Raw genomic sequence first — 56,656 nt, 5'->3', positions numbered from 1 at the left:
GCGAGGAGTCCGACTTCGCCTCGGAGCAGTTCATGGGCTGGTTCATCAAGGAGCAGGTCGAGGAGGTCGCCACGATGAGCGACCTGCTCACCATCGTCACTCGCAGCCAGGACGACCTCAACGACATCGAGGAATACGTCGCGCGTGAGCAGGGCGGCGGCGCCGCCGACCCGACCGCTCCGCCCGCGGCCGGAGCCTGACGAGGCTGGTTGAGGCGCGAGCGAAGCGAGCCTCGAAACCGTGTCCCGGGTGCACGTCGTCGGCGCGGGTGTTGTCGGGCTGACCTGCGCCGTCCGGCTGGCTGAGGCCGGTCACCGGGTCGACGTCGTCGCTCGTGACCTGCCGCTGGAGACGACCTCGGCCGTGGCCGCTGCGCTCTGGTATCCCTACCTGGCTCTCCCGCAGGACCGCGTGACCGGCTGGGCGGCGCGCTCCTACGAGGTGTTCTCGGCTCTGGCGTCCGACCCCGAGAGCGGGGTCCACGTGCTCCCCGGCACGGAGGTCTTCGGCGCCCCCGAGGCGGATCCGTGGTGGGCGGCCGCCGTACCTTCGCTGGCGCGGGTCGCGCCTGCGGATCTCCCCGACGGGTACGGCGACGGCTGGTCCTTCCGCGCGCCCGTCATCGAGATGCCGCGCTACCTGCGCTGGCTCACCGCTCGCCTCGAGGCGCTCGGCGGCACGCTGAGCCGCCGCAACCTGTCCGCTCTCCCCGCGCCCGGGGAAGGTCGCGCCGATGTCGTGCTCAATTGCACCGGCCTCGGCGCACGGCTCTTCGCCGGCGACCACACGGTGGTGCCGGTGCGCGGCCAGGTCGTCGTCGTCGAGCAGTTCGGTCTGGATCGGTGGTGGCTGGCGGGGAGCGATGGTGCGCCCCTCTACGTCGTGCCGCGGTCCTCCGACATCGTCGTGGGTGGCACCGAGGAGCGGGGCGACTGGAGCCGGACGCCTGATCCGGACACCGCGCGCGCGATCCTCGAGCGCGCCACCACCCTCGTGCCGCAGCTGGCTCGCGCGCGGGTCATCGGCCACCGCGTCGGCCTTCGGCCGGCTCGACCGTCCGTGCGGCTGGACCGTGAGGGCGACGTCGTGCACTGCTACGGGCACGGCGGTGCTGGGGTGACCCTCAGCTGGGGCTGCGCCGACGAGGTCGTCAGCCTGCTGGACTAGGGATGCCGCCGCCGGTAGATCGCCCGTGCGGACAGCACGCCGACGACCAGACCGGTCGCCATGCCGATCAGCGGCGCGATCCTGTCGCCGAAGGCAGTGCTGATCGCGAAGCCGATCATCACGAACACCATGACGAGCAGGATCAGGGTCATGTTGCGGTACATCTCGCCCAGGAAGTAGCGGCTGAACGAGGCCTCCCGAGCGGGCGTCGGCATCGTCGGGTCTGCGACGTCGGACAGCGGGATCGCCTTGACGACGGCACCGACCGGGAGCGGCCCGTAGATGTGCGGGAACGTCTCCGTGACCCCCGGCGCCGGCGGCTCCTCGATCACCGGCACGTCGAGCCGCCCGGTGTCGATCTGGAGCAGGAGGAGCGGCTCGACCACGTCGCCGTAGAAACGCTCCCGCACCGCCGTCCACTGGTCGGCCCGACTGGCGTGGATGAATCCCTCCTCGGCGAGCGACCGGCCGAGCGTGGAGATCGTGTAGGCGCCGGACTGCTGGGCGGCCGCCCAGTCCGAGGCGAGGGCGAGATGGAAGATCGTGGCCATGGTGCGACGAGGCTAGTGGGCCGACCCTGATCAGCCGAAGAACTCGTCGACGTCGTACTGGTGCGCCTCGTAGATGTCGATGTCGACGATCTTGCCGTCGCGCACCCGGTAGACGTTGACCCGTCGCAGGTCGAGGGTCTCGTCCTCGCGCGTGGCGACCTCGCGCAGCTGCATCGCGACCGACGTGGCCGACACGAGCCGATCGATGACCTCGACGGTGACCGGGATGCCATCGGTCCGGGCCAGCAGCGCGCGGATCGCCGCGATGACCGCCGGCTTGCCCTCGTGGACGCCGGCCAACGAGCCTCGCCCGGGGAGTCGCATGACGACGTCGTCGGCGTAGAACTCGAAGGCCGCGTCGGGTTCGCCCCGGCCCCACGCCTCGGCGTACTGCCGGATGGTCTCGTCGGCGTCCATCTGCCGATTCTGCCTCAGAACAGACGGTCGGTGGGGTCGTCGAGGCCGCGGAGAGCGTCGTAGTCGACCAGGGCACAGGTGATGCCGCGATCGCCCGCGAGGACGCGGGCCTGGGGCTTGATCTCCTGGGCGGCGAAGATGCCGCGCACGGGCGCGAGCAGGGGGTCGCGGTTGAGGAGCTCGAGGTAGCGGGTGAGCTGCTCGACGCCGTCGATCTCTCCGCGCCGCTTGATCTCGACGGCCACGCTCACGCCGTCGGCGTCGCGGCACATCAGGTCGACGGGACCGATGGCGGTGGGGAACTCCCGCCGTACCAACGACAAGCCCGGCAGGAGCGTGCCGGGGTGCTCGGCGAGCAGCTCCTGGAGGTGCTTCTCGACGCCGTCCTTCTGCAGGCCCGGGTCGATGCCCAGGTCGTGCTGGGAGTCGTGGAGGACCTCCTCGATGAGGATCCGCAAGGTGTCGGGCGTCGCGCCCTTGGCGGCCTTGGCGGTCACGGTCCACTCGACCGCACCCTCGTCGTTGGTGCCCTCGCGCACCGTGCACGGCGGCGACATCCAGTTGAGCGGCTTGTAGGAGCCACCGTCGGAGTGGACCAGGACCGAGCCGTCGGCCTTGATCATCAGGACCCGGGTGGCCATCGGGAGGTGGGCGGTGAGGCGGCCGGCGTAGTCCACCTGGCAGCGCGCGACGACGAGTCTCACGGTCGCCCAACCTACAGTGACCTGACCCACGGTCCGCGCCTGGCCGATCACCCGACCGTCTCGCATAGTTACCAGCCGGTAGAAACGACCGTCCGGGTTTGCGACACTGCCTGCATGACGCTGACCAACGAGCAGATCTTCGGCACCCTCGTGCTGCCGTACCTGAACCACGCGGTGCGCATGTACGAGGCGTCGTACGCCTCGAGCACCGACATCGACGCCGGCATGCGGTTCGGCTGCGGCTACCCGCAGGGCCCGCTGGCCGTGATCGACGAGCTCGGCGCCGCCACCGTGCGCGACCAGCTCGCCGCTCGCTTCGCCGAGACCGGCGACCACCTGCACGAGCCGGCCGAGCTGCTCGAGAAGCTCGCCACCGAGGGTCGTACCTTCGCCGAAGAGGCCGCGGGCGCCGAGGCCGCCGCGCCCCAGTTCAAGCAGGAGATCCGCAAGGTCGGCGTTGTCGGCACCGGCACGATGGCCTCGGGCATCGTCCAGGTCTTTGCGCAGGCCGGCTACGACGTCGTCTTCGTCGGTCGCGGTGACGACAAGATCAACGGCGTGATCGCCTTCATCGACAAGGGCCTCTCCAAGCTCGTCGAGAAGGAGAAGATCACCGAGGACACCAAGTCCGACGTCCTGGGCCGGATCAGCGGCTCGACCGAGCGCGAGGCGCTCGCCGACGTCGACATCGTCGTCGAGGCCATCGCCGAGGACCTCGGCATCAAGACCGACCTCTACAAGGACCTCGACCGGATCTGCAAGCCCGGCGCGATCCTCGCGACCACCACCTCGTCGATGCCGATCACCAAGCTCGGCGAGGTCACCTCGCGCCCCGAGGCCGTCATCGGCATGCACTTCTTCAACCCGGCCACGATCATGAAGCTCGTCGAGGTCGTCACGACCAACGACACCGCCCCCGACGTCAACGAGACCGTGCTGGCGCTGTGCGCCAACGTCGGCAAGGTCGCCGTGTCCTGCGGTGACCGCTCGGGCTTCATCGTCAACTGCCTGCTCTTCCCCTACCTCAACGACGCTGTGACGCTCCTCGAGTCGGGCGCGGCGACGATGGACGAGATCGACGCGGCGATCAAGGAGCAGGCCAAGTTCCCGATGGGTCCGTTCCAGCTGCTCGACGTGGTCGGCAACGACGTGTCGCTCGCGATCCAGCAGGAGCTGCTCGCCGAGTTCAAGGAGCCCGGCTTCACCCCGGCCGCTCTGCTCGAGCAGAAGGTCGCCGAGGGCAAGCTCGGCCGCAAGACCGGCGAAGGATTCCACGTCTACGCCTGATCCATCTCCGTACGACGACAGCGGCCCCGCACCTCGGTGCGGGGCCGCTGTCGTTGGTGGTCAGGAGTAGTTGCGGGTGGTGCAGAGCCAGGCGGCGAAGTAGCGGGAACCCTCGCCGGCCACGGCCGCGTGGGCGGCCGACTTGGCCTCGCGCTTGGTGTGGCCGAACTCGGTCTGCCACTGGACGATCTCGTCGCCGAGGACGCGGAAAGCGACGGCCATGCAGCCGTTCTGGACCGAGCCCGCCTCGGTGCACTGGCCGGGGGAGCCGTAGGTGCGCTCGGACTTCGCCCGGCAGGCGCGCTGGGCGAGTCGGATCGACTTGGGCCGACCGTCCTTGTCGTTGGCGATGCCGGCGACGCCGGTGCGCTTGTTGAACGAGATCGCGCCGAAACAGCGGGGCGCTTCGCAACCGATCACGCGCTGCTGGTCCGAGGGCGCCGACGCTGAAGCCGGCGGGGCCGCGACCAGTGCGGTCGCAGCGGCGAGGAGCACAGCTGCCGACGTCAGGGCCGCGCGGAGGCGATGGGGGGATCGCATGGCGCTACCTAGAAGCGGCGCGGCGCGCAGGCGTAGCCGACGTTGATGGTGCCTCGGCCGTCGACCTCGCGCTTCGCGGCGCGCGACGCGGCCTTGGGGCCGTCTCCCTTGCCCTTGGCCCACTCCGCGAGCTGCTCGTTGCGGATCCGCCAGGCGACCGCGACGCAGCCGTTCTGGTTGTAGACCTTGCGCTCGGAGGGCCGGACGCACGCGCGGGCATGTCCCTTGTTGACCGGGCGGTTCTTGCAGTGGTTGAAGGCCGAGGACGACGCTCCGGCCTGGGTGCCCCAGTTGCCGTTCTGCGTCCAGCCGCTGCGCAGCGTCTCGGGGTTGAACGAGATCGCGACCCAGCAGTGCGGGATGCAGCCGGGAGCGCGGGACGCTGTCGTGGCCGCGCGCTCGGGTGCGACCGAGGTGGCCGGCGCGGCCAGCAGCGTGCCGCCGAGGAGGAAGGCCGCCGCCAGGGAGAGCACGGCGCGGACGAGCAGGGTGGATCGCAAGATTTCTCCAAGGATCGGAATTCAGTGCGGGTCTCTGGGGGATCTCAGGCTCCATCTTGACTCATGACTCTCAACCGCGCAGGCGTTGGGCGGGTGTGTTCGGTTGCTGGTCATCGCGGCACGCCTGAAAGACTGGTGCGCGTGCCGCTCCACACGACCTCCTACGGCGACTCCGCCCACCCGCAGGGGAGCCGCATCGTCTTCTGTCACGGCCTCTTCGGCCAGGGGCGCAACTGGACGCAGCACGCGAAGGCGCTGGCCGCCGATCACCGGGTGCTGCTCGTCGACATGCCCGACCACGGCCGGTCGCCGTGGAGCGACCGTTTCGACTACCTCGCCGCCGCCGACCAGGTCGCCGAGCTGCTGAGTGCGGACGACCCGGTGGTCCTGGTCGGCCACTCGATGGGCGGCAAGACCGCGATGGCGCTCGCGCTGCGGCATCCCGAGCTGGTCGAGCGGCTGTGCGTGGTCGACGTTGCGCCGGTTGCCTACCAACACACCACGGAGTTCGCGCGGTTCATCGACGCGATGCTGGCGATCGACCTGACGACGCTCGAGGGCCGGGGAGCCGCCGACGCGGCGCTGCAGGACGCCGTCCCCGACCCGGTCGTCCGCGGCTTCCTGCTGCAGAACCTGCGCCGCGAGGGCGACCGGTGGCACTGGCAGCCGAACCTCGAGCTGCTCCGCGACCAGATCGACGACATCGGCGGCTGGCCGACGGCGGCGCTCGAGCAGGAGGCGCCGTACGACGGCCCGGTGCTGTGGGTCGGCGGGGCCGAGTCGCGCTACGTGCTCGCCGACTACGCGCCGGCCATGGAGGCCTACTTCCCGCGCGTCCGACGGGTCACCGTGAAGGGCGCCGGGCACTGGGTGCACTCGGAGCAGCCGGCGATCTTCCTCGAGGTGCTGCGCCGCTTCGTCGACTAGGTGGCCGACGCCTGCCGGGCCCGGTAGGCCGCGACCGCGTTGCGGTTGCCGCACGCGGTCGAGCAGAACCGCCGCGAGCGGTTGCGCGAGAGGTCGAGGACCAGTCCCTCGCAGTCGTCGTCGGCGCAGATGCCGAGTCGCGAGAGCTCGTCGGCCCGGATGACGTCGATCATCGCCATCGCCGTCTCGACCGTGATCCGGTCGGCGAGCGGGCGGTCCGGGGCGACGGCGTGGAGGTGCCAGTCGTAGCCGTCGTGGCGGGACAGCTGGGGGAGCGCCTTCGCCTGGAAGAGCATCTCGTTGACCAGCGAGGCGGCGTTGTCACGGCCGCTGGTCAGCAGCACGCGTAGGTGCGGGAGGATCGCTCGGACCGCGTCGACCTCGGCCTGGTCGCCGTCGTGACGACCGGTGTAGCCGAAGTCGGACAAGAACTCGTCGAGCTCGTCGGGCGTCGTGAGCGTCACCGGCTCGAGGGCGGAGTTGACCAGCGTGACGGCCGCCTGGAGCGCCATCGCGGTGTCATGAGCGAATACCACGTTGACAGGTTACTGCATCGGCTCTACTGTCATTGGCTATGGCGACGATGACTCATGACGCAGTGGTGGCGGTCCCGCCCCGCTCGGCGTCGGGGATCACCATCGCCCTCCTGTCGGCGATGTCGTTCGCGCTCTCCGGCGCGCTGGTCTCCCCGCTGCTCGACGCCGGGTGGAGCGCCGGTGCGGTGGTGCTGGTCCGGATCGGGGTGGGTGCGGCCGTCGTACTGCCCTTCGGCGTGGCCGCTCTCCGGGGCAACTGGGCACTCCTCGGGCGCAACCTCGGCCTCGTGACGATGTACGGCGTGCTGGCCGTCGCCGGCGCGCAGTTCTGCTACTTCTCCGCCGTCCAGTACCTCGAGGTCGGCCCCGCGCTCCTCATCGAATACACCGCGCCCGCCGGCGTCGTCGTGTGGCTGTGGGTCCGCCACCACCAGCGTCCCGGGCGGCTCACGATCGCGGGCGCCGCCGTCGCAGGCGTCGGCCTCCTCCTCGTGCTCGACGTCTTCGCCGGCATCGGTCTGCACGCGGGCGGTGTCGCCTGGGCGCTCGCCGCCATGGTCGGCGCCGCGAGCTACTTCGTCATCTCTGCCGATGACACCACCGGTCTCCCGCCGATCACCCTTGCCGCAGGCGGCCTGGTCGTGGGTGGGGTCCTGCTCGGCGTGCTCGGGCTCCTCGGGGTACTGCCGCTGCGCGCGGTCCGCGCTTCGGTCGACTACGCCGGTGTCGAGGTCGACTGGTGGGTGCCCCTGGTCCTCCTCGGTCTGGTCACCGCGTCGTTCGCCTATGTCGCCGGCATCGCGGCCGCGCGCTTGCTCGGCTCCCGCCTGGCCTCCTTCGTCGCCCTCTCCGAGGTCGTCGCCGGTGTCCTGTGGGCGTGGCTGCTGCTCGGCCAGCTGCCCGGCCCGCTGCAGGCGATCGGCGGACTGCTGGTGCTCGCCGGCGTGGTCGGTGTGAAGCTCGGCGAGAAATCCACCCCCGAGGTGCAACAGATCCCCCTCTGACCGCGTCAGTCGTGCGTGGATGTGGGAGTGACCGAGCTCGCGACGCCTGCTGAGGCGGGCTTCGACGCCTGGGTCGAGGCACGGATCGCCGCGCTGCTCCGGTTCGCCTACCTGGTCACGGGCTCGCAGGTCGCCGCCGAGGATGCCGTGCAGTCGGCGCTGGTGAGCGCGTGCGAGAAGTGGGCGCGCGTCAGCCGGCGCGACGACCCCGACGCCTACGTGCGTCGGATGGTCGTCAACGCCCACATCTCGTCGTGGCGACGGTCCGGTCGGCGGGAGTCGCCGGTCGCCGAGGTGCGGTCGACGGCGGGCGGTGACCCGGCCGCGGCCGTGGTCCAGCACGACGCCGTCTGGCGGATGTGCTCGGCGCTCCCGACCCAACAGCGGGCGGCGGTGGTGCTGCGGTTCTACGAGGACCTCGACTATCCCGAGATCGCGACGATCCTCGGCGTCGCCGAGGCGACGGTCCGCTCCCACGTCCACCGAGCACTGGCGGCACTGCGCCGCGAGCTCGAGGCCGATGATCGAGGAGGTGCGTGATGGACGATCGGGATGTCGAGCAGACGTTGCGAGCAGGGCTCGCCGCTCACGCGGACGGCACCGACCTGTCCGCGCCGGTGGCTGCGCGGGCCCGGGAGTCGGTCGCCCACCGTCGTCGCGCCCGGTGGAGCATCGGTGCGGCTGCGGCCGCTGTCGTGCTGGTCGTCGGCGTCGTCGTCCTCGCTACCCGCGGCGGGTCCGACGACGCCTTGGAGCCACCGGCGATCGCCGACTCCGGTACGACGAGCGCCGACCCTGCGCCGCCGGCCGCCGGATGGCGGACGGAGTACTGGAGCGGAGTCGCGGTCGACGTACCTGCCAACTGGAGCTACGGCGGCGCTCCCACCTCCTACGACGCACTGATCGTGTGCGCGCCCGGCGGTCCGCCGGGCTACGTCGGGCGGCCGATCACGCTCACCGACGTGTGCACCTACCTGCGCAGCGGCTGGCAGCCCACCGCGCCGTACGTCTGGCTGGGCGGCAACGTCGAGCCCGGCACCTACGAGTGGGACAACGGCTACGTGCAGGAGACGATCGAGGTGGCCGGCACGACAGTGACGGTCGGGTCGGACGACGCGGGTCTGCGGGAGCAGGTCCTGGCGACCGCGCGCCAGCAGCAGCTCTGTGAGCCGACCCTGGACGAGGTCCCTTCTGGTCATCTCAGCCTGACGCGCGAGGGCCTGGGCGACCCTGCTCCGAGCGTCCTGTGTGCCTACCGTCGAATCCAGGAGGCGGGCGGTCCGTTCGAACTGGCCTACGCCCGCGAGATCGACGGCACCGTCTTGGCGGACACGGTCGAATCTGCCTACCGCATCTCCGCCTCGACCGGCGACGGTTGTGTGGTCGACGAGTTCGTCGTGCTGTCCGGAAGCTTCGATGATCTCTACGGCAGCGGGCGCCAACAGCACCGCGTCGTCCTGGCTCCCACCTGTCACTACGTCGACCTGGGAGGAGCGCTGGTGAGGATGTCGCCCGAGCGTGGTAGTCCGTGGGTGGACCCGGGCGTGCGCAGCACGCTCTTCTACTTCATCGGCCCGCAGGGCTGATCAGGGGCAGAGGTAGAGCCACACCTGGTAGCCGCGGTCGCGGTGGAGGTGCTGCGGCAGGCAGCCCAGGGTGCGCAGGGCAGGTGCGTCGGGGACCTCGCGCGTGCCGATCACGACGATCCGGCGCCCGGCGACGTCGTAGGGCGCCAGCGTCCGCGGGTCGCGTGTCTTGTCGAAGAACGGGTCGGGGGCGGGGTGGCGGACCGCGGAGAGGTCCTCGGCCTCCAGGAACGGCCGCGGGTAGGCGTAAGCGACCGTCCGGGCCGCCGGTGCCGTGAAGAGGACGGCGTCGGGGTGGGCGAGGCCCGCGCTCGTGGCCACGGCGCGCAGGTCGTGGGGCCGCGCGTCGTCGGCGCGCTGCGCGACCAGCAGGGGTACGGCGACGACGAAGCCTGCGAGCGCCACACCGAGGGCGACGGGGCGACCCAGTCGGGCCGCGCCGAGGGTCGCCAGGAGAGCGATCGCCGGGGCGGCGAACCCGATGTAGCGCGTGTGGACCAGTCCGGCGTCGGTGACGGCGGACAGCAGTCCGGCGCAGATCGGGAGAAACGCCCACACGCCGAGCAGCAGGACCGGCCACCGGCCTTCCTCCCGGCCGAGGTCGACCAGGCCGATGACGGCGAGGACGATCAGGCACAGCGCGAGAGGGAGACGCAGGTCGCCCACCGAGTCGGGGTAACTGCCGGCCAGGACCTTCTCGAGGACGATGGACCAGGAGTAGCGCAGGTCGTCGAGCCACGCGACCTGGTCGCGCTGACGCCAGGCGAGCCACGCGAGGGGAGCCACCCCGGCAGCCGCGGCGCCCGCACAGGCGAGCCAGGTGCGCCGCAGGTCGGGACGGCAGATCGCGATCGTGATCCCGTGCCCAACGATCAGCAGCACGAGGTAGAGGTGCCACCAGCACGCGAGGAGTGCCACGGCACCGTAGACCTGCCAGGAGCGGCGGGTGTCGCGCTCCTCGGCCACGTCGAGGGCGAGGGTCGCGAAGATGGCCAGGGCTGCGGCCCAGGCGTAACCGCGTGCCTCGACTGAGGTCCAGGTCAGGCCGGGGAGCATCCCGACCACCAGGCCGGCGGCTACCGCGACCTTGAGGGAGCGGTAGCGCGCGACGAACAGGACCGTGGCGGCGGCGGCGACGCCCAGACCGAGCGCGCTGAAGGCCCGCAGTGCGACGATCGAGTCGCCCGCGACCACGCTCCAGATGCGCAGCACGAGGTAGTACAACCCGTGCACGGCGTCGATGTTGCCGAGCACCTCGAAGGTCTCACCGAGGGGACGACGCACCATCGAGCGGGTGATCGCCTCGTCGGTCCACGTCGTCGGTCCACCGGCGCCGATCAGCCCGATCGCGGCGGTCAGCGAGCCGACCAGTGCAGCCGCGGTCGGGCGCGGGTTCAGCGCAGGTCCTGCTGCTTGATGACGACCTCGCGGATGATCAGCAGCACCGCGGCCGCTGCGGGGATCGCGAGCAGCGCGCCGACCACGCCGAGCAGGGCGGTGCCGACCAGGGCAGCGATCACGATCACCGCGCCGGGGAGGTCGACGGTGCGACCCATCACGCGCGGGTAGATCACGTAGTTCTCGACCTGCTGGTAGATCACGTAGAAGATCACCGCCGCGACGCCGCTCTTCACGTCGGTGGCGAAGGCGATGGCGCAGACGATGACAGCGCCCAGCGTGGCGCCGATCATCGGGATGACGTCGAGGACGGCCACGACGAAGGCCAGCGCGACGGCGTATTCACGGATCTCGGTGAACTGCAGGAAGATCAGCGAGCTGATGCCGGCGCACATTGCCACGACGAAGGCGCCGGAGACGTAGCCGCCGATGTTGTGGATGACCTTGTCGCCGAGCTTCTCCACCCGATCGCGTCGCGAGGCCGGAGCGAGCCGGTAGATCGCGTGGGTGGTGGTCTTGAGCGACGCGAGGAAGTAGAGCGTCAGCACGACGATGATGAAGGCGTTGAAGAGCGCCGAGATGATCTTGAGGCCGAAGCCCAGCGCGCCGCCGAAGAGCGTCGCGATGAAGTCGCCGTCGGTGATGAAAGCCTTGGCCTTGTCGACGATCTCGTACTCGTCGTTGAGGTCTTGGACGTTCTGGTTCTTCTCCAGCTCGTCGAGCCAGATGGGCGCGTTGTCGGTCAGCGCCTGGATCTGGTCGGCGATGACGGGCACGATCGCGACGATGAAGAGGGCGACCGTGCCGAGCGCCGCGCTGATCACGAACGCGCATGCCCAGGACCGGCGCACTCCGCGACGCTCGAGGAACTCGACCGACGGGTTGAGCCCGGCCGCCAGGAAGAACGAGACGACGACCAGCATCAGCACCGAGCCGATGCCGATCAGCGCCTGGAACAGCCAGTAGGCCAGCAGCAGGCCGAGACCACCGACGAAGCCGATGTAGAACGGCGACTTCTTGTCGAAGGGCGCGCCCGGCTCGCCGTACGGAAGAGGCAGAGGTACGGCGGCGGCCCCGTCGATCGGTGCCTGCTCCTCGGTCGGGGCGACCGTGGAGGGGCCGGCCGCGGACGCGCCACCCTGCGGGGCGGCCGCCCGCCGCCGGCCGAAGCTCAACTCTTGTCCTCGGACTCGTCTCCGCCGAAGCCGGCCACGAGCTCGGCGAGCGAGGACAGCTGCGCGGTGATCGAGTCACGGCGCTTGCTGACCCGCTCGAGCTCGGCGCGGGTGGCGGCCAGCTGGCGCTGCAGCTCGGCGTCGCCACTGGCGGTGATCGCGTCGGCCTGGGTGCGGGCGGAGGCGACGATCTGCTCGGCCTCGCGACGGGCGCGGCTGAGCAGGGCCTCGGACTCCGACTGCGCGGCGCCCCGGTTCTCGGCCGCCTGCTTGCCGGCCTCGGCTGCGCGCTGCTCGGCGGCGGCCGCACGCTGCTCGGCCTCCTCGACGAGGCGCCGGGTCTCCGACACCGCGGTGTTGTGGTGGTCGGTGGCCTCGCGGGCGAGGCGCTCCTTCTCCACGGCCAGGGTGCGGCGGGCCTCCTGGACCTCACGGTCGGCGGCTGCGCGGGCCTGCTCGACCTCGCGCTGCACGGCGTTGCGCTGCTCGCTGGCCTCCTGCTGGGCCGCGAGCCGGAGTTGGTCGGCCTCGCGCTTGGCGCTGGCGAGCTCGTCGGTGGCGGTGCTGCGCGCCAGGGCGAGCTCCTGCTCGGCGTTCTCGAGGAGGCGCGTGCGGTTCTCCTCGAGCTCGCGCAACTGGACGGCACGCATGTCCTGCGCCTCGCGCGCGGCTTCGGCGCGGACGGCCTTGGCGTCGCGGGTCGCCTGGTCGCGGATCTCGGCGGCGTCGCGCTCGGCGGCCCCGCGGATGTCGTCGGCCTCCTCCTCGGCCAGCCGCAGCATGGCGCTCGCGCGGCCGCCCAGGCCGGCGTAGGAGGGGTTGTCGCTCTCGGCGAGCTCGGCCTTCGCCGTCTTCAGCTCGGCCTCGAGCTCGAGGACCCGGTGCTCGGACTCGGTCAGGCTGGCCCCCAGCGCAGCCTTCTCGCTCGAGAGCTGTCGGATCTGCGCGTCGACCGCCGCCGTGTCATAGCCGCCGCGTCGGACGAGCGGCAGTGCTGCCGACTGCGGCACCGGTGCTCGGGTCGGCGCGGGCCGCGCGGGTGCGGGCTGCGTCGGCTCGGCGGGCTGGGCCGGCTGGGCGGGGGCGGACGCGGTCACGGGCATCACCTGGGTCGTCTCTGTGTCGGTTTGGTGGGACTTCGACTCTGCGTCCGCTGACTCGCGGCCGGGCTCGTCGTCGAAGATCGACAGACCTTGGTCGCTCATGCTGGGGAAGCTCCAATGGGGGTCGGGTTCAGCGAGGTCTCGTCCATGATCCCTGATGGGATGGCGATAACCCACCCCCGACCCACGCATTTCGCCCGGTGCTGTGGGAGTTTCCGCCCACAACGCCTGCTAGTGCGGCGTTTCCGGCGTCGGCTGCGGCGTCGGCTCGGGCAGGCCGAGCGCGATCTCCAGGTCGTGGAGGAGCGCCGCGGCGCTGGCGTAGCGCCGGCTCGGGTCGCGGGTCACGGCGAGCCGCAGGACCCGGTTGACGGCCAGCGTGAGGGGCTCGCGCCCGGGCAGCTGGGGCACCCGTTGGGAGACCTGCGCGCGACGCAGGTCCTCGAGGGTCGCGCCGCTGAAGGGCGGTGCGCCGGTCGCGGCCGCCCACAGCAGGCTGCCGAGGGCGTAGACGTCGCCGGTCGGTGTCGGGCCGGCCGCAGCCTCGGGCGGGGCGTACGCCGGGTCGGGCGGCGCCGTGGTGAGCCGCGCCCCCTCCGGCCCCAGCAGTACGCCGGCCGGACCGATCGCGCCGTGTGCTCCACCGGGCGGCGGAGAGCTCACCAGCGAGCGGGCGAGGGACGCGACCAGCTCGGTGGACTCCCGGAGGGTCAACCGTGCGGTGAGCAGTCGATCGGCGAGCGTCGTGACGGTCGCGACCGGTGCCACGGGCGGAGCGGACGGCGGAGGCGGTGGCGGGGGCGGAGCCTGGGTCGAGGGTGGCGGCGGTGGGGGCGGTAGCCCGGGACCGGCCGGCGCCAGCACCGCGCCCTCGCGGAACCCGTGCTTCTCCCACCAGCGCCGCATCGGCCCGGGCGCCCACCAGTTGAGGCGGCCGAGGAGGGCCATCGTGGCGGGCACCATCAGCGCCCGGACGATGGTGGCGTCGACGATCAGCGCGACGACCATCCCGACGCCGAGCATCTTCATCAAGACGATGTCGCCCGTCGCGAAGGCTCCGATGACGACGCCGAGCAGCAGCGCGGCGCTGGTGATGATCCGGCCCGTCGACTGCACGCCGCTGGCGACCGCGCCCTCGTGGTCGCCGGTCGCGTCCCACCGCTCGCGTACCCGGGAGAGCAGGAAGACCTCGTAGTCCATCGAGAGCCCGAAGATGATGGCGAGCATCAGGATCGGGTTGGTGGCCTCCAAGAAGCCGGGCGAGGTGAAGCCGAGCAGGCTCGAGAGGTGGCCGTCGTTGAAGATCCACGTCACCACCCCGAAGGACGCGGTGATCGAGAAGGCGTTCATCACGACGGCCTTGATCGGCAGCACCAGCGACCCGAAGGCCACGAACAGCAGTACGAGCATGACCAGCAGCACGATCCCGCCCATCAGCGGGAGGTGCCCGTGGACGGACGCGACCAGGTCGACCGTGTCGGCGGTCAGGCCGCCGACCAGCGCCGAGCCGGTCGACGGTTCGATGTCGCGCAGGTCCGCGACGATGTCCTGGGAATCCTCCGACTGGCTGTTGCCGGTCCACAGCATCCGCACCAGCGCAGCGTTGCCGTCCTCCTCGAGCACGAACGCGGTGACGCCGTCGACGCCCTCGGCGTCGGCGACGTAACGGTCGACCGTCTCCCGGTCGACGTCCTCCAGCACCGCCGTGGCCAGCGACGTCTCGGGCCCGAACTCGAGGAGCTTCTCCGCGGCGATCCGGGAGGGCGCGTCCTCGGGCAGGATCCGGTGGTCGATGCCACCCCACTTCGCGCCCAGGAACGGTGAGGCGATCGCCAGCAGGACGACGGCGCAGACGGCGAGCACGGCGACGGGGTGGCGCATCACGGCACGCGCGAGCCTCGCCCACCGACCGTCGTCGCCGGCGGGCTCGGGCATGTCCCAGCTCTTGCGCCACGGCAGCCGGCCCTTGTCGATCCGCCGGCCGAGGAGCACGAGGATGGCCGGCAGCACCGTGATCGCGGCGAGCATCGCGATCAGCACGGCGGCGATGCCGCCGTACCCCATGCTCCGCAAGAAGATCTGTGGGTAGACGAGCAGGCTGGACATCGAGGCCGCGACGACCAGCCCGGAGAACATCACGGTGCGCCCTGCCGTGGCGAGCGTGCGTGCGACGGCGGTGCGGGACGAGGCCGGGTCGTCGGGCGGGAGCAGCGCGAGCTCCTCGCGGAAGCGGCTCACGATGAAGAGCGAGTAGTCGACGGCGAGGCCGATGCCGAGCAGCGAGATGACGTTGATCGAGAACATCGACACGTCGGTGAAGAGCGTCAGAACGCGCATCATGGCGATCGACACGAGCAGCGCCACGATGCCGAGGAGAGCGGGCATCGCCGATGCCGTGAGGCTGCCGAAGATCAGCAGCGCGAGCAGCACCACGAGGGGGAGCGAGATCAGCTCCGCCTGCTTGAGGTCCTCTTCGGTGATGACGTTGACGTCGGCGTGCGCCGGATACAGGCCCGCGAGGTCGGTCTCGAGCCCGGTCGCGTTCAGCAGCGGCGCGATCTCGTCATAGTTGATGAGTCGCTCGTTGAGGGTGTCGCCGGCCAGCGAGATGTGGACCTGGATGGCGTGCCGGTCCGGCGAGGTGATCCAGGTGTCGGGCGGGGCGTCGACGGCCGGCACGGTGCGCACGACCTCGGGCTGGTCCTGGAGGCGGAGGACGACCTCCTCGACGGCGATCTGGAAGTCCGCGTCATCGACGTCGAGCGCGTCGCTGGAGTAGATCGCGACGACGTCGGGCTGGTGGTTGCCGAACAGCGTCTGCTCCGCCTCGACAGCGCGGTAGCCCTCGGCGTCGGGATCCTCGAAACCGCCTCGGCCGAGGTCGTCCATGACGCCGGCGCCGTAGACCGCAGCCCCGAAAACGAGGACGACCGCTGCAGCCAGGATCAGTCGAGCATGTCGCCCGACGATCCCGGCCCAGCGGTCGATCACAGCCGCAATCTAGCGGCGCGTCACCTCAGATGCCGCGGAACAGGTTGATCTTGTCGATGTGCTGCTCGCGGAGCTCGGCGTTCTTCACGCCGAGGCCCTCCTCGGGCGAGAGGCACAGGACGCCGACCTTGCCCTGGTGCTTGTTGTGGTGCACGTCGAGCGCGGCCTGGCCGGTGTCCTCGAGCTTGTAGGTGCGCGAGAGGGTCGGGTGGATCTTGGCCTGCGCGATGAGGCGGTTGGCCTCCCACGACTCGCGGTAGTTGGCGAAGTGGCTGGAGATGATCTTCTTGAGGTTCATCCACAGGTAGCGGTTGTCGTACTCGTGCATGAAGCCGGTCGTCGACGCGCAGGTCGTGATGGTGCCGCCCTTGCGGGTGACGTAGACCGAGGCGCCGAAGGTCTCGCGGCCCGGGTGCTCGAAGACGATGTCGATGTCCTCGCCGCCGGTGAGCTCGCGGATGGCCTTGCCGAAGCGCTGCCACTCCTTCGGGTTCTGCTTGGTGCCCTCCTCGTTCCAGAACTGCGGAGCGAGCTCGGAGCGGTTGATCACCATCTCGGCGCCCATGTTGCGCACGATCTGGGCCTTCTCCTCGTTGGAGACCACGCAGATCGGGTTGGCGCCACCGTTGAGGGCGTACTGCGTCGCGAAGCCGCCGAGGCCGCCCGACGCACCCCAGATGAGGACGTTGTCGCCCTGCTTCATGTTGCCGCCGTTGGCGGACACGAGCTGGCGGTAGGCGGTGCAGTTGACCAGGCCGGGGGAGGCGGCCTCTTCCCAGGTGAGGTGCTCCGGCTTCGGCATCAGCTGGTTGGCCTTGACCATCGCGACGTCGGCGAGACCGCCGAAGTTGGTCTCGAAGCCCCAGATGCGCTGCGAGGGGTCCATCATCGTGTCGTTGTGACCGTCGGGGGCCTCGAGCTCGACCGAGAGGCAGTGCGCGACGACGCGGTCGCCGGCCTTCCACTTGGTCACGCCCGGGCCGACGGCCAGGACGACGCCGGACAGGTCCGAGCCGACGATGTGGTAGTCGAGGTTGTGGCGCGCACCGAAGGACGACTCGCGGCCGTAGCGCTCGAGGAAGCCGAAGGTCGAGACCGGCTCGAAGATCGAGGTCCACACGGTGTTGTAGTTGATCGCGGACGCCATGACGGCCACGAACGCCTCGCCGGGGCCGAGCTCGGGGAGCGGGACCTCGTCGACGTGGAGCGACTTGCGGGGGTCCTTGTCCTTCGAGGCGATGCCTTCGAACATGTCGACCTCGTCCTTGTGCACCGTCACGGCGCGGTAGGACTGGGGAAGCTCGAGGTTCGCGAAGTCCTCGGCGGAGGTGTCGTCCGCCTGGATGGCGTCGAGGATGTGCTGCACGGTCGTTGTCTCCCTGGCTGCAATCGGAAAATGGGCACGGCCGCCGGGAAGATTACCCATGAGTAACCGTCCGGTGGTGAGTTCGTGACGGGCGTCTCACGCCTTGTGTGCGCCACGATAGGGGGGTGACGTTGCAGGAAGGTCGCCGGTCCGCTGGTCCCGAGATTGACATCAACGCCGACGTGGGGGAGTCATTCGGCCGCTGGCGGCTCGGTGACGACGCGGCACTCGTGCCCCACCTGACCAGCGCCAACGTCGCCTGTGGCTTCCATGCCGGTGATCCCCGAACGCTGCTCGAGACCTGTTCGCTCGCGACGACGCACGGGGTCACGATCGGCGCCCAGGTCGGCTACCGCGACCTCGCCGGTTTCGGACGGCGCTTCGTCGACATCGATCCTGCCGACCTCCACGCCGATGTTCGCTACCAGGTCGGCGCCCTGCGCGCGCTCGCTGCGCCGAGCACGGTGCGCTACCTCAAGCCGCACGGCGCGCTCTACCACGCGGTCAACCGGGTCGAGGCGCAGGCGCGGGCGGTCGTCGACGCTGCCGTCGACCTGGACCGACTGCCGGTGCTCGGCCTCCCCGGATCGCTCTTCTTGGAGATCGCCACCTCCGAGGGGCTGCCCGTCGTGGGGGAGGGCTTCGCCGACCGGCGTTACCGCGACGACGGGTCGCTCGTGCCGCGCAGCGAGCCCGACGCCGTACTCCAGGATCCGGAGGAGGCCGCCGAGCAGGCCCTTCGCCTCGCTCGGGAGGGCGTCGTGCAGTCGCTCTGCGTGCACGGCGACACCCCCGGTGCTCCCGCGATCGCCGCGAAGGTCCACGGTGCCCTGAACGCCGCCGGCTTCACGGTGCGCTCCTTCGCATGAACGTCCTGCCCTACGGCGACCGCGCGCTGCTCCTGGAGCTGCCGGACACCGCCGCGGTCGTCGCCTGCGTCGATGCCCTCGCGGTCGCGCCCGACCTGGCCGACCTCGTCGACGACCTCGTCCCCGGCGCCCGCACGGTCCTGGTCCGAGCGTGCCCCGGAATCGACCTCGCTGCGCTCCGGACTCGCGTTGCCCCTGAACTTTCGGCCCTTGAAATGCGAGAAAAGGGACCGAAAGTTCAGGTGCAACGCGAGTCCGAGCACCCCGAGATCCAGATCCCGGTCCAGTACGACGGCCCGGACCTCTCCCACGTCGGCGAGCTGACGGGACTCGGCGAAGCCGGGGTGGTCGCGGCGCACACGGCGAGCCCGTGGCGGGTGGCGTTCGGGGGGTTCGCGCCCGGGTTCGGCTACCTGGTGGGCGGCGACCCGCGGCTGGTGGTGCCGCGCCGCGACAGCCCACGCACCCGGGTCCCCGCCGGAGCGGTCGGGCTGGCGGGGGAGTTCAGCGGGGTCTACCCGCGCGAGTCGCCGGGCGGCTGGCAGCTGATCGGGCGCACCGATGCGCGGATGTGGGACCTCGACCGCGATCCGCCCGCCCTGCTGACGCCGGGCGCCCGGGTGCGCTTCGTGGTCGCATGAGTGCGCTGCACGTCATCGGCACCGGCGGCCCCTGCCTCGTCCAGGACGCGGGGCGACCGGGGCTGGCCGCGATCGGGGTGGGTCGATCGGGCGCGGCCGACCGGTCGTCGTACGACCTGGGCAACCGGCTGGTCGGCAACCGTCCCGGTGCGGCTGCTGTGGAGGTGACCCTCGGCGGTCTCGAGGTGGAGGCTCGCGACGGCACCGTGTGGGTGGCCGTCACCGGCGCACCGGTGCCGGTCGAGGTCGCCGGTCGACGCGAGGCCACCGGAGCCGTCCTCGCGCTCCGTCCGGGGGAGCGGCTCCGCCTCGGCATCCCCGCCAACGGGCTCCGCTCCTACCTCGCTGTCCGCGGCGGTCTCGACCTCGCGCCGATCCTCGGTTCTCGCTCGCGCGACACCTTGGCCGCCCTCGGGCCCGCGCCGCTCGCGGCCGGCGACCGCCTGCCCGTCGGCGATCACCCGGGAGACGAGATCCGCGTCGACGCGGTCCCCGCGCGTGCCTACGACGACAGGCCCCTCCTCCGCCTGGTGCGCGGTCCGCGCGACGCCTGGGTGCGCGACGCCGACGTGCTGGTGCGGACCACCTGGACGATCGCGCCTGCGTCGGACCGGGTCGGCGTCCGCCTCACCGGGGCACGGCTCGACCTCACCGACCCAGCCCGCCAGCTCCCGAGCGAGGGAGCCGTCCGCGGCGCGATCCAGGTCCCGCCGACCGGGGAGCCGGTCGTCTTCGGGCCCGACCACCCGGTGACGGGTGGCTATCCCGTCGTCGCGGTCGTCGTCGACAACGACACCGACCGCCTCGCCCAGCTCAGGCCGGGGGAGACGGTCGGGTTCGTGTGGGCCTGACGGCCCTGCGGATCAGTGGTGCGCGTCGGCTCCACCTTGAGCGGGCTCGACGAGCTCGACCAGGACACCGCCGGCGTCCTTGGGGTGGATGAAGTTGACCCGGCTGTTGGACGTGCCGCGCTTCGGGACGTCGTAGAGCAGACGCAGGCCGCGCTCGCGCAGCGTCGCGCAGGCAGCGTCGATGTCGGCCACGCGGTAGGCGAGCTGCTGCAGGCCAGGGCCGCTGCGGTCGAGGAACTTGCCGATGGTGCTGTCCGGGGAGAGCGGCGCGAGCAGCTGGATGCAGGAGTCGGTGTCGCCGACGCGCACCATCGCCTCCCGCACGCCCTGCTCCTCGTTGGTCTCCTCGTGCGCGACCGTCATGCCGTAGGTCTCGGTGTAGAACGTGATCGCCTCGTCGAGGTCGGGCACCGCGATGCCGACGTGGTCGATGGCGGTGAAGAGGTGCTGGACGTCGCTCAAGCTCATGGCGACATTGTGCCGAGAGCGCGCTGTGACACGTCACTCACCCCGCGGAGGGTGAGACCGTCGCCACCTCTAACTACCCGCGAGTAGAGTCGTCAGGGCTCATCCACGTCTTCACCGGAGGAAGAATGTCCGACAACCCCAGCGTCATCGTCGCCGGCGCCCGCACCCCCATCGGTCGCCTTCAGGGAGGCCTCGCGTCGCTGTCCGCGGCCGACCTCGGCGCCGTCGCCATCAAGGGCGCTCTCGAGAAGGCCGGGGTCTCTGGTGACCAGGTCGACTACGTCATCATGGGCCAGGTCATCCTGGCCGGCGCGGGCCAGAACCCCGCCCGCCTCGCAGCTGTCGGCGGCGGCATCCCGATGAACGTGCCGACGATGACGATCAACAAGGTCTGCCTCTCGGGCCTCAACGCGATCGCCCTGGCCGACCAGCTGGTCCGCGCCGGCGAGGTCGACATCGTGGTCGCCGGTGGCATGGAGTCGATGACCCAGGCCCCGCACCTGCTCCCCAACTCGCGCGCCGGCTTCAAGTACGGCGACACCACGCTCGTCGACTCGATGGCCTACGACGCCCTCTACGACCAGTTCACCAAGCAGGCGATGATCAACCTGACCGACGCCTGCAACGCGGCGAAGGACAACTTCACCCGCGAGGAGCAGGACGCGTTCGCTGCGGCCTCGCACCAGAAGGCAGCCGCCGCGCAGAAGAACGGCGTCTTCGACGGCGAGATCGTCCCCGTCACCATCTCCTCGCGCCGCGGCGACGTGGTCGTCAGCGAGGACGAGGGTGTCCGTGGCGACACCACCGTCGACTCGCTGTCGGGCCTGCGTCCGGTCGCCAAGGACGGCACCATCACCGCCGGTTCGGCCTCGCAGATCTCCGACGGCGCCGCCGCGGTGGTCGTCATGAGCAAGAAGAAGGCCGACGAGCTCGGTCTCTCCTACATCGCTGAGATCGGTGCGCACGGCATGGTCGCCGGCCCCGACTCCTCGCTGCAGCTCCAGCCCGCGGCCGCGACCGCGAAGGCGCTGGAGAAGGAGGGCATCACCGCCGCCGACCTCGACCTGGTCGAGTTCAACGAGGCCTTCGCCGCTGTCGGCATCGCCTCGGCGCGCGAGCTGGGCCTCTCCGACGACATCGTCAACGTCAACGGCGGCGCGATCGCGCTCGGTCACCCGGTCGGTATGTCGGGCGCCCGCGTGGTCCTCCACCTCGCTCTCGAGCTCCAGCGTCGCGGTGGCGGCGTCGGCGCGGCCGCTCTCTGCGGTGGCGGCGGCCAGGGTGACGCCCTGATCGTGCGTGTCCCGAAGAGCTGAAGCACCTGAGGCGCTGATCGCTCGGGCCCGCGAAGGCGAGGCCCGAGCGATCGGCCGTCTCATCTCCCTGGTCGAGGACGGTTCCCCCGTCCTCCGGGAGGTCATGGCCGGTCTGACCCCTTACGTCGGCAACGCCCACGTCGTGGGGCTGACCGGCTCGCCGGGCGTCGGCAAGTCCACGTCGACGAGTGCACTCGTCACCGAGCTGCGCGGCCGCGACCTCCGGGTCGGCGTGCTCGCGGTCGATCCGTCCTCGCCGTTCTCCGGCGGTGCCCTGCTGGGTGACCGGATCCGGATGTCGGAGCACGCGACCGACCCCGGCGTCTTCATCCGGTCGATGGGTGCGCGCGGACACCTCGGCGGTGTCTCCCGAGCGACGCCCCAGGCCCTGCGCGTGCTCGACGCGGCCGGGCTCGACGTGATCCTGGTCGAGACGGTCGGGGTGGGCCAGAGCGAGGTCGAGATCGCGCGCCTGGCCGACACGACCGTCGTACTCCTGGCACCCGGAATGGGCGACGGCATCCAGGCCTTCAAGGCCGGCATCCTCGAGATCGGCGACGTCTTCGTCATCAACAAGGCCGATCGCGACGGCGCCGACAGCGTGCGGCGCGACCTGCGCGCGATGATCTCGCTCGGCGATCGTCCGGAGGGCGCCTGGCGCCCGCCGGTGCTCAAGACCGTGGCCACGACCGGCGAGGGCGCCTCCGAGGTGGTCGACGCCGTCGACCAGCACCGGGCCTGGGCCGCGGAGACCGGTGAGCTCGAGCGACGCCGCGTGCGGCGCGCTCGCGACGAGATCGAGGCGATCGCGCTCACCGCGCTGCGTGAGCGCTGGGGCTCGGTCGGCGAGGGGGCCGTGATCGACCGGCTCGCCGAGGCCGTCGCGTCCGGCAGCAGCGACTCCTACGCCGCCGCGGATCAGCTGCTCGCGGACTGAAAGGATGGGTCTCGTGAGAGACGTCGTCATCCTCGGCTCGACCGGTTCGATCGGCACCCAGGCGCTCGACCTGGTGCGCGCCAACCCCGACCGGTTCCGCGTCGTCGGCCTCACCGCCGGCGGCAGCAACAAAGAGCTGTTCGAGCACCAGGTCGCCGAGTTCGCACCGCGCTACTCCGGTCTCGGCGAGGAGGCGAGCGTCGAGGCGGCCGCTGAGGAGTGCGACGTCGTCCTCAACGGCATCACCGGCGCCGTCGGACTGCGCCCCACGCTCGCCGCACTCGAGGCGGGTCGCACCCTCGCGCTCGCCAACAAGGAGTCGCTGATCATCGGCGGACCGCTGGTCAAGGAGCGGGCCCGGCCCGGCCAGATCGTCCCGGTCGACAGCGAGCACAGCGCGATCGCGCAGAGCCTGCGCGGCGGCTCCGCCGCAGAGGTACGACGACTGGTGCTCACCGCGAGTGGCGGACCCTTCCGGGGTCGGACGCGCGACGAGCTCGCCGACGTGACGCCGGCGCAGGCGCTCGCGCACCCCAACTTCGCCATGGGCCGGGTCATCACCACCAACTCGGCGACCCTGGTCAACAAGGGCCTCGAGGTGATCGAGGCGCACCTGCTCTTCGACGTGCCGTTCGACCGCATCGACGTGGTCGTCCACCCGCAGCAGCTGATCCACTCGATGGTCGAGTTCACCGACGGCGCTGTCGTGGCGCAGATCGGTCTCCCGACCATGCTGGTCCCGATCGCGCTCGGCATGGCTTGGCCCGACCGGGTGCCCGATGCGGAGACCCCGGTCGACTGGACCAAGGCCGCCGACTGGCGCTTCGAGCCGCTCGACGACACCGCCTTCCCGGCCGTGGTGCTGGCCCGCGAGGCGGGCACCCGGGGCAGCACGGCGCCAGCCGTCTACAACGCCGCCAACGAGGTCTGTGTCGACGCCTTCCACGAAGGCCGGTTGCCCTTCACCGGGATCGTCGACGTGGTCGGCACCGTCCTTGCGGCCCACGACGTACCCTCGGGGGAGCAGCCCTCGCTCGACGACGTCCTCGCCGCCGACAGCTGGGCCCGCGAGACCGCAGCCCAGACGATCACACAGACGATCGCCCAGATCGCAACGAAGCGAGGCACCTGACCACCGTGGACGCCCTGCAGTACACCATCGGCTTCCTGATCTTCTTCGTCGGGATCCTCATCTCGATCGGTCTCCACGAAGTCGGTCACATGGTCCCTGCCAAGAAGTTCGGCGGGAAGGTGACGCAGTACTTCATCGGCTTCGGCCCGACGGTCCGTAGCTGGCAGGTCGGCGAGACCGAATACGGCGTCAAGGCGATCCCGCTCGGCGGCTACGTCAAGATCGTCGGGATGCTCCCGCCGGGGGCCGAGGACCTCGCCGACGACGTCTCGATCGGCGCCGACGGCCAGCAGGTCACCCGGATCCGCAAGTCCAACACGGGGATGTTCACCCAGCTGATCTCGGATGCCCGCGCGGCCGAGTGGGAGCTGGTCGGCCCGGAGGACTCCGAGCGGCTCTTCTACAAGATGGCCTGGTGGAAGAAGGTCGTGGTCATGGCCGGCGGTCCGTCGGTCAACATCCTCATCGCCTTCTTCCTTTTCTGGGCTCTGTTCGCGATCCACGGCAACGACAACGACGAGTTGGTCACCACGACGCTCGACGAGGTCCAGGCCTGCATCGTCCCGCCCGATGAGGCCGGCCGCGTCTGCACCGCCGACGAGATCAAGAACCAGCCGACACCGGCCTTCAAGGCCGGGCTGAAGGTCGGTGACCGGATCGTCTCCTTCAACGGGGTCGACGCCACCAGCTGGACCCAGGTCCAGCAGCTTATCCGCGACAACGGCAACCGGCGGGCCACGATCGTCGTCGAGCGCGACGGTGACCTGAAGACCATCACGACCAAGACGACGGTGACTCCGCGGATCATCGACGAGGACGCCGATCCCGAGCCCGTCGGTTTCCTGGGCGTCCGTCCCAGCACCGAACCCGCCACGGGCGGCCCGATCTACACGGTCCAGCAGATGGGCGGCATGACCGTCGACGTGCTGCACGCGCTGGTGACGCTGCCGGCGAAGGTGCTCGACGTCGGCAAGGCCATCGTCGGTCTGCAGGACCGTGACCCGCAGGGTCCGGTCAGCATCGTCGGTGGCGGTCGGCTCGCCGGGGAGGTCGCCTCCCACGACGGCACCACCGTCGGCGAGAAGGTCGTCTTCTTCACCGTGCTGCTCGCCGGCTTCAACCTCTTCATCGGGATGTTCAACTTCATCCCGCTGCTGCCGCTCGACGGCGGCCACATCGCGAGCGCGCTGTGGGAAGCGGTGCGCCGCGGCCTGGCCCGGGTGCGGGGCCGACCCGACCCCGGCTACGTCGATGCCGCCAAGCTGCTGCCGGTCGCCTACGTGGTCGCGTCGGCGTTGCTGGTCATGGGCGTCGTGCTGATCGTGGGCGACCTGGTGGTGCCCGTGCACCTCGAATCCTGATGACAACCCCTGCGCGACTAACCTTGACGTCATGACGTCGATCAGCCTCGGCATGCCCGAAGCGCCCCCGCCGGTGCTCGCTCCCCGCCGCCAGACCCGCCAGATCAACGTGGGCAAGGTGGGCGTCGGTAGCGACCACCCGATCTCGGTGCAGTCGATGACGACCACGCTGACCGCCGACGTCAACACCACGCTCCAGCAGATCGCCGAGCTCACCGCCGCCGGCTGCGACATCGTGCGGGTCGCCTGCCCCAGCCAGGACGACGCCGAAGCGCTGGCGGAGATCGCCCAGCACAGCCAGATCCCGGTGATCGCCGACATCCACTTCCAGCCGAAGTACGTCTTCGCCGCGATCGACGCTGGCTGCGCCGCGGTCCGGGTCAACCCGGGCAACATCAAGAAGTTCGACGACCAGATCAAGGAGATCGCGAGGGCGGCCCAGGATCGTGGCACGTCGATCCGGATCGGCGTCAACGCCGGCTCGCTCGACAAGCGGCTGCTGGAGAAGTACGGCAAGGCCACGCCCGAGGCGCTCGTCGAGTCGGCCGTCTGGGAAGCCAGCCTCTTCGAGGAGCACGGCTTCCGCGACTTCAAGATCTCGGTCAAGCACAACGACCCCGTCGTGATGGTGCGCGCCTACGAGCTGCTCGCCGAGCAGGGCGACTGGCCGCTGCACCTCGGGGTGACCGAGGCGGGCCCGGCCTTCCAGGGCACGATCAAGTCGGCCACGGCCTTCGGTGCCCTGCTGAGCAAGGGCATCGGCGACACCATCCGCGTCTCGCTGTCGGCCCCTCCCGTCGAGGAGGTCAAGGTCGGCATCCAGATCCTGCAGTCCCTCAACCTGCGCCCGCGCAAGCTCGAGATCGTCTCGTGCCCGTCCTGTGGCCGCGCCCAGGTCGACGTCTACACGCTCGCCGAGCGGGTGACCGCCGGTCTGGAGGGCATGGAGGTGCCGCTGCGCGTCGCCGTCATGGGCTGCGTCGTCAACGGACCGGGGGAGGCGCGCGAGGCCGACCTCGGCGTCGCCTCCGGCAACGGCAAGGGCCAGATCTTCGTGAAGGGCGAGGTCATCAAGACCGTGCCCGAGTCGGAGATCGTCGAGACCCTGATCGAGGAGGCCCTGCGCCTCGCCGAGTCGATGGAGCCGGTCGAGGGAGCCTCGGCGGAGGTCAGCGTCAGCTGACGCCCCACATGGCGGCGACGTGGCGCACGTCGGTGCCGCAGCAGCCGCCGATGACCTCGATGTTGGGGAAGGCGTCGAGCAACGGCGCCTGATCCGCCGCGAGCTGCACGGGGTCGCCGTCGTCGAGGACCTCCATCTCGTCGAGCTCGGCATGGCTCATCGTCGAGGCGTTGACCCGGAGGCCACCGACCCGCTGCTGCCAGGCGCCGCCGTCGAGCGCTGCGGTGATGTGCGTTGGGTGGGCGCAGTTGACCAGGAAGTACGTCGGCGCGGCCGCTGCATCAACGGCGTCGACCGCCGCGGCGAGCGTGCTGCCGTCGGGCAGCCGACCATCGGTCTCGACGGTGAAGCCGATGACCGCGGGCAACCCTGCGGTGGCCGCCGCCTGCGCGAAACCGACCGCCTCGCCGACGTCGGTCATCGTGAGCACGGTCGCGCGCGATGCCCCGGCGGCCGCGAAGGAGGACAGCTGGGGCAGGTGGTAGTCGGCGGCCTCGGCCGGGTCGACGCCTCCGGCCGAGAGGTAGCCGTCGCCGCGCGGCCCCGTGATGCCGCCGACCTGCCAGCTCACGAGCTCGGCGGTCCGCTCCTGCGCGATCGCCGCGAGGAAGTCCACCGCTGCCCGGTTGACGCGGTCCAGAGCAGCGGTGTCATAGCCCAGCCCGGTCGCGTGGTCGGCGTTGGCCCGCCAGGTCGGCGTCTCGAGCAGCAGGGGCACCTGCGCCCGGACAGCCAGGTCGACGTACTCGATGAAGTACGCGCGGAGCGCGGCCCGGCCCTCGTCGGTGTCGAGCAGGGGGAAGGCGGCGAACTCGGGGAGGTCCACCCCGCGGTTGAAGATCAGGTCGGTCTCGATGCCGCCGTCGGTGAGCATGCGCTGGAGCACGGGAGGTCCCCTCGAAAAGAACAGTCCGTCCGGACCGCTAGGAGGTTCCTAGCAGACCGGACGGACCGGTGTCCCCGGTTGGCGTCAGGCCTAGCGCCAGGCCTTGACGTAGTCCACGAGGTAGTCGGCGGGGAACGGCGTCGCGGCCGTGACCTTGTTGACGCCCGACAGCTTCCCGACGGCCATGTTGAGGATCATCCCGAACGGCTGGTCGAACGGCGCCGGCGCCACCAGGGTGCCGTCGGAGCTGGGCAGTCGCGTGAAACAGACCGATCCGTCGATCGAGAAGGTCAGCCCGGTGGCTTGCCAGTCGAGCGTGTAGGTGTGGAAGGCCTCGAGGTCGGTGATCCGGCAGTTCCACCCGGAGTCTGCCTTCGAGTCGCGGATCATGTAGTGCAGCGACGGCATGACGAGCGACGGGTCCACCGACCACCACTCGGCGACGTCGATCTCGCCCGACAGCGGCCATGCGCCGTAGCGGCGCACCACCGGCAGCATCCAGAAGCCACCGTGGATGCCGGAGACCCGGGTGCTCGGGAGCTTCGCCCGCACCTCGAACCGACCGAAGGCCTGTCCGAACTTGCCCTTGGTGCCGATCATCCCGCCGGTGTAGCGGGTCCAGAAGTCCCCGAACGCGTTCTGGCAGTTGAACTTCGCGCCCTCGTCGCGGGCGGTCAGCGTGAGCAGGCCGTCGCCGACACGGACGTTCTTGTCGCTCGCGGTGTAGCAGGTCTGGTCGGTCCGGAAGCCGGTCTTCTGCGTCTCCTGGACGATCCACTTGGTGGTGTCCAGCGTGGTGCCGTTGAAGTCGTCGACGAAGGAGCACGCCCACGGGCTCCCGTCGGACTTGGTCGTGACGACGCCGCAGGCGTCGTAGGTCGCGTCCTCGGCCGACGCGCTGGTGTGCCCCGCGAAGGTCTGCAGGGGCAGCAGCCCCGTGACCGTGACGAGCGCGCCACCGATGAACAGGCGTCGCAGACGCCGCACTGAACCAAGCATGGTGAAAATCCCCCCGGGACCTGACGGCCCGTAACCGTGGCTGAGCCACGTTCCCCCCGTGCGAGCACGAGGCCCGCTTACCGATCTAAACGGTAGGCGTTCGGGTCATCGCCAGCATCCCGAGATCGTGTTCAGGTCAGTAGTCCTGAATGACTACGGCGTCGGCGCGACCGCCGGGGTGGCTTCAGCGCCAGGCCTTGGCGTAGTCGACGACGAGGGCCGAGGGGAAGGTCGTCCGCCAGCTCACCTTGTTGGATCCCGCGGCCGGGCCGACCCCCATGTTGAGGATCATGCTGAACGGGTGGTCGAAGGGCTGGGGCGCCACCTGCGGGTAGTCCGGGGTCCACGAGCGCTGGAAGCACCAGGCGCCGTCGATGGCGACGCGCATCGTCGCGCGCGCCCACTCCAAGGTGTAGGTGTGATAGCTGCCGGGGTCGTCGACCCGGCAGTCCCAGCCGGAGTCGGCCGAGGGGTCGCGGCCGACGTAGTGGAGCGTCGGTAGCACCAAGGTCGCGTCGACCGACCACCACTCGGCGATGTCGATCTCCCCGGAGGCCGGCCACGGGCCGTAGACGAGGTCGTTGGGGTGCATCCAGAAACCGCCGTGCAGGCCGGCGACGACGGTGGCCGGGAACTTCGCCCGGATCTCGAACCGGCCGTAGGTCTGCGCGAACCTGCTGCGGGTGCCGACCATGCCGCCCGTGTAGCGCGTCCGGAAGCGACCGTTCGAGGCGGCGCAGTCGAAAGACCGGACCTTGCGGGCGACCAGGCGCAGGTCGCCGCCCTCCACGCTGATGTTGTCCGATGACGGGGTGAAGCAGGTCTTCCCCATCCTGAACCCGGACTGCCGGGTGTCCTGGACGATCCACTTGTCCGCGTCGAGCTCGGTCCCGGTGAACTGGTCCACGAACGAGCACGACCAGCGGTTGTTGTCGGGCTTGAGGATCACCGCGCCGCACTCGTCGGTGTCGATCTTCGCGCCGGTGCGCGCCGGTGCCGAGGCCTCAGACGAGGGCAGCACGGCCGGCACGGTGGCGAGTCCGCCGAGGAGTGCCACGCCTGCGAGCGCGCGCAGCAACAGCCGAGAAGACGTCAACATCCAGGATCCCCCTCAAGGGCCACGAGAACAGGTTCTGGTTTCGCGGAACGGACCGTAGCGGTAACCCGGGGGAGTCCGTCAGAGGGGGTCGGAGGCCGAGATCATGCGGGGATCAGCCCGCGATCACTTCCATGCCTTGACGTAGTCGACGACGTAGGGCGCAGGGAAGTCGGTGTGCCGCGTCGCGGTGCTCGCCGAGACGCCCATGTTGAGGATCATCCGGAACGGATGGTCGAAGGGCTGGGGCTGCCGCAACGGACTGTCGGGGTCCCAGGACCGGGAGAAGCAGGGGACGCCGTCGATCGAGAACTCGATCAGCTTGCGACGCCAGACCACCGTGTAGGTGTGGAAGGCGCTCACGTCCTCGACCCGGCAGTCCCAGCCGGAGTCGACGTCGGGGTCGCGGCCGTCGAAGTGCAGCGAGGGGATCACGAGCGTGGGGTCCGAGGACCACCACTCGGCGACGTCGATCTCGCCGGACGACGGCCACCGACCGTAGGTGTCGTCGCGGGGATACATCCAGAAGCCGCCGTGGACGCCTGCGTCCTGGGTGGCGGGGAACTTCCCGCGCACCTCGAACCGCCCATAGGTCTGGGTGTAGCGGTCGCGGACCCCGATCATGCCGCCGGTGTAGCGCGTGCGCAGCAGGGCGGCCCCGAAGTGGCAGTTGACCATGCGGCCCTTGCGAGCGGTGAGGACGAGGGTCCCGTCACTCAGCGCCAGGTTGTCCGGGGAGTCGGTGTAGCAGGTGCGCTCGGTGCGGAACCCGGTCTGCGTCGTGCGCTGCGTCATCCACCGCTCGCTGTCGAGAGTGGTGCCGCTGAAGTTGTCGACGAACGTGCACTCCCACGTGCGGCCGCTGGGCTTGACGATCAACGGACCGCATCGGTCGCGCTCATCTCCGGCTCGGTGAGCGATCCTGGGGGACGGCGGCTCGGAAGCCGGTGCGGTCGCGGGCGCCACGAGCGCGGCGATCCCGACCAGCACAGCGACGACCATCAGGCGGCGCGCAGCCGCAGCAGACCTCCCCAACACGCCCTCCCGCGTGACCCCGACCCTCCCAGGTCGCGCGGCCGTGTCGAGGGCCGCGAGGACAAATGCTACCGATCGGTAAAGGTCACTGCCAAGCTTTGACGTAATCGACCGTGAAGGCCGCCGGGAGCGGAGTCGCGGGGGAGACGGCATTGGTGCCAGTCGCCGTCCCGACTCCCATGTTGAGGATCAGGCTGAACGGCTTGTCGAACGGCTGCGGCGCAACCTGGGGCGCCGTCGGGAGCCACCGGCGCACGAAACAGATCTGCCCGTCGATCAGGAATCGGATCACCGACTCGAACCACTCGGCGGCGTAGGTGTGGAACTCGGTGACGTCATCGACGCGACAGCCCCACCCGGAGTCGGCGTGCGGGTTGCGGCCGTTGTAGTGCAACGTCGGCAGCACCAGGGTCGGGTCGTTGGACCACCATTCAGCGACGTCGATCTCGCCCGACGCCGGCCACTTGCCGTATGTCATCGCCTCCGGATACATCCAGAAACCACCGTGCAGGCCCGGCTGCGATGCCGGGGGGAACTTCGCGCGCACCTCGAAGCGGCCATAGGTCTGCGAGAAGTGGGTCCGGGTGCCGATGATGCCGCCCGTGTAGCGGGTGCGGAACGCGCCGTAGGGGTTGTCGCAGTTCATCGGGGCACCGACGTCGCGCGCCTCGAGCACCAGCTCGCCGTCGGCGACGGCCACGTTGTCGTCGCCGCGGTAGCAGGTCAGCGCGGACTTGAACCCGGTCCGGCTGGTGTCCTGGGTGATCCACTTCTCGGCGTCGAGGGCCGAGCCGTCGAAGGCATCGACGAACGTGCACTCCCAGGTCTCCCCGGAAGGCTTGGTGAGCAGCGGTCCGCAGGCGTCGGCCGCGGGCGGCGGCGGCGGTTCCTCGTCCTCGGCGCGCAGCACGACAAGCGCTGCGACGACGATCAGGACGAGCACGACCGCAACGGCCACCGCGACAGCCCGGCGTCGGGGGCGGGCTTCCACCGGGGCATCAGGTTCGTCGCTCATGAGTAGCGAAACTCTAGCCGCGAGGATGTCGACCGGACCCCAGGGTCAGGTCGTAGGCTCGCCCCGTGCTGACGACCCGCCACGGTGTGCGTGTCCTCGCGGCGGCCGACCTGGACGAATTCCTGGCACTCGCTCGCAGGGACCCGGTTGTCAACGTGTTCGCGATCCACCGGGCCCAGACCACGAGCCTCGAGCCGCGCTGGCTCGGAGGCGAGATGTGGGGCCGTTACGAGGGTGGGGAGCTGGTGGCCGCCTGCCACGTGGCCGCCAACCTGGTCCCCGTGCAGGCGACCCCCGAGGACGCTGTCGTCTTCGCCGAGCGCGCACTGGCCCGCCGTCGTACGGCGTCGACGATCGTCGGTCCGCAACAGGCCGTCCTGCCGTTCTGGGAGACCGTCGGCCCCGCGTGGGGCGCGCCCCGCGACGCGCGGTGGGACCAGCGGCATCTCGTCCTCGCGGGGGAACCCGAGGTCGACCCCGACCCCGGGGTGCGCCTGACCGCCCGGACCGATCTCGACGTGCTCTACCCGGCCTGCGTCGCGATGTACACCGAGGAGGTCGGGGTCTCGCCCGAGATCGGCGGTGGCTCCGACCTCTACCGCACCCGGGTCGTGCAGCTGATCAGCCGCGGCTGGTCGTTCGCGAGGTTCGACCGCGGCGAGCTGGTCTTCAAGGCCGAGGTCGCCTGCGCGACGCCCGACGCCGCCCAGATCCAAGGGGTCTGGGTGCCGCCGCACCGCCGCGGCGAGGGGCTGGCCGTCTCCGGGATGGCCGCCGTCGTCGCCCACGTGCGTCAGCGCATCTCGCCCGCAGTGTCGCTCTATGTCAACGAGTGGAACGCTCCGGCCCGTCGGGCCTACGAGCGGGTCGGCTTCCGGGAAACAGCCCGGTTCGCGACCGTGATGTTCTGACCCCGACCCCGAGGAGCTCCTGTGACCCGACCCCTTCGCACCGACGCCAAGATCGTCGTCGGCGCCTTCCTCGCATCAGGCACGGTGCACCTCGTGAAGCCCGAGGTCTTCAAGCCGCTGATGCCGTCGTGGGTCCCCGCCCACCGCGAGGTCATCATCGGCTCCGGGGTCGCCGAGCTCCTCTGCGCGGCGGGGCTGGCGATGCCGGCGACCCGCAAGGTCGCTGGCGTGGCCAGCGCCGCGCTGCTGCTGGGCGTCTTCCCGGGCAACATCAAGATGGCCGTCGATGCGATGCAGGGCTCCAACCGTCCGCTGCAGGCCGCCTCGCTCGTCCGGCTCCCGCTCCAGCTGCCGATGATCCGTGGCGCCTGGCGCGCTGGTCGCGCCTGACTTCTGATCAGCTCAGTCGTCGGCCGATGCGGACTGACGACCACGCTTCTCGACGTACTGGCCGGCATCGGCCGCGGCGAGCAGGCGCTCCAGGGTGCCCATGCCGTCGACGGCGCTCGTCAGCCCGACGCTGACACTCAGTCCGCGGGTGGCGCCGGCGGGGCCGATGGCCACCTTCGCCAGCGCGGCCCGCAGCTCGGCGGTCGCCCGCTCCACGTCGGTGGCCGTCCCGGCGGGGGCGGCGACCGCGAACTCGTCGCCGCCCAGCCGGCCGACCACGGCGTCGACGCCGTAGGCGCCGTGCAGCGCGCCGGCCACCTCGACCAGCGCCGTGTCTCCGAACGCGTGCCCGAGCTCGTCGTTGATGCCCTTCAGGCCGTCGACGTCGACCACCACGAGATGCACGGTGCGCCGCTCGGTGCGCGCTGAGGCGAGCAGGGCGTCGACCTGGGCTGCGAAGCCGCGCCGGTTGAGCGCGCCGGTCAAGGAGTCCTCGCGGGAGAGCCGTTCGAGCTCCTGCTCGCGCATCCGTCGCTCGGTCACGTCGCGGACGATCACCAGGGTCAGCCCGTCGCTGTCGAGGAACTGCTGGGTGAACTCGACCATCCGCGGCGTGCCGTCCTTGCGGACGATCACGTTGTCGTTGACCGCCGAGATGCGCTGGTCGACCTCCGCCTCCATCCGACGGCGGACCCCCTCGGGGTCGACGAGCGAGAGTGTGACCGAGGTCTGTCCGAGCAGCTCGTGCCGGGCGTAGCCGGTGAGGGTGCAGAAGGAGTCGCTGACCTCGAGGTACTCACCCTCGCGGGTGCACAGCACCATCGCGTCGAAGGAGCGCAGCAGGATCGTCGCGAAGAGGTCTTCGAGCGCCGCGAGGGGCTCCTCGACCGCCTCGTTGGCGAGTGCGGACTCTCCCTCGCGCACCCGCCGTGCGCGCTCCCGCCACGAGAGGCCGCGAGATGGGTCGGTCACGGACCAAGGGTAGGTGCGACCCACGAGGAGGGAACTGATTTCCGGCGTTCGGAATGCCCCGCCTAACCTGTGCCCATGATCTCCCGGATGTCGACCTTGTTCGTCCGCACGCTCCGCGAGGACCCTGCTGACGCCGAGGTGCCGAGCCACCGGCTGCTCGTGCGCGCCGGCTACATCCGGCGTGCCGCTCCCGGCATCTACACCTGGCTGCCGCTGGGGCTGCGGGTGCTGCGCCGGATCGAGGGGATCATCCGCGAGGAGATGGACGCCATCGGCGCCCAGGAGGTCTCGTTCCCCGCCCTACTGCCCCGCGAGCCCTACGAGGCCACCAACCGGTGGACCGAGTACGGCCCCAACATCTTCCGCCTCAAGGACCGCAAGGACGCCGACTACCTCTTGGGGCCCACCCACGAGGAGATGTTCACGCTCCTGGTGAAGGACCTCTACAGCTCCTACAAGGACCTGCCGCTCTCGATCTACCAGATCCAGACGAAGTACCGCGACGAGGCGCGCCCCCGCGCCGGTCTGCTGCGCGGCCGCGAGTTCACGATGAAGGACTCCTACTCCTTCGACATCGACGACGCCGGCCTCGACACCAGCTACCAGGCCCACCGCGACGCCTACATCGCGATCTTCGACCGGCTCGGCTTCGAGTACGTCATCGTGAAGGCCACCTCCGGCGCCATGGGCGGCTCGAAGTCCGAGGAGTTCCTCGCCAAGGCCGACGTCGGTGAGGACACCTACGTCCGCTGCACCCACTGCGACTACGCCGCCAACGTCGAGGCCGTCGAGGTGCGGGCCCCCGAGGCTCTCTCCTACGACGACGCGCCCGCGGCCCACGCCGAGGCCACGCCGGACACGCCGACCATCGCGACCCTCGTCGACCACCTCAACGAGGCGTTCCCCCGGGGCGACCGGGCGTGGACAGCCGGCGACACGCTCAAGAACGTGCTCGTCGTGCTGGTCCACCCCGACGGCACGAAGGAGCCACTGGCCATCGGTCTGCCCGGCGACCGCGAGGTCGATCTCAAGCGCCTCGGCGGGCAGCTCGAGCCGCTCGAGGTCGAGCCGATGGACGACGACGAGCTGCGCAAGCACCCTGCGCTCGTGAAGGGCTACATCGGCCCCGAGGTCCTCGGCAGCGAGGGCAAGAGCGAGATCCGCTACCTCGTCGACCCGCGCGTCGTGACCGGCAGCCGCTGGGTCACCGGCGCCAACGTCGCAGGAAGCCACGTGATCGACCTGGTCGCGGGCCGCGACTTCACGCCCGACGGCACCATCGAGGCCGCCGAGGTCCGCGACGGCGACGCCTGCCCCCGATGCACCGACGGCACGCTCGAGTCGGCGCGCGGCATCGAGATGGGACACATCTTCCAGCTCGGCCGCAAGTACGCCGCCGCGCTCGACCTGCAGGTCCTCGACGAGAACGGCAAGCTCGTCACGGTCACGATGGGCTCCTACGGCATCGGACCCTCGCGCGCCGTGGCTGCCATCGCTGAAAACTCCCTCGACGAGATCGGCCTGTGCTGGCCGCGCAACGTCGCGCCCTACGACGTCCACGTGGTCGCCGCCGGCAAGGAAGAGGGCATCTTCGCCGCGGCCGAGCAGCTGGCGAAGGACCTCTCGGCGCAGGGCCTCGACGTCCTCTACGACGACCGCGCCGGGAAGATCAGCCCCGGAGTGAAGTTCAAGGACGCCGAGCTGATCGGCGTACCGACGATCGTCACCGTCGGCCGCGGCCTCGCTGACGGCGTGTTCGAGGTCAAGGACCGCCGCACGGGCGAACGGTCCGACGTGGCCGTCGCCGATGCGGCCGCTCACCTGGCTGCCCTCGTCCGCAACTGACGGTCCGGGCGGCAGACATGGCGATCGACGCGGTCATCTTCGACTGGGGCGGCACCCTGACGCGGTGGCACGACATCGACTTCCACGCCGAGTCGCTGGCGCTGGCGGCCGCCGTGGTGGCGACGCCGGACAAGGACGATGACCGCCACCTCCACGCGCGTGCCCTGCATGAAGCGGGCGCATCGGTGTGGGGGAGGAGTCGCGACCACCAGCAGAGCGCCACGATCGCGGACCTCTTCACCGAGGCCGGTCTCGACCATGACCCCGAGCTGCTCACGGCCTACTACGAGTTCTGGGTGCCGCACACCGAGACCGACCCCGAGGTCGGGCCGCTGTGGCAGTGGCTCCGGGACGAGGGGATCAAGGTCGGGGTGCTGTCCAACACGATCTGGCCGCGCGCGTGGCACGTTGGCTTCTTCGAGCGCGACGGGGTCGATCACCTCGTCGACGGCGACGTCTACACCAGCGAGATCCCGTGGACGAAGCCCTCTCCGAAGGCGTTCGGGGCCGCGATGGAGGCGGTCGGCGTCACCGACCCGGCGCGCTGCGTCTACGTCGGCGACCGGTTGTACGACGACGTCTGGGGCGCCCACAACGCCGGCATGCGCGCCATCCACATCCCGCACTCGACGATCCCCGTCGACCAGATCGGCCACACCGAGGGCGACCCCGACGCCGTCGCCGAGCGGCTCGCGGATATTCCCTCGATCCTGGAGCTGTGGATTTCCGGCTGAGTCCCCTTCCGCCCGCAGCATTTCTGGTGTTGGATCCCATGCGTGCGGCTCGGGCCCGCCGAGCCCCTGGGGTAGAGGAATTTCTTCATGAATCTGCGTCGAACCCTGCGTATCGGGACGCTGGCGATCGGTCTGGCTGCCACGAGTCTGTCCCTGGCAACACCCGCGGATGCGCGGCCGGCTCCGGAGCACCGAGCGGCGCACTCCTGCATCACCCCGAAGGGCCATGACGCCGCTGCCGAGGCCCGCGGGCGCGGAGCCGGCGACACCCGCGCGATCTCCGCGAATGAGCAGCGCGCGATCCGCAAGCAGACCCACCGCATCCTCGAGCGCAAGGGCCACGTCGTGGCGCGGACCAGCGCCACGGTGCCGGTCTACATCCACAAGATGCTGTCGGCCAGCGGTGCCGGCGACGTGACCCAGGCGCAGATCGACGCGCAGATCGCCGAGCTCAACCAGGACTTCGGCGGCCAGGAAGCCGCGGGGACCGCGGCCGACACCGGGTTCACCTTCACGCTCGCGGGCGTCGACACCTATCGCAACAACCAGTGGCACGCCGACAAGCAGTCGACGAGCTACCGCTCGCGCACCCGCCTCGGCGGAAAGAACGCCCTCAACATCTGGTTGGTCGACTTCAACTACCTCGGCATCGCGACCTTCCCGTGGGACTACGCGCGCAACCCGGGCATCGACGGCATCCGCGTGCAGTACTCCTCGCTGCCGGGCGGTTCCGCCGCCAACTACAACCAGGGCAAGACGGCCAGCCACGAGGCCGGTCACTGGTTCGGGCTCTACCACACGTTCCAGGGCGGCTGCACGGCCACCAATGACGAGGTGAGCGACACCCCGGCGCAGAGCTCCTCGACCACGGGCTGCCCGGCGGGCCGTGACTCCTGCTCGCTGCCGGGTCTCGACCCGATCCACAACTACATGGACTACAGCTACGACTCTTGCTACAACCAGTTCACGCCGGGTCAGAGCACCCGGATGGACACCATGTGGGCGGCCTACCGGGCCTGAGCCACGGCTTCGCCTCCCTGGGCCCCCTGTCTCGCCGCTCCCAAGATGCGAGGCAGGGGGCCCTTCCGATCCCCGGACAACTGGTGTTGGATCCGAGGATGCGTCGAACCCTGCGAGTCTCAGCTCTGGCCGTCGGCATGGCCGCCGCGAGCCTGATGGTGGTCACCCCTGCCCATGCGCGGCCCGCGCCGGAGCGCGCCGTGCACTCGTGCATCACTTCGAAGGGCCACGACGCTGCCGCCGAGGCCCGCGGGCGCGGCACCGGTGACACCCGCGCGATCTCGGCCAAGGAGCAGCGCGCCATCAGGCAGCAGACCCGAGCGATCCTGGACCGCAAGGGGATCTCCCGACGCTCAGCAGCCCTCACCAGCGCCGTCGTGCCGGTCTACATCCACAAGATGCTGTCCAAGACGGGCGAGGGCGACGTCACGCAGGCCCAGATCGACGCGCAGATCGCCGAGCTCAACCAGGACTTCGCCGGACAGGAAGCGCCGTCCACCGCAGCCAACACGGGGTTCACGTTCACGCTGGCCGGGGTCGACACCTACTACAACAACTACTGGCACAAGGACCGGCTGTCCTCGGCCTACCGCAAGAAGACGCGCCTGGGCGGCAAGAACGCCCTCAACATCTGGTTGGTCGACTTCAAGTACCTCGGCATCGCGACCTTCCCGTGGGACTACGCCAAGAAGGGCAACGTCGACGGGATCCGGGTGCTCTACTCGTCGCTTCCGGGCGGCGCGGCAACCAACTACAACGAGGGCAAGACCGCGAGCCACGAGGCCGGTCACTGGTTCGGGCTCTACCACACGTTCCAGGGCGGCTGCACGGCCACCAACGACGAGGTGAGCGACACCCCGGCCCAGCAGTCGTCGACCGAGGGCTGCCCCGCGGGCCGTGACTCCTGCTCCCTGCCGGGCCTCGACCCGATCCACAACTACATGGACTACAGCTACGACCCTTGCTACAACCAGTTCACGCCGGGCCAGAGCGCTCGGATGGACACGATGTGGGCGGCCTACCGAGCCTGACCCACGGGGCTGCTGATTGCAGGTTTCTGCAGTGCAGTTTTATGAGGATCGCGGTAACGAGCACATCCGGGTCACTTCGTTGCATGATTGTGCACAGCAGCCCGGTGAGCCCCACCTTGCCGATGCTGCAGTGGCCGTTGTCCCCGGCCATGTGCGGTCCGCGATCCCGAGTTTCGGGGGACGTCTCGGGAGTTCCCCGAAGTCGGAGGTCGCGGACCGCAAGGCATTTTTAGAGCCCGGGGAGTCGCTCGGGTCCTCCGCCGAAGGCCAGCTCGCGCACGGCGGTGTCGAGGAGGGCGTCCACGCCCCAGGAGCGCGCCGAGCCCGTCGTCGAGGCGATCAGGAAGGCGTACGTCGACGCTGCCGACCGTTCGAGGGCGAGCGCGCGACCGCTCACGGCCGCCGCGGTGGACAGGTCGGCGGGCAGGTCGTAGGCCGGCTCGGCGGCGACGGGTTCGTGACCGGCCGCGACGAGGCGGTCGATGAGCTCGTCGCGGCGGCCGCGGTGGGTGACGTAGGCGTCGGTGACTGCCGCGTAGAGCGCCGGTGTCTCCGACCGCGAGGTCTGGCCGCCCAAGGCTCCGTAGACGAAGACGGCTGCATGCTCGGCGGCCAGGGTCGTCTGCAGCGCATCGGTCGCCGGGCTGCCGACCCGGTCGGCGCTCACGCTGCCACCGCCCGCTGCTGAGCGATCGCTGCCGCCATCGAGGCGAAGGTCTGGGCGAGTGCGCCGCTCTCGGCGGCGAGCGCGGCCGTCACCAGTCGGCCCTGGAGATTTTCCTCCGCGCGGAGCAGACGCGCGCGGGCCGTCTCGACGGTGCCTTTCACGACCTCCTTGCTCGGGTCGGCCGACTCGCCGAGCTCGTCGAGGTGGGCGTCGTGCAGGGCGACGAGATCGCGACTGAGGGGGCGCAGGCTCTTGAACGCCGTCCCGGTCGCCTTCGCAAGGGAGAGGGCGCCGGTGATCTGGTCGACGATCTCGACGACCAGGTCGCTGTCGGCGTCGGCCGCCGGCGCGGTTGGGTCCCCGGACGTCGCGGATCCGCGGCTGTCCCGGACGCCGCACCCGGACACGAGCAGGGCCGCCCCGGCTGCCGCGCCGCCGATCACGAGGCGTCGGGACGCAAGGGCGGCGGGGCGAGGCACCCGGTGAGGTTACAGCCGCTATCGTGGCGGAAGAGAGTCAGCACGGCCGCAACACCACAACCGCATCACCACAACAGGACACGGGGGTTTCACCCATGAGCTCGAGCCATCGCCCCGGGGCAGACGCCACCGTCACAGCAGTGTCGGCAGCCGTCGCCGGACCGCTCGAGAGCCTGGGCCTCGATGTCGAAGCGGTGGAGCTCACCCCGGCCGGCAAGCGCCGGGTGCTGCGGATCGCTGTCGACGCCGATGGCGGCGTCTCCCTCGACGACGTCGCCGCCGCGACCCGCGCGATCAACGAGGTCATCGACGAGACCGACGCGATGGGGGAGCAGCCCTACACGCTCGAGGTCACCTCTCGCGGCGTCGACCGTCCGCTCACGCTGTCGCGCCACTGGCGCCGCAACGCCACCCGCCTGGTGAAGGTCACCTTCACCGACGGCACCGACGTCACCGGCCGGATCGGCGACTCCGACACCGAGCAGGTGACGCTCGACGTCGACGGCTCCCCGCGCACTGTTGCCTACGCCGACGTGAAGAAGGCGCTCGTGCAGATCGAGTTCAACCGGAAGGACCGCGACTGATGGACATCGACCTCAACATCCTGCGCATGCTGGAGCGCGAGAAGGAGATCAAGTTCGACGTCCTCGTCGAGGCGATCGAGCAGGCGCTTCTCACGGCCTACCAGAAGACGCCCGGTGCCCACGAGCACGCGCGGGTCGAGCTCGACCGCAAGACGGGGCACGTCACCGTGCTCGCGCCCGAGCTCGATGACGAGGGCAACCGGATCGGCGAGTTCGAGGACACCCCCGACGGCTTCGGCCGGATCGCGGCGACGACGGCGAAGCAGATCATGCTGCAGCGGTTGCGCGACGCCGAGGACGAGATCAAGTACGGCGAGTTCTCCGGCAAGGAGGGCGACATCATCTCGGGCGTCATCCAGCAGGGGCGCAACCCCGACGACGTGCTGGTCGACCTCGGCAAGATCGAGGCGATCCTCCCGGTGAGCGAGCGGGTGCCCGGCGAGGACTACCGCCACGGCACGCGCATCAAGTGCCTGGTCGTCTCGGTCCGCAAGGGGATGCGCGGACCGCAGATCACGCTGTCGCGCTCGCACCCCAACCTGGTCAAGAAGCTCTTCGCCCTCGAGGTGCCCGAGATCGCCGACGGCACGGTCGAGATCGCGGCGATCGCCCGTGAGGCGGGCCACCGCACCAAGATGGCGGTGCGCTCGACGGTGAGCGGCGTCAACGCCAAGGGCGCTTGCATCGGTCCGATGGGTCAGCGGGTGCGCTCGGTGATGTCGGAACTGCACGGCGAGAAGATCGACATCGTCGACTGGTCCGACGACCCGTCCGAGCTGGTGGCCCACGCGCTGTCCCCGGCACAGGTGTCCTCGGTGACGGTGGTCGACCCGGCGACGAAGTCGGCGCGGGTCGTCGTACCCGACTTCCAGCTGTCCCTGGCGATCGGCAAGGAGGGCCAGAACGCCCGCCTCGCCGCCCGCCTCACCGGCTGGCGGATCGACATCCACTCCGACGAAGAAGGCGCCTGATCGGAACGTCGGGCGGCGTCGGAGCGTCTACCAGGTATGCGCACCCTCGCCGCGATCGGCGCCCTGCTCCTGCCTGTGGTCCTGTCGGCCTGCGGTGAGGAGCCCTCTGGCCCCCAGCCCGCTGCGGCCGAGCCGGGGGAGTGGGGCACCGAGCACCTCAACGGCGAGCTTGCGGTCGACTTCCCGACCTTGCTGGTCACCGAGCGCGACGACGCACTGGTGCTGATGCTCTCCGACGACGGGGTCCTGCAGTCGCACCTGTCGACCGAGGGCGGTCGGTTCGTGGAGGGTGAACCGCTCGATCTCGGCGAGCAGTACGCCGCCGTTGGCGACGCGGTCCGCCTCGCCGATGGCAGTTGGCTGGCGCTCGGCAACGCTGGCACGGTCGAGGTCGACGGCGATGAGGAGTTCACCTACGATCCGCTGGCGCTGCGGAGCGATGACGGGCTGGTGTGGGAGCGGGTCGAGGCGACCGGCTTCAGCGACCCGGTGGAGTTCAACGACATCGAGGTCGTGGACGACCAGATCGTGGCCGTCGGTGCCTACCGGACCCTCGACGACCCCGGCATGGGCGGCTTCGAGGCGAGGGCATGGACGAGCACGGACGGGAAGACCTTCGACGAGGTCGCGTTGCCGGACGTGCCCGACTACCGCGGCTACGACGACGAGTCGTACGCCGGCGACGTCGTCGTTGTGGACGACGCTCTGCTGGTCTCGGGGCGGATCGGCGGCACTGCCGCGCTGTGGCGCACCAGCGACAACGGCGCCACCTGGTCGCGGGTGGCCGCCACCGAGCTCCGGGACGTCTACTCGATCTCCGGACTCGGTGCGGTCGGGTCGAGCGTCGTCGCGACCACGGCGGGCTCCAGCACCGCGGCGCTGCGTTCCGACGACGGCGGCGCGACCTGGGAGCCGGTCGACGCGCTGCCGCTCGACGACGAGGCCGAGGGATGGGCGCCGCTCTGGGTGGGCGCGGGCCGCTTCTTCACGCTGACGGGCGTTGACGACATGAGCTGGTCGCAGCCCGAGGTCTGCTATGCCGACATCGAGCAGTGCTCGTATGACCAGCAGCCCCGGCCGCAGGTCGTCGTGAGCGCGGACGGCGCCACCTGGACGGGCGTCGAGCTGCCGGGGGAGCAGGAGCCCGATGAGATTGTCGGCACGGCCGACGGCCGAGTCCTGATCATGGTTGCAGAACGGGGCGGGGTAGCCGTTCACACCTGGCCCGCCGACGCTGATCTGCCCGTTGCCGAGGGCGCTGCGGGTCCGGAGACGGTCGAACTGGTCACGGTGCCCGAGGGCGAGCGACCCGAGGTTGGCGTGCGCTACCACGCGCCGATGTTCGTCCACTGCGGCATGGACTGGTTCTGGTTCGGCGACGGCACGTGGCGCCGTACTGATGACGGACCTGACGTCGAGACGGGCGCGGGCGACGGCCCGCCCGCGGGCTGGCCGCTGGCGGAGGGGCAGCAGACGCTCTACGGCTACGCGACCGTCACGGACGACGGGCACCTCGACTACAGCCTGGAGGACGGGACCGTGATCGCCACCTACGAGCGCCGATCCGGTGCTCCCGGCTGCGATTGACCCGGGTAGGCGCCCCGGTTTCGAATTTCAGTCGCCCCAACGGGTAGAGTTGCCCGCTGGTGGCACGCCGACGGATTATCTCGACGTCGCCGGACGATTTTCTCCTCGAGGGGCCCGTCCGGACGTGCATCGGATGCCGGAAACGGGCTGCCAAAAGCGAGTTGTTGCGTGTGATCGCCGGCTCGGACACTGACGGCCAACCAGCCGCCGTGCCCGATCCCGACGGGACCGCGCCCGGTAGGGGAGCACACCTGCACCCCACCTCCGGGTGTTACGACCTCGCGGTACGCCGGAAAGCCTTCTCCCGCTCACTACGGGCCGAGGGTGGGCTGTCCAGCGCACCGGTGGGCGACTACCTCGACTCGCACCCGCAAGAGCAGTGACCGTCCTGACAAGAAACTGGAGCAGCAGCTCATGAGCACTCGATGAGTACTTCGCGATGAGCCAGTTCGTTCTGCAGCACCCACCAACGGTCTAAGACTCCCGGAAGAACCGGGTCTTGGGCCAAAAGGAGAGACGTGGCCAAGACCCGAGTTTCCGAACTCGCGAAGCAATACGGCATCCCCAGCAAGGAAGCGCTGGAGAAGCTCAACGCCATCGGCGAATTCGCCAAGACGGCATCCTCGAGCATCGAGCTCCCGGCCGTGAAGAAGTTCGAGGCCGCCTACGCGGCCGAGCTCCTCGCCGGCCAGCAGGCTGCGGGCGCGCCCGCCGCTGAGCCCGAGGCCAAGAAGGCTGCCCCCAAGCCCGGCCCGAAGCCGAAGGCTCCCGCCCCGGCCGAGACCGTCGAGTCCGTCGAGCCGGCGCCGGTGGTCGAGGAGCCGGCTGCTGCCGCGCCCGCGCCCGCCGCGCCCGTCGTGGAGGAGCCCCCGGCTGCTCCCGAGCCGCCGGCCGAGCCGACCGCGACCGAGGCTCCCGGAGCCCCCAAGCCCGCCACGCCCAAGGCGCCCGCGCCGCGGCCGGTGGGCAAGCCGGCCGGGACCCCGCGTCCCGGCAACAACCCGTTCGCGTCGAGCCAGGGCATGGGCCGTCGCCCCGCCCCGGCCCCGCGTGAGGGCGAGGCCGGTCCTGCCGGTCCGCGTCCGCCGGCAACCCCGGGCGGACGCCCCGGCATGCCGCGCCCCAACCCCGCGATGATGCCCAAGTCTCCGGCTGCCTTCGGCGCCGGACCCGGCGGTCGTGGTCCCGGACGTCCGGGCCCCGGTGGCCCCGGTGGCGCCCGCGGTGGCCCGGGTGGTGCCCGCGGCGGTGCTCCGGGTCGTCCCGGCGGCGGCGTCGGTGCCGGTGCCCCCGGTCGCGGTGGCCCCGGTGGTGGCGGCGGCTTCGGCCCTCCTGGCGGTGGTGGCGGCCGTCCTGGTGGCGGCAACCGTCCCGGCCAGCGTGGTCAGACCCAGGGTGCGTTCGGTCGTCCGGGCGGTCCCGCCCGTCGCGGCCGCAAGTCGAAGCGTGCGCGTCGTCAAGAGTTCGAGGCCATGGAGGCCCCGACGCTGGGCGGCATGCGGGTCCGCAAGGGCAACGGCGAGACCATTCGCCTCGCTCGTGGCGCCTCGCTGACCGACTTCGCCGAGAAGATCGGCCTCGACGCCGCGGCGCTCGTGCAGATGCTCTTCCACCTCGGCGAGATGGTCACCGCGACCCAGTCCGTCGGTGACGAGACGTTCGAGCTGCTCGGTGAGGAGCTCAACTACGTCGTCGAGATCGTCTCGCCCGAGGACGAGGACCGTGAGCTGCTCGAGTCGTTCGACCTCGAGTTCGGTGCCGACGAGGGTGACGAGTCCGACCTCGTCGTCCGACCGCCGGTCGTGACCGTCATGGGCCACGTCGACCACGGTAAGACCAAGCTGCTCGACGCGCTCCGCGGAGCCAACGTGGTGGCGGGCGAGGCCGGTGGCATCACCCAGCACATCGGTGCCTACCAGGTCCACACCGAGGTCGACGGCAACGACCGCCGCATCACCTTCATCGACACCCCGGGTCACGAGGCGTTCACCGCCATGCGTGCCCGCGGTTCGCAGTCGTCCGACATCGCGGTCCTGGTGGTCGCGGCCGACGACGGCGTCATGCCGCAGACGGTCGAGGCGCTCAACCACGCCAAGGCCGCCGGTGTGCCGATCGTGGTGGCGGTCAACAAGATCGACAAGCCCGACGCCGACCCGACCAAGGTCCGCGGTCAGCTGACCGAATACGGTCTGGTTCCCGAGGAGTACGGCGGCGACGCGATGTTCGTCGACGTCTCGGCCAAGGCCGGGCTCAACCTCGACAAGCTGCTCGAGGCGGTCGTCCTCACGGCCGACGCGTCGCTCGACCTCCGGGCCAACCCGACGCAGGATGCCCAGGGTCTGGTCGTCGAGGCGCACCTCGACCGCGGTCGCGGTCCGGTCGCGACGATCCTCGTCCAGCGCGGCACGCTGCGCGTGGGTGACTCGATCGTCGCCGGTCCCGCCTACGGCCGGGTCCGCGCGATGCTCGACGAGCACGGCGACGAGATGACCGAGGCCGACCCGGGTCGCCCGGCGATGGTCCTGGGTCTCTCGGCGGTGCCCGGTGCCGGCCAGAACTTCATCGTGGTGGAGGACGACCGAGTCGCCCGCCAGATCGCGGAGAAGCGGGAGGCGCGCGAGCGTGCCGCCCTCCAGGCCAAGCGCCGCATCCGTCGCACCCTCGAGGACTTCATGGCCTCCATGGAGAAGGGCGAGAGCCAGGAGCTCAACCTCATCCTCAAGGGCGACGTGTCCGGTTCTGTCGAGGCCCTCGAGGACGCACTCGCTGCGATCGAGGTCGGCGACGAGGTCTCGCTGCGCGTCATCGACCGTGGTGTCGGTGCGATCACCGAGGCCAACGTCAACCTGGCGGCCGCGTCCGACGCGATCATCATCGGCTTCAACGTCCGGGCTCAGGGCAAGGCCGCTGAGCTCGCGGACCGCGAGGGCGTGGAGATCAAGTACTACTCGGTCATCTACCAGGCCATCGAGGAGATCGAGGCCGCGCTCAAGGGCATGCTCAAGCCGGAGTACGAGGAGTCGACCCTCGGCCAGGCGGAGATCCGCGCGATCTTCCGCTCGTCGAAGATCGGCAACATCGCGGGCTGCATGGTCATCGGCGGCGTCATCCGACGCAACGCCAAGGTGCGCGTGCTCCGCGACGGTGCGGTCATCGCCGACAACCTCGACCTCGCCTCGCTCAAGCGGGAGAAGGACGACGCGTCGGAGGTCCGGGAAGGCTTCGAGTGCGGTCTCGTGCTCAAGAACTTCCAGGACATCAAGGATGGCGACATCGTCGAGGCCTTCGAGATGAAGGAGATTCCTCGCAGCTGAGGGACCCTTCGCAACTGATTGCTCAGCTACGCCGCCCGTCCCCGGTATCGGGGCGGGCGGCGCAGCCGTCTTACTGATAGGAACAGCTCATGGCTAACCCGCGCGTGCGCAAGATCGCGGACCGCATCCAGGTGATCGTGGCCGAGATGCTCGAGCGACGCATCAAGGACCCGCGGCTGGGTTTCATCACGATCACTGACGTGCGCCTGTCCGGCGACAGCCAGCACGCCACGCTCTACTACACGGTGCTCGGCGAGGCCGAGGAGCAGGCGGCCACGGCCGCGGCGCTCGAGTCGGCCAAGGGCGTGCTGCGCTCGGAGGTCGGCAAGCAGCTGGGCATGCGCCTGGTGCCGACGCTGGCGTTCGAGCTCGACGTGATCCCCGAGGGTGCCCGGCACCTCGACGAGGTGCTGGCGAAGGCTCGCGAGGCCGACGAAGCGGTCGCTGCTGCTCGCGAGGGTGCCCAGCCCGCCGGCGAGGCCGACCCCTACAAGAAGCCGCGCGAGGTCGTCGAGGACGTCGACGACGAGGACGACGAGGACGAGTGACCGAGCCCAACGGGCTGGTCGTCGTCGACAAGCCCGGCGGCCTCACGAGCCATGACGTGGTGGCGCGTGTGCGCCGCCTGGCGGGCACCCGCAAGGTCGGCCACGCCGGCACGCTCGACCCGATGGCGACCGGCGTGCTGGTCCTCGGCACCGGCCGGGCGACCCGTTTGCTCGGCCACCTGATGCTCACCGAGAAGGCCTACGACGCCACGATCCGGCTCGGGGTCTCCACCGTGACCGATGACGCCGAGGGCGACGTGGTCGCGACCGCCGCGACCGATGGGATCACCGAGGACCAGGTCCGCGCGGCGCTGTCGGCGTTCGTCGGTGACATCGAGCAGGTGCCGACCGCGGTGTCGGCGATCAAGGTCGACGGCAAGCGGTCCTACCAGCGGGTCCGCGACGGTGAGGACGTCGAGCTCAAGGCACGGCCGGTCACCGTCCACGAGCTGACGGTGGTTGAGGTGCGAGCGCCAGCGAGCCTCGAAACCCCGACGGTCGACGTCGACATCTCGATGCGCTGCTCGAGCGGCACCTACGTCCGCGCGATCGCGCGCGACCTCGGCGCAGCGCTCGGCGTCGGCGGCCACCTCACCGCGCTGAGGCGGACAGCGGTCGGTCCCTACGGCCTCGGCGCCGCACGGACCCTCGAGCAGCTCGCCGACGACTTCGCCGTGATGCCGATCGAGGAGGCAGCGCGAGCGGCCTTCCCGTCGTACGACCTCGATGCGGAGCAGGAGCAGGACGTCCGCTACGGCCGAGCGCTCCCGCTCGACATCGTCGACCTCACCGCCGTGTTCGCGCCCAGCGGTGAGTTCCTCGCGCTCTACCGCCCCGAGGGTGGCAGGGCGCGGCCGGCCGCAGTGTTCGTAGGCTGACCACATGTCGTTCGCCCGGGCAGTGCTCGTGGGCGCGACCCTGGTGCTCGTCGCCGGGTGCAGTGGCGGCGGTGCCCCCGACCGCGAGCCGGTCGCCTCGCCGACCGTCGTGACGACGAAGGCGCCGTTCGGCATCGACGTGCCCGCCGGCACCAGCGGGTCGATGGTCGCCGCACGCGACGGCGAGCTGGTGAGCTGCGCAGGGTGGGGCGCATCGGACCGCGCCGCTGGCACGGCGGCCGGGTGCGACACGGTCTATGACATCGGGTCGATCACCAAGCAGTTCACGGCGGCGGCGGTGCTCACGCTGGAGGGGGACGGGCGGCTTCGGGTCACCGATCGCATCGACACCTACTTCGACGGCGTACCGCCGGACAAGAGGGCCATCACCATCGAGCACCTACTGACCCACACCTCCGGTCTGGTCGACGTCCTCGGCGGCGACTACGAGGCAGTGTCGCGGTCCGATCTCGAGACCGCCGCCCTCGGCTCGGCGTTGGTCAGCGCGCCAGGGGAGGCCTACCTCTACTCCAACGTCGGCTACAGCCTGCTGGCCGCGATCATCGAGAGGGTGTCCGGCGTCGACTACGAGGTCTACCTCGCGCGGTCGTTGTTCGAGCCGGCGGGCATGACCAGCACGGGCTACGTGCTGCCCGACTGGGAGCGGTCGACGATCGCCATCGAGTACGACGCCGCCGGTGCCTCGCACGGACGGCCCAACGAGCAGCCGTGGGCCGCCGACGGGCCGTACTGGAACCTGCGTGGCAACGGCGGCCTGCTGTCCACGCCCCGTGACATCTTTCGCTGGCACCTCGCGTTGGAGGGCGACCGAATCCTTGACCACGACGCGAAGGTCGAGCTCTTCGCGCCTCGCGTCCGGGAAGAGCCGCGCGGTGACACCTTCGCCGCCTTCGGCTGGGTCACCCAGGAGACGTCGGTCGGACGACTGCTCTGGCACAACGGCGGCAACGGACTGTCCTACGCCGAGCTCGCCCGGATTCCCGACGCGGAGCTGATGGTCTTCTGGGTCACCAACGCTGTCCGCGGTCGCGAGCCGGCGTGGAACCTCGAGAAGCGCGGGCAGCAGATCACCGAGGGCATGGTCGGGCGACTGCTCGCCGCATCGGATCAGTAGTCTGACGCTCGTGCAGGTGTGGCGAGAGCTCGGGGACGTGCCCGAAGAAACGCTGACGGCGTCGCGGAGCGTCGTCACGATCGGCAACTTCGACGGCATGCACCTCGGGCACCAACACGTGGTGAGCCGGACCCGCGAGCGTGCCGAGGAGATCGGCGTCGAGACCGTCGTCGCGGTGACCTTCGACCCGCACCCGATCGCCGTCCTGCGTCCCGAGCACGCGCCGCCGACGCTGACGACCATCGACGAGCGCCTCCGCCTGATGGGCGAGGCGGGCGTCGACGCTGTGCTGGTGATCCCCTTCTCGCGAGAGATCGCGGCCTGGACCCCGCAGGAGTTCATCGACCGGATCCTCGTCGACAGCCTCCACGCGAAGGCCGTCGTCGTCGGTGCCAACTTCCGCTTCGGCAACCGGGCTGCGGGCGATGTCCACACCCTCGCCGACGCAGGGGGCGCCCAGGACTTCACCGTCGAGGCGGTCCAGCTCGACGGTGGCCCGCAGGTCTGGTCGTCGACCTACGTGCGCACCTGCCTCGCCGCCGGCGACGTCGCCGGCGCTGCCGAGGCGCTCGGCCGTCCCTTCGTCACGCGCGGGGTGGTGATCGAGGGCGACAAGCGCGGCCGCGAGCTCGGCTTCCCGACCGCCAACGTCCCTGTGGTGGCCGGTTCGGCCGCACCTGCCGACGGCGTCTACGCCGGCTGGCTCACCCGCCTCGACGGCGCCTCCGAGACCAGGCTCCCCGCGGCGATCAGCGTGGGCACCAACCCGACGTTCGACGGGCAGCGCGACCGCCGGGTCGAGGCCTACGTCCTGGACCGCACCGACCTGGCGCTCTACGGCGTCGAGGTAGAGGTTGCCTTCATTGAGCGGATCCGCGGCATGGTGAGGTTCGACGGCATCGACGACCTGTTGGTCGCGATCGCTGACGACGTGGAGCGCACTCGCGAGATCCTCGGGTCATGACAGCGACTCCGGGCGGACCTGCCGTCCCCGATGTCGGCGCCGAGCGCGCCGCCGCCGAGGCCTGGTTCGCCCACCACGGCCTCCCGTGGTTCGTCGACGACGTCCGGGCCGACGTCGCCGACCGCCTGAGCCGGCTGCCGATCGTGGTGGTCGGCATCGTGGCGATCGCCATCAGCGCCGGCACCGCGTGGGCCGTCGACAAGTCCTCGGCGCCGTCCTACGACATCGTCGCCGGCACCAGCGCCGGCCTGCTCACCATCGCCGTCTACGCGCTGGTGGCACTGCGCACGATGCCGATCGCGCGGTGGGCGTTGCGCCGGGCGTTGGGCAGCCTCGGTCTGCTCCTACCGCTGGCCACCCGTGCGCTGCCGATCCTGATGCTCTTCATCACCTTCCTCTTCATCAACACCGAGGTCTGGCAAGTGGCCTCCGCGCTCCACGGCGGGGTGCTGTGGGCAGCGGTCCTCTGCTTCGTCGCCGTCGCGCTCGGCTTCCTCGTGCCGCGCCTGGCGCAGGAGCTCGACCAGTTCGACGACCGGGTGCAGCTCGACGAGGTGCTCGCCGGCACGGCCAACAGCCCGCTGGAGGCCGCCGCTCGCCGGATCAGCGCCTCCGACGTCAGCCTGCCCGACCAGGCGCAGGTGACCGGGCTGCAGATGGTCAACCTCGTGCTCGTGCTCGTCATCGCCCAGACCGTGCAGGTGTTCCTGCTCGCGATCGCCGTGTTCGCCTTCTTCGTCGGCTTCGGCAAGCTCGTCATCGACCCGTCGGTGATCACGTCGTGGGTGGGCGACGGCCATCCGTCCTACCCGCCCGGGCCGCACCTCGTCAGCCTCGAGCTGCTGCACGTGTCGTTCTTCCTGGCGGGCTTCTCCGGGCTCTACTTCACCGTCGTCGCGATCACCGACGAGATCTACCGCAAGGAGTTCTTCACGGTGATCATGGAGGAGCTCGCTCGCGCGGTCAGCATGCGCGTGATCTACCGGATGCTCGCCGAGGACGACGGCGCTAGCTGACCGTCACGGGCACACCGCTCAGGGCGGCGTTGCCCGAGACGTCGAGGCGTTCGGGGTCGGTGAGGTCGTTGATCGACACCCCCGCGACCTCGTCGGCGACGCCGAGTCGGGTGCCCTCGCGCCCGTGCCCGTAGCCGTGGGGGAGTGACACCACGCCCGGCATCATGTCGGCGCTCGCCTGCACGTCGACCTTCACCGAGCCGACCCGGGACGTGACGGTGACCAGGGCGCCGTCGCTGAGGCCGCGGGCGTCGAGGTCGTCGGGGTGCATCAGCAACTGGTGGCGGGGGCGGCCCTTGGTCAGTCGCTCGCTGTTGTGCATCCAGGAGTTGCAGTCCTGCTTGTGGCGCCGGCCGATGAGCACCAGCTCGTCGGCCGACGGCGCAGCGGTCGCGGTGAGCCGGGCGAGGTCGTCGATCACGAGTGCGGGTGCCAGGTCGATCGTGCGGTCGCGGTTGCGCAGCCGTGCGGGCAGCTGGTCGGGACGCAGCGGGCCGAGGTCGATGCCCTCCGGCTTCTTGCGCAACCGGGTGATCGTGACGCCGGAGTCGCCCCGCGCGAGCAGGACCTGGATCATCCGGGTCGGGCTGATCGACATCCGAGCCCGGAGCTTCGCGCGATCTGCGATGCCGCGGCGGGGGCGCAGCCGGTCGGTGATCCGCAGCGCCAGGTCGCGGTAGATCTGCCAGTCGTGGCGGCTGTCCTTCCCCGCCGGAAGGGCCGCGGGCGTGAACCGTGCCGTGTTGCGCACTGCCAGCGCGTGGAAGACCAGGTCGTAGTGGTCGCGTTCGAGGGCGGTCGTCGGCGGCAGGATGACATCGGCGTGACGGGTCGTCTCGTTGATGTAGATGTCGACGGCGGCCATGAAGTCGAGTCCGGCGAGGGCGGTGTCGAGCCGCGCGCCGTCCGGTGTCGAGAGGACCGGGTTGCCCGACAGCGTCAGCATCGCGCGGATCTGCCCGTCGCCGGGGGTCTCGATCTCCTCGCGCAGGGCGGCCACGGGCAGCTCGCTGGAGGTCTCGGGGAGGCCGCGGACCCGGGACGTACGGCGACCGTGGCCGCCGCGCCCGATCAGGCCGGTGCCGACGATGTCGATGGCCGGTGAGGTGAACATCGCCCCGCCCGTGCGGTCCAGGTTGCCGGTCAGCACGTTGAGCAGGTTGATCGCCCACTGGCAGATCGACCCGAACTCGGTCGTCGAGACCCCGATCCGGCCGTAGGCCACCGCGCCGTCGCTCGACGCGAGGTCACGGGCGATCCGCACGATCTCCTCGGCGGCGACACCGCTGTGCTGCTCGGCGAGGGCAGGGGTGAAGGGCGCGACCGCCGCCTCGACCGCGGCCAGCCCGACGGCGTACGACGGAGCCGTCGCGACCCCGTCGACGAAGAGCTGGCGCACCATCGCCAGCAGGATCCACGCGTCGGAGCCCGGGCGCAGGAAGTGGTGCTCGGTGGCGACCTTCGCCGTCTCGGTGCGGCGCGGGTCGAAGACGACCATGCGTCCGTCGCGCGCCTTGAGCTCGCGCAACCGGCCGGGGAAGTCGGGCACGGTCATCAGGGAGCCGTTGGACGCCATCGGATTGGCGCCGAAGACGAGGAAGTAGGACGTGCGGTCGATGTCGGGGATCGGCAGCAGGAGCTGGTGGCCGAACATCAGGTGCGCCATGAGCTGGTGGGGGAGCTGGTCGACCGAGGTCGCGCTGAACGTGTTGGGCGTGTGCAGTGCCTTCACGAGCGCCGTGCCATGGGTCATCGAGCCGAGGCTGTGGACGTTGGGGTTGCCCAGGTAGATCCCGAGGCTCGACCGACCGTGCGCGTTGACCACGCCGGCGATGCCGTCGGCGACGAGGTCGAGCGCCTCGTCCCAGCCGATCTCGGTCCACGCGCCGGTCGTGCGGTCACGCCGTACGGGACGGCGGAGCCGGTCGGGGTCGGCCTGGATGTCGCCGATGGCCACGCCCTTGGGGCAGATGTGGCCCCGGGAGAGCGGGTCGTCAGGATTGCCGCGCGCGCCGGTCACCTGACCGTCCTCGATCGTCAGGAGGAGGCCGCACATCGCCTCGCACAGGTTGCACACGCCGATCTGCTGTCGGCCGTTCTGATCAGCCACCTCGTCATCGTGGCAGACGCCGATGACGATTGGGACGCGCTCGGCTCCGCTGTTAATCTTGTGCGGTTGCCGTCTAACGGCCGCGGATCAAGAGTGCCCCGGTGGACATGCCCGGGCGCGCCGCGCAACGAACCGGAAGGAAACCTGAGAAGCATGGCTATTGGTACCGACGCGGAGACCAAGAAGAAGATCATCGCCGAGTACGCCACGACCGAGGGCGACACCGGTTCCCCCGAGGTGCAGATCGCGCTGCTCAGCCACCGCATCAGCCACCTCACCGAGCACCTCAAGCAGCACAAGCACGACCACCACAGCCGTCGTGGCCTGCTGCTCCTCGTGGGTCAGCGCCGCCGGCTGCTGAACTACCTGAAGAAGACCGAGATCGAGCGTTATCGCTCGATCGTCGAGCGCCTCGGCCTCCGCCGCTGATCGCGTCCGACCAACATGTGTGGAACGGGTGGTCCCCTCGTGGGGGCCGCCCTTTCCGCATTTCGCGCACACGTCGCTACTGTGAGCCTTCAGACATCTAGTCCAATGACTGCGGGGCAGCGTGCTCCGCGCCGTACGAATAAGAGAACATCTTGACTGAACCCGTCATCTCCGCCGTAGAGACCGTTATCGACAACGGCAAGTTCGGCACCCGCACCATCAAGTTCGAGAACGGGCTTCTCGCCCGACAGGCCGCCGGTTCGGTGACCGCCTACCTCGACGACGACACCATGCTGCTGTCGGCGACCACCGCCGGAAAGCACCCGAAGGACCACTTCGACTTCTTCCCCCTGACGATCGACGTCGAGGAGCGGATGTACGCCGCGGGCCAGATCCCCGGCTCGTTCTTCCGTTCCGAGGGTCGCCCGGGCGAGGACGCGATCCTCACCTGCCGCCTCATCGACCGACCGCTGCGCCCGACCTTCAAGAAGGGTCTGCGCAACGAGGTCCAGGTCGTCATCACCGTCCTGGCGCTCAACCCGGACGCCCCCTACGACGTGCTCGCGATCAACGCGGCGTCGATGTCCACCCAGCTCTCCGGTCTGCCGTTCTCCGGCCCGGTCGGTGCCGTGCGAGTGGCGCTGATCGACGGTCAGTGGGTCGCCTTCCCGAGCCACAGCCAGCTCGAGGACGCCGTCTTCGACATGGTCGTCGCGGGTCGGGTCACCGAGTCCGGCGACGTCGCGATCATGATGGTCGAGGCTGAGGCCACCGAGCAGACCTGGACCAAGGTCCAGGACGGTGTCCAGGCGCCGACCGAGGCCGTCGTCGCCGGCGGTCTCGACGCCAGCAAGCCGTTCATCAAGCAGCTGGTCGACGCCCAGATGGAGCTCGCCAAGGCGGCCGCCAAGCCGATCCAGGAGTTCCCGATCTTCCTCGACTACGAGGACGACGTCTTCGAGGCCGTCGAGGCCGCTGTCCGCTCGGACCTCGCCGCTGCGATGAAGATCGCCGACAAGACCGAGCGCAACGACCGCACCGACGAGCTCAAGGACAACGTCCTGGCCTCGCTCGGCGCCCAGTTCGAGGGCCGCGAGAAGGAGATCGGCGCGGCTTTCCGCTCGGTCAACAAGCAGCTCGTGCGCGAGAGCATCCTGCGCGACAAGATCCGCATCGACGGCCGCGGCCTGGCCGACATCCGGCCGCTGCACGCCGAGGTCGGCCTGCTCCCGCGGGTGCACGGCTCGGCGCTGTTCGAGCGCGGCGAGACCCAGATCCTGGGTGTCACCACGCTCAACATGCTGAAGCTGGAGCAGCAGCTCGACACCCTCTCCCCGGAGAAGTCGCGCCGCTACATGCACAAGTACGTCTTCCCGCCGTTCTCCACCGGTGAGACCGGTCGCGTGGGCTCGCCCAAGCGCCGCGAGGTCGGCCACGGTGCGCTCGCGCGCCGCGCGCTGCTCCCCGTGCTCCCCACCCGTGAGGAGTTCCCCTACGCGATCCGTCAGCTGTCGGAGGCCATGGGCTCCAACGGCTCGACCTCGATGGGTTCGGTCTGCGCGTCGACCATGTCGCTGCTCCAGGCCGGTGTCCCGCTCCGGGCCGCCGTCGCGGGCATCGCGATGGGTCTGATCTCGGGCGAGGTCGACGGTGAGACGCAGTACGTCGCGCTCACCGACATCCTCGGCGCCGAGGACGCGTTCGGTGACATGGACTTCAAGGTCGCCGGCACCCGCGAGTTCGTGACTGCCCTGCAGCTCGACACCAAGCTCGACGGCATCCCGGCCGAGGTCCTCGCTGCGGCGCTGACCCAGGCCAAGGACGCCCGGATGGCCATCCTGGACGTCATGGCCGAGGCCATCGACGCCCCGGACGAGATGTCGGTCCACGCCCCGCGGATCATCACGATCAAGGTGCCGGTCGACAAGATCGGCGAGGTCATCGGGCCCAAGGGCAAGGTCATCAACCAGATCCAGGACGACACGGGCGCGACCCTGTCGATCGAGGACGACGGCACGGTCTACATCGGTGCGACCAACGGCGAGGCTGCTGAGGCTGCCAAGCAGGCCGTCAACGCGATCGCCAACCCGACGATGCCCGAGGTCGGCGAGCGCTACCTCGGCACCGTCGTGAAGACGACCAACTTCGGCGCCTTCGTCTCGCTCATGCCCGGCAAGGACGGCCTGCTGCACATCAGCAAGCTGCGTGACCTCGCCGGCGGCAAGCGCGTCGAGAACGTCGAGGACGTCGTCTCGGTCGGCCAGAAGATCCAGGTCAAGATCGCCGAGATCGACGACCGCGGCAAGCTGTCGCTCGTCCCCGTCGTGGAGGGTGCGGAGTCCGACTCCGAGGCTCCCGCCGAGGACGCGGAGTAGTCCTTAAGTGACCACGCCTGTCCCGACGGCCGGCCAGCGTCTCGCTGGCCGGCCGTCGGCACTCCCCAGCACTATCCCGGCGAGCACCACCCCGGCTGGCCGGGCCTCGACGCGCACCCTCGAGACGGTGCGTGACGCGGCGGGTCATGTCACCTCGCAAGTACGCCGGACAGTGCTGCCGTCCGGTCTGCGCATCATCACCGAGCAGATGGCCGGCGTGCGGTCGGCCTCGATCGGCGTGTGGATCGGCGTCGGCTCGCGTGACGAGACCGCGACCACCCACGGCGCCTCCCACTTCTTGGAGCACCTGCTCTTCAAGGGCACCGACGAGCGTTCGGCGCTCGACATCTCCATCGCGCTCGACGCGGTCGGGGGCGAGTTCAACGCCTTCACTGCGAAGGAATACACCTGCTTCCACGCGCGGGTCCTCGGCGAGGACCTGACGCTCGCGGTCGACGTGCTCGGCGACATGATCACCGGCTCGCTGCTCGAGTCCCACGACGTCGACGCCGAGCGCGACGTCATCCTCGACGAGATCGCGATGCACGAGGACGACCCCGACGACGTCGTCCAGAACCTGCTCGCCGAGCTGGCCTGGGGGAGCGGCCCGTTGGGACGGCCGATCGCCGGCACCACCGAGTCGATCGAGGCGATGTCGCGCGCCCAGATCCAGCGGTTCTACAAGCGCCACTACCGCCCCGACAACATGGTGATCTCGATCGCCGGTGCGGTCGACCACGCTGAGGTCGTCAAGGCGGTCCGGGCGTCGTTCGGTCGCCACGGCTTCCTCGCCACGACGGCTGAGCCCGTCGGTCCGCGGCCGGCCCGCAAGCACGCGCGCATCCGCGGCGACGAAGGGCGGATCTCTCGACCCTTCGAACAGGTCAACGTGGTCCTCGCAGCTGAAGGCATCACCCGTGACGACGACCGGCGCTTCGCCCTCGGTGTCCTCAACACCGCTCTGGGCGGCGGCACCTCCAGTCGCCTCTTCCAGGAGGTGCGCGAGCACCGCGGCCTGGCCTACTCCGTCTACTCCTTCGCGACCCACTACGCCGACTCGGGTCTGGTCGGCGTCGCGGTCGGTTGCCTGCCCGGTCGCCTCGACGAGGTGCTCGAGGTCGTGCGCGTCGAGCTGTCCCGCATCGCCGCCCACGGGATCACAGCCGAGGAGCTGGCGCGCGGCAAGGGCCAGCTGATCGGCGGGCTCGTCCTGGGCCTCGAGGACAGCGCCTCGCGGATGATGCGCCTCGGCAAGGCCGAGCTCGTCTACTCCGACGTCCTCGGCATCGACGACGTCATGGCGCGCATCGAGGCCGTCTCGCTCGAGGACGTCCAGGCGATCGCCGCCGAGGTCTTCAGTCGCCCTGAGCTGCTGGCCGTCGTCGGCCCGTAGGCCCAGGTTCGTCGAGTAGCTGGCGAGCGCAGCGAGCCGCGTATCGAGACGCAGTGACGTGCCCTCGGCCCCGGCCACTGCCAGTGGTTGCGGTCGGCGTACGCCTCACCGCGTCTCGATACGCGCCGTCACGGCTTCGCAGGCTCAGCCGTGGGCGCTACTCGACGACCACGCTTGCTGAGCGCGTGCCAGCCGCTCGCGAGCTCGCGGCAGGCAGGCGCTCAGCGGCGCCCGATGATCCCGACGACGGGGGGCATGTCGC

56 protein-coding genes (1 of these 56 cut by a window edge) are annotated in these 56,656 nt (G+C 70.3%); 35 read left to right on the top strand and 21 right to left on the bottom strand.

The genetic code is table 11. The annotated features are described in order from the left end of the window. Together F0U44_RS00270 and F0U44_RS00265 are read left to right on the top strand one after the other, a co-directional pair. On the top strand, positions 1 to 200 hold the end of the coding sequence (locus tag F0U44_RS00270; RefSeq protein ID WP_149726285.1) for a ferritin. 325 nt of this gene lie to the left of the window's left edge; the window shows 200 of its 525 coding nt (coding positions 326–525); its start codon lies beyond the left edge, outside the window; its stop codon occupies positions 198 to 200. 40 nt (positions 201 to 240) lie between these two features. Next, positions 241 to 1,167, top strand: a complete 927-nt coding sequence (locus tag F0U44_RS00265) for an FAD-dependent oxidoreductase (protein ID WP_149726284.1) — start codon at positions 241 to 243, stop codon at positions 1,165 to 1,167. Here the strand turns inward: F0U44_RS00265 and F0U44_RS00260 are convergent. From F0U44_RS00260 to nucS, 3 genes are read right to left on the bottom strand one after another with little or no spacing between them, the layout of a single operon-like run. Continuing rightward, a complete protein-coding gene (locus F0U44_RS00260; protein WP_149726283.1) occupies positions 1,164 to 1,718 on the bottom strand; it encodes a DUF952 domain-containing protein in 555 nt (184 codons plus the stop codon). The two genes, F0U44_RS00265 and F0U44_RS00260, sit on opposite strands and share 4 nt — an antisense overlap. 30 nt (positions 1,719 to 1,748) lie before the next feature. Continuing rightward, entirely contained in the window at positions 1,749 to 2,135 is a 387-nt protein-coding gene (locus F0U44_RS00255; protein ID WP_149726282.1) for a nuclear transport factor 2 family protein, read from the bottom strand. A gap of 14 nt (positions 2,136 to 2,149) precedes the next feature. After that, positions 2,150 to 2,905 carry an endonuclease NucS gene (gene nucS, locus F0U44_RS00250; RefSeq protein WP_246160207.1) on the bottom strand — a complete coding sequence of 252 codons (756 nt, stop codon included), beginning with the start codon at positions 2,903 to 2,905 and terminating at the stop codon, positions 2,150 to 2,152. A gap of 48 nt (positions 2,906 to 2,953) precedes the next feature. Between nucS and F0U44_RS00245 the strand changes: the two genes are divergently transcribed. After that, a complete protein-coding gene (locus tag F0U44_RS00245) occupies positions 2,954 to 4,126 on the top strand; it encodes a 3-hydroxyacyl-CoA dehydrogenase NAD-binding domain-containing protein (protein WP_149726280.1) in 1,173 nt (390 codons plus the stop codon). Positions 4,127 to 4,186: 60 nt separating this feature from the next. On the opposite strand, the gene F0U44_RS22805 is transcribed toward F0U44_RS00245, so the two are convergent. Together F0U44_RS22805 and F0U44_RS22800 are read right to left on the bottom strand one after the other, a co-directional pair. After that, on the bottom strand, positions 4,187 to 4,666 hold the full coding sequence (locus F0U44_RS22805) for a DUF4189 domain-containing protein (RefSeq protein WP_188113243.1): 480 nt from the start codon (positions 4,664 to 4,666) through the stop codon (positions 4,187 to 4,189). Between the two features lie 8 nt (positions 4,667 to 4,674). Beyond that, positions 4,675 to 5,166 carry a hypothetical protein gene (locus F0U44_RS22800; RefSeq protein WP_188113242.1) on the bottom strand — a complete coding sequence of 164 codons (492 nt, stop codon included), beginning with the start codon at positions 5,164 to 5,166 and terminating at the stop codon, positions 4,675 to 4,677. 141 nt (positions 5,167 to 5,307) lie between these two features. Here F0U44_RS22800 and F0U44_RS00235 point away from each other — a divergent pair, with 141 nt between their 5' ends. Then, positions 5,308 to 6,093 carry an alpha/beta fold hydrolase gene (locus F0U44_RS00235; protein WP_246160205.1) on the top strand — a complete coding sequence of 262 codons (786 nt, stop codon included), beginning with the start codon at positions 5,308 to 5,310 and terminating at the stop codon, positions 6,091 to 6,093. Here the strand turns inward: F0U44_RS00235 and F0U44_RS00230 are convergent. Continuing rightward, on the bottom strand, positions 6,090 to 6,629 hold the full coding sequence (locus tag F0U44_RS00230; protein ID WP_149726277.1) for a CGNR zinc finger domain-containing protein: 540 nt from the start codon (positions 6,627 to 6,629) through the stop codon (positions 6,090 to 6,092). The two genes, F0U44_RS00235 and F0U44_RS00230, sit on opposite strands and share 4 nt — an antisense overlap. A 38-nt stretch (positions 6,630 to 6,667) precedes the next feature. Between F0U44_RS00230 and F0U44_RS00225 the strand changes: the two genes are divergently transcribed. The 3 genes from F0U44_RS00225 to F0U44_RS00215 are packed head-to-tail and all read left to right on the top strand — an operon-like array spanning position 6,668 to position 9,219. Further along, a complete protein-coding gene (locus tag F0U44_RS00225; RefSeq protein ID WP_246160203.1) occupies positions 6,668 to 7,633 on the top strand; it encodes an EamA family transporter in 966 nt (321 codons plus the stop codon). Between the two features lie 27 nt (positions 7,634 to 7,660). Continuing rightward, complete coding sequence (locus F0U44_RS00220) at positions 7,661 to 8,173, top strand: SigE family RNA polymerase sigma factor (protein WP_188113241.1); 513 nt, start codon at positions 7,661 to 7,663, stop codon at positions 8,171 to 8,173. Further along, positions 8,173 to 9,219: a hypothetical protein gene (locus tag F0U44_RS00215; protein ID WP_149726275.1), complete on the top strand. Its 1,047-nt coding sequence runs from the start codon at positions 8,173 to 8,175 to the stop codon at positions 9,217 to 9,219. The genes F0U44_RS00220 and F0U44_RS00215 overlap by 1 nt, the downstream gene beginning before the upstream one ends. On the opposite strand, the gene F0U44_RS00210 is transcribed toward F0U44_RS00215, so the two are convergent. Beyond that, positions 9,220 to 10,506, bottom strand: a complete 1,287-nt coding sequence (locus F0U44_RS00210) for a glycosyltransferase family 39 protein (RefSeq protein ID WP_149726274.1) — start codon at positions 10,504 to 10,506, stop codon at positions 9,220 to 9,222. It abuts the gene before it with no gap. Between the two features lie 7 nt (positions 10,507 to 10,513). Between F0U44_RS00210 and F0U44_RS23660 the strand changes: the two genes are divergently transcribed. Then, a complete protein-coding gene (locus F0U44_RS23660; RefSeq protein ID WP_281292611.1) occupies positions 10,514 to 10,636 on the top strand; it encodes a hypothetical protein in 123 nt (40 codons plus the stop codon). Here F0U44_RS23660 and F0U44_RS00205 read toward each other — a convergent pair. The 4 genes from F0U44_RS00205 to ccrA form a co-directional block, all read right to left on the bottom strand. After that, positions 10,614 to 11,792 (bottom strand): AI-2E family transporter, encoded by a 1,179-nt coding sequence (locus F0U44_RS00205; protein WP_149726273.1) that lies wholly within the window; start codon positions 11,790 to 11,792, stop codon positions 10,614 to 10,616. The two genes, F0U44_RS23660 and F0U44_RS00205, sit on opposite strands and share 23 nt — an antisense overlap. After that, positions 11,789 to 12,997, bottom strand: a complete 1,209-nt coding sequence (locus F0U44_RS00200; RefSeq protein ID WP_149726272.1) for a coiled-coil domain-containing protein — start codon at positions 12,995 to 12,997, stop codon at positions 11,789 to 11,791. Before F0U44_RS00200 ends, F0U44_RS00205 begins: the two co-directional genes overlap by 4 nt. Before the next feature lie 129 nt (positions 12,998 to 13,126). Then, on the bottom strand, positions 13,127 to 15,886 hold the full coding sequence (locus tag F0U44_RS00195) for an MMPL family transporter (protein WP_149726271.1): 2,760 nt from the start codon (positions 15,884 to 15,886) through the stop codon (positions 13,127 to 13,129). A 25-nt stretch (positions 15,887 to 15,911) separates the two neighbouring features. Further along, on the bottom strand, positions 15,912 to 17,252 hold the full coding sequence (gene ccrA, locus F0U44_RS00190) for a crotonyl-CoA carboxylase/reductase (protein ID WP_188113240.1): 1,341 nt from the start codon (positions 17,250 to 17,252) through the stop codon (positions 15,912 to 15,914). Between the two features lie 131 nt (positions 17,253 to 17,383). Here ccrA and F0U44_RS00185 point away from each other — a divergent pair, with 131 nt between their 5' ends. From F0U44_RS00185 to F0U44_RS00175, 3 genes are read left to right on the top strand one after another with little or no spacing between them, the layout of a single operon-like run. Further along, positions 17,384 to 18,121, top strand: coding sequence for a LamB/YcsF family protein (locus tag F0U44_RS00185; RefSeq protein ID WP_149727454.1), 738 nt, complete (start codon positions 17,384 to 17,386; stop codon positions 18,119 to 18,121). Continuing rightward, positions 18,118 to 18,762, top strand: a complete 645-nt coding sequence (locus F0U44_RS00180; RefSeq protein ID WP_149726269.1) for a 5-oxoprolinase subunit B family protein — start codon at positions 18,118 to 18,120, stop codon at positions 18,760 to 18,762. The genes F0U44_RS00185 and F0U44_RS00180 overlap by 4 nt, the downstream gene beginning before the upstream one ends. Next, complete coding sequence (locus F0U44_RS00175) at positions 18,759 to 19,613, top strand: 5-oxoprolinase subunit C family protein (RefSeq protein ID WP_149726268.1); 855 nt, start codon at positions 18,759 to 18,761, stop codon at positions 19,611 to 19,613. Before F0U44_RS00180 ends, F0U44_RS00175 begins: the two co-directional genes overlap by 4 nt. A 12-nt stretch (positions 19,614 to 19,625) precedes the next feature. Here F0U44_RS00175 and mce read toward each other — a convergent pair whose 3' ends face one another. Beyond that, on the bottom strand, positions 19,626 to 20,081 hold the full coding sequence (gene mce, locus F0U44_RS00170; RefSeq protein WP_149726267.1) for a methylmalonyl-CoA epimerase: 456 nt from the start codon (positions 20,079 to 20,081) through the stop codon (positions 19,626 to 19,628). Positions 20,082 to 20,206: 125 nt separating this feature from the next. On the opposite strand from mce, the gene F0U44_RS00165 reads away from it, so the two are divergent. The 5 genes from F0U44_RS00165 to ispG are packed head-to-tail and all read left to right on the top strand — an operon-like array spanning position 20,207 to position 26,010. Continuing rightward, a complete protein-coding gene (locus F0U44_RS00165; protein ID WP_149726266.1) occupies positions 20,207 to 21,397 on the top strand; it encodes an acetyl-CoA C-acetyltransferase in 1,191 nt (396 codons plus the stop codon). Then, positions 21,381 to 22,334 carry a methylmalonyl Co-A mutase-associated GTPase MeaB gene (gene meaB / locus F0U44_RS00160; RefSeq protein ID WP_149726265.1) on the top strand — a complete coding sequence of 318 codons (954 nt, stop codon included), beginning with the start codon at positions 21,381 to 21,383 and terminating at the stop codon, positions 22,332 to 22,334. The genes F0U44_RS00165 and meaB overlap by 17 nt, the downstream gene beginning before the upstream one ends. Positions 22,335 to 22,347: 13 nt before the next feature. Continuing rightward, positions 22,348 to 23,466, top strand: coding sequence for a 1-deoxy-D-xylulose-5-phosphate reductoisomerase (gene dxr, locus F0U44_RS00155; protein WP_246160201.1), 1,119 nt, complete (start codon positions 22,348 to 22,350; stop codon positions 23,464 to 23,466). A 5-nt stretch (positions 23,467 to 23,471) separates the two neighbouring features. Continuing rightward, on the top strand, positions 23,472 to 24,827 hold the full coding sequence (locus tag F0U44_RS00150; RefSeq protein ID WP_149726263.1) for a M50 family metallopeptidase: 1,356 nt from the start codon (positions 23,472 to 23,474) through the stop codon (positions 24,825 to 24,827). Between the two features lie 31 nt (positions 24,828 to 24,858). Continuing rightward, entirely contained in the window at positions 24,859 to 26,010 is a 1,152-nt protein-coding gene (gene ispG, locus F0U44_RS00145) for a flavodoxin-dependent (E)-4-hydroxy-3-methylbut-2-enyl-diphosphate synthase (RefSeq protein WP_149726262.1), read from the top strand. Here ispG and F0U44_RS00140 read toward each other — a convergent pair. From F0U44_RS00140 to F0U44_RS00120, 5 genes are all read right to left on the bottom strand, one after another. Next, complete coding sequence (locus F0U44_RS00140) at positions 26,003 to 26,896, bottom strand: homocysteine S-methyltransferase family protein (RefSeq protein ID WP_223163526.1); 894 nt, start codon at positions 26,894 to 26,896, stop codon at positions 26,003 to 26,005. The genes ispG and F0U44_RS00140 overlap by 8 nt on opposite strands. 90 nt (positions 26,897 to 26,986) lie before the next feature. After that, a complete protein-coding gene (locus F0U44_RS00135) occupies positions 26,987 to 27,883 on the bottom strand; it encodes a glycoside hydrolase family 16 protein (RefSeq protein WP_188113239.1) in 897 nt (298 codons plus the stop codon). Positions 27,884 to 28,079: 196 nt separating this feature from the next. After that, positions 28,080 to 28,994: a glycoside hydrolase family 16 protein gene (locus F0U44_RS00130; RefSeq protein ID WP_149726260.1), complete on the bottom strand. Its 915-nt coding sequence runs from the start codon at positions 28,992 to 28,994 to the stop codon at positions 28,080 to 28,082. A 123-nt stretch (positions 28,995 to 29,117) separates the two neighbouring features. Beyond that, on the bottom strand, positions 29,118 to 30,029 hold the full coding sequence (locus F0U44_RS00125) for a glycoside hydrolase family 16 protein (protein ID WP_188113238.1): 912 nt from the start codon (positions 30,027 to 30,029) through the stop codon (positions 29,118 to 29,120). An 82-nt stretch (positions 30,030 to 30,111) separates the two neighbouring features. Continuing rightward, positions 30,112 to 31,041 (bottom strand): glycoside hydrolase family 16 protein, encoded by a 930-nt coding sequence (locus tag F0U44_RS00120; protein WP_149726258.1) that lies wholly within the window; start codon positions 31,039 to 31,041, stop codon positions 30,112 to 30,114. A 65-nt stretch (positions 31,042 to 31,106) separates the two neighbouring features. Here F0U44_RS00120 and F0U44_RS00115 point away from each other — a divergent pair, with 65 nt between their 5' ends. Next, entirely contained in the window at positions 31,107 to 31,952 is an 846-nt protein-coding gene (locus F0U44_RS00115) for a GNAT family N-acetyltransferase (RefSeq protein ID WP_149726257.1), read from the top strand. A gap of 21 nt (positions 31,953 to 31,973) precedes the next feature. Then, entirely contained in the window at positions 31,974 to 32,342 is a 369-nt protein-coding gene (locus tag F0U44_RS00110) for a DoxX family protein (RefSeq protein WP_149726256.1), read from the top strand. 12 nt (positions 32,343 to 32,354) lie between these two features. Here F0U44_RS00110 and F0U44_RS00105 read toward each other — a convergent pair whose 3' ends face one another. Next, positions 32,355 to 33,314, bottom strand: a complete 960-nt coding sequence (locus tag F0U44_RS00105) for a sensor domain-containing diguanylate cyclase (protein ID WP_149726255.1) — start codon at positions 33,312 to 33,314, stop codon at positions 32,355 to 32,357. Positions 33,315 to 33,389: 75 nt separating this feature from the next. On the opposite strand from F0U44_RS00105, the gene F0U44_RS00100 reads away from it, so the two are divergent. From F0U44_RS00100 to F0U44_RS00085, 4 genes are all read left to right on the top strand, one after another. Then, entirely contained in the window at positions 33,390 to 35,159 is a 1,770-nt protein-coding gene (locus F0U44_RS00100) for a proline--tRNA ligase (protein WP_149726254.1), read from the top strand. Positions 35,160 to 35,176: 17 nt separating this feature from the next. After that, the gene (locus tag F0U44_RS00095; protein ID WP_149726253.1) at positions 35,177 to 35,893 is read left to right on the top strand and encodes an HAD family hydrolase; all 717 of its coding nucleotides are present in this window, start codon (positions 35,177 to 35,179) and stop codon (positions 35,891 to 35,893) included. Positions 35,894 to 35,980: 87 nt separating this feature from the next. Beyond that, complete coding sequence (locus F0U44_RS00090; RefSeq protein ID WP_149726252.1) at positions 35,981 to 36,913, top strand: zinc metalloprotease; 933 nt, start codon at positions 35,981 to 35,983, stop codon at positions 36,911 to 36,913. Between the two features lie 98 nt (positions 36,914 to 37,011). Beyond that, entirely contained in the window at positions 37,012 to 37,944 is a 933-nt protein-coding gene (locus F0U44_RS00085) for a zinc metalloprotease (protein ID WP_149726251.1), read from the top strand. Positions 37,945 to 38,173: 229 nt separating this feature from the next. Here the strand turns inward: F0U44_RS00085 and F0U44_RS00080 are convergent, their stop codons facing one another. Both F0U44_RS00080 and F0U44_RS00075 read right to left on the bottom strand, forming a co-directional pair. Further along, entirely contained in the window at positions 38,174 to 38,611 is a 438-nt protein-coding gene (locus tag F0U44_RS00080) for a ferritin-like domain-containing protein (RefSeq protein ID WP_149726250.1), read from the bottom strand. Beyond that, entirely contained in the window at positions 38,608 to 39,090 is a 483-nt protein-coding gene (locus F0U44_RS00075) for a hypothetical protein (RefSeq protein ID WP_149726249.1), read from the bottom strand. The genes F0U44_RS00080 and F0U44_RS00075 overlap by 4 nt, the downstream gene beginning before the upstream one ends. Positions 39,091 to 39,185: 95 nt before the next feature. Here F0U44_RS00075 and rimP point away from each other — a divergent pair, with 95 nt between their 5' ends. The 10 genes from rimP to F0U44_RS00025 all read left to right on the top strand — a co-directional run bounded on the left by rimP (position 39,186) and on the right by F0U44_RS00025 (position 50,087). Further along, positions 39,186 to 39,674: a ribosome maturation factor RimP gene (rimP, locus tag F0U44_RS00070; protein WP_149726248.1), complete on the top strand. Its 489-nt coding sequence runs from the start codon at positions 39,186 to 39,188 to the stop codon at positions 39,672 to 39,674. After that, positions 39,674 to 40,645 carry a transcription termination factor NusA gene (gene nusA, locus F0U44_RS00065; protein WP_149726247.1) on the top strand — a complete coding sequence of 324 codons (972 nt, stop codon included), beginning with the start codon at positions 39,674 to 39,676 and terminating at the stop codon, positions 40,643 to 40,645. The genes rimP and nusA overlap by 1 nt, the downstream gene beginning before the upstream one ends. Before the next feature lie 36 nt (positions 40,646 to 40,681). After that, a complete protein-coding gene (locus F0U44_RS00060) occupies positions 40,682 to 42,232 on the top strand; it encodes a WD40/YVTN/BNR-like repeat-containing protein (protein ID WP_149726246.1) in 1,551 nt (516 codons plus the stop codon). Between the two features lie 59 nt (positions 42,233 to 42,291). Continuing rightward, on the top strand, positions 42,292 to 42,615 hold the full coding sequence (locus F0U44_RS00055; protein WP_281292610.1) for a YlxR family protein: 324 nt from the start codon (positions 42,292 to 42,294) through the stop codon (positions 42,613 to 42,615). A gap of 135 nt (positions 42,616 to 42,750) precedes the next feature. Then, positions 42,751 to 45,546: a translation initiation factor IF-2 gene (gene infB, locus F0U44_RS00050; RefSeq protein ID WP_149726245.1), complete on the top strand. Its 2,796-nt coding sequence runs from the start codon at positions 42,751 to 42,753 to the stop codon at positions 45,544 to 45,546. A gap of 89 nt (positions 45,547 to 45,635) precedes the next feature. Continuing rightward, positions 45,636 to 46,094 (top strand): 30S ribosome-binding factor RbfA, encoded by a 459-nt coding sequence (gene rbfA, locus F0U44_RS00045; protein ID WP_149726244.1) that lies wholly within the window; start codon positions 45,636 to 45,638, stop codon positions 46,092 to 46,094. Continuing rightward, positions 46,091 to 46,972: a tRNA pseudouridine(55) synthase TruB gene (truB, locus tag F0U44_RS00040; RefSeq protein ID WP_149726243.1), complete on the top strand. Its 882-nt coding sequence runs from the start codon at positions 46,091 to 46,093 to the stop codon at positions 46,970 to 46,972. The genes rbfA and truB overlap by 4 nt, the downstream gene beginning before the upstream one ends. A gap of 4 nt (positions 46,973 to 46,976) precedes the next feature. Next, positions 46,977 to 48,107 carry a serine hydrolase domain-containing protein gene (locus tag F0U44_RS00035; RefSeq protein WP_149726242.1) on the top strand — a complete coding sequence of 377 codons (1,131 nt, stop codon included), beginning with the start codon at positions 46,977 to 46,979 and terminating at the stop codon, positions 48,105 to 48,107. Between the two features lie 10 nt (positions 48,108 to 48,117). Then, positions 48,118 to 49,071: a bifunctional riboflavin kinase/FAD synthetase gene (locus F0U44_RS00030; protein ID WP_149726241.1), complete on the top strand. Its 954-nt coding sequence runs from the start codon at positions 48,118 to 48,120 to the stop codon at positions 49,069 to 49,071. Further along, the gene (locus F0U44_RS00025; RefSeq protein ID WP_149726240.1) at positions 49,068 to 50,087 is read left to right on the top strand and encodes a hypothetical protein; all 1,020 of its coding nucleotides are present in this window, start codon (positions 49,068 to 49,070) and stop codon (positions 50,085 to 50,087) included. Before F0U44_RS00030 ends, F0U44_RS00025 begins: the two co-directional genes overlap by 4 nt. On the opposite strand, the gene F0U44_RS00020 is transcribed toward F0U44_RS00025, so the two are convergent. After that, complete coding sequence (locus tag F0U44_RS00020) at positions 50,080 to 52,197, bottom strand: molybdopterin-dependent oxidoreductase (protein WP_246160197.1); 2,118 nt, start codon at positions 52,195 to 52,197, stop codon at positions 50,080 to 50,082. The genes F0U44_RS00025 and F0U44_RS00020 overlap by 8 nt on opposite strands. A gap of 153 nt (positions 52,198 to 52,350) precedes the next feature. Between F0U44_RS00020 and rpsO the strand changes: the two genes are divergently transcribed. The 3 genes from rpsO to F0U44_RS00005 all read left to right on the top strand — a co-directional run bounded on the left by rpsO (position 52,351) and on the right by F0U44_RS00005 (position 56,394). After that, positions 52,351 to 52,626 (top strand): 30S ribosomal protein S15, encoded by a 276-nt coding sequence (rpsO, locus tag F0U44_RS00015; protein ID WP_136593170.1) that lies wholly within the window; start codon positions 52,351 to 52,353, stop codon positions 52,624 to 52,626. Between the two features lie 152 nt (positions 52,627 to 52,778). Then, the gene (locus tag F0U44_RS00010; protein ID WP_149726239.1) at positions 52,779 to 55,001 is read left to right on the top strand and encodes a polyribonucleotide nucleotidyltransferase; all 2,223 of its coding nucleotides are present in this window, start codon (positions 52,779 to 52,781) and stop codon (positions 54,999 to 55,001) included. A 7-nt stretch (positions 55,002 to 55,008) separates the two neighbouring features. Continuing rightward, positions 55,009 to 56,394, top strand: a complete 1,386-nt coding sequence (locus F0U44_RS00005; RefSeq protein WP_306461697.1) for a M16 family metallopeptidase — start codon at positions 55,009 to 55,011, stop codon at positions 56,392 to 56,394. Positions 56,395 to 56,656 lie beyond the last annotated feature (262 nt).

The organism is Nocardioides humilatus, from assembly GCF_008373755.1.
Taxonomy (GTDB): domain Bacteria; phylum Actinomycetota; class Actinomycetes; order Propionibacteriales; family Nocardioidaceae; genus Nocardioides; species Nocardioides humilatus.
The sequence above is the reverse complement of the archived record's forward strand: the minus strand, read 5'-3'. Positions and strand labels throughout refer to the sequence as shown.

Coding starts and splice junctions, on each gene's coding strand:
- nusA (WP_149726247.1), top strand. CDS start 39,674: ATGGACATCGACCTCAACATCCTGCGCATGCTGGAGCGCGAGAAGGAG.
- rbfA (WP_149726244.1), top strand. CDS start 45,636: ATGGCTAACCCGCGCGTGCGCAAGATCGCGGACCGCATCCAGGTGATC.
- rimP (WP_149726248.1), top strand. CDS start 39,186: ATGAGCTCGAGCCATCGCCCCGGGGCAGACGCCACCGTCACAGCAGTG.
- F0U44_RS00025 (WP_149726240.1), top strand. CDS start 49,068: ATGACAGCGACTCCGGGCGGACCTGCCGTCCCCGATGTCGGCGCCGAG.
- F0U44_RS00165 (WP_149726266.1), top strand. CDS start 20,207: ATGTCCGACAACCCCAGCGTCATCGTCGCCGGCGCCCGCACCCCCATC.
- F0U44_RS00225 (WP_246160203.1), top strand. CDS start 6,668: ATGGCGACGATGACTCATGACGCAGTGGTGGCGGTCCCGCCCCGCTCG.
- F0U44_RS00100 (WP_149726254.1), top strand. CDS start 33,390: ATGATCTCCCGGATGTCGACCTTGTTCGTCCGCACGCTCCGCGAGGAC.
- F0U44_RS00180 (WP_149726269.1), top strand. CDS start 18,118: ATGAACGTCCTGCCCTACGGCGACCGCGCGCTGCTCCTGGAGCTGCCG.
- mce (WP_149726267.1), bottom strand. CDS start 20,081: ATGAGCTTGAGCGACGTCCAGCACCTCTTCACCGCCATCGACCACGTC.
- nucS (WP_246160207.1), bottom strand. CDS start 2,905: ATGCGAGACGGTCGGGTGATCGGCCAGGCGCGGACCGTGGGTCAGGTC.
- F0U44_RS00035 (WP_149726242.1), top strand. CDS start 46,977: ATGTCGTTCGCCCGGGCAGTGCTCGTGGGCGCGACCCTGGTGCTCGTC.
- F0U44_RS00095 (WP_149726253.1), top strand. CDS start 35,177: ATGGCGATCGACGCGGTCATCTTCGACTGGGGCGGCACCCTGACGCGG.
- F0U44_RS00210 (WP_149726274.1), bottom strand. CDS start 10,506: ATGGTGCGTCGTCCCCTCGGTGAGACCTTCGAGGTGCTCGGCAACATC.
- F0U44_RS22805 (WP_188113243.1), bottom strand. CDS start 4,666: ATGCGATCCCCCCATCGCCTCCGCGCGGCCCTGACGTCGGCAGCTGTG.
- F0U44_RS00120 (WP_149726258.1), bottom strand. CDS start 31,041: ATGAGCGACGAACCTGATGCCCCGGTGGAAGCCCGCCCCCGACGCCGG.
- F0U44_RS00245 (WP_149726280.1), top strand. CDS start 2,954: ATGACGCTGACCAACGAGCAGATCTTCGGCACCCTCGTGCTGCCGTAC.
- F0U44_RS00090 (WP_149726252.1), top strand. CDS start 35,981: ATGAATCTGCGTCGAACCCTGCGTATCGGGACGCTGGCGATCGGTCTG.
- F0U44_RS00085 (WP_149726251.1), top strand. CDS start 37,012: ATGCGTCGAACCCTGCGAGTCTCAGCTCTGGCCGTCGGCATGGCCGCC.
- ispG (WP_149726262.1), top strand. CDS start 24,859: ATGACGTCGATCAGCCTCGGCATGCCCGAAGCGCCCCCGCCGGTGCTC.
- F0U44_RS00175 (WP_149726268.1), top strand. CDS start 18,759: ATGAGTGCGCTGCACGTCATCGGCACCGGCGGCCCCTGCCTCGTCCAG.
- F0U44_RS00255 (WP_149726282.1), bottom strand. CDS start 2,135: ATGGACGCCGACGAGACCATCCGGCAGTACGCCGAGGCGTGGGGCCGG.
- F0U44_RS00260 (WP_149726283.1), bottom strand. CDS start 1,718: ATGGCCACGATCTTCCATCTCGCCCTCGCCTCGGACTGGGCGGCCGCC.
- rpsO (WP_136593170.1), top strand. CDS start 52,351: ATGGCTATTGGTACCGACGCGGAGACCAAGAAGAAGATCATCGCCGAG.
- F0U44_RS00215 (WP_149726275.1), top strand. CDS start 8,173: ATGGACGATCGGGATGTCGAGCAGACGTTGCGAGCAGGGCTCGCCGCT.
- F0U44_RS00060 (WP_149726246.1), top strand. CDS start 40,682: ATGCGCACCCTCGCCGCGATCGGCGCCCTGCTCCTGCCTGTGGTCCTG.
- F0U44_RS00200 (WP_149726272.1), bottom strand. CDS start 12,997: ATGAGCGACCAAGGTCTGTCGATCTTCGACGACGAGCCCGGCCGCGAG.
- F0U44_RS00130 (WP_149726260.1), bottom strand. CDS start 28,994: ATGTTGACGTCTTCTCGGCTGTTGCTGCGCGCGCTCGCAGGCGTGGCA.